44 protein-coding genes, 2 tRNA genes and 1 riboswitch (1 of these 47 cut by a window edge) are annotated in these 57,671 nt (G+C 72.1%); of the genes, 37 read left to right on the top strand and 9 right to left on the bottom strand.

Annotated features, from left to right (window positions below):
- Positions 1-169, top strand: partial view of a carbohydrate ABC transporter permease gene (locus ACIRBX_RS14015; protein WP_402296388.1) — the end only. Its footprint begins 773 nt before the window's first position; only the last 169 of its 942 coding nucleotides appear in the window; the start codon falls outside the window, past its left edge; its stop codon occupies positions 167-169.
- A 59-nt stretch (positions 170-228) separates the two neighbouring features.
- Here ACIRBX_RS14015 and pepN read toward each other — a convergent pair whose 3' ends face one another.
- Positions 229-2,793, bottom strand: a complete 2,565-nt coding sequence (gene pepN, locus ACIRBX_RS14010) for an aminopeptidase N (protein WP_402296386.1) — start codon at positions 2,791-2,793, stop codon at positions 229-231.
- Positions 2,794-2,964: 171 nt separating this feature from the next.
- Here pepN and ACIRBX_RS14005 point away from each other — a divergent pair, with 171 nt between their 5' ends.
- Positions 2,965-3,597 carry a DsbA family protein gene (locus ACIRBX_RS14005; protein WP_402296384.1) on the top strand — a complete coding sequence of 211 codons (633 nt, stop codon included), beginning with the start codon at positions 2,965-2,967 and terminating at the stop codon, positions 3,595-3,597.
- Between the two features lie 125 nt (positions 3,598-3,722).
- Here the strand turns inward: ACIRBX_RS14005 and ACIRBX_RS14000 are convergent, their stop codons facing one another.
- A complete protein-coding gene (locus tag ACIRBX_RS14000) occupies positions 3,723-5,138 on the bottom strand; it encodes an amino acid permease (RefSeq protein WP_402296382.1) in 1,416 nt (471 codons plus the stop codon).
- 272 nt (positions 5,139-5,410) lie between these two features.
- Between ACIRBX_RS14000 and ACIRBX_RS13995 the strand changes: the two genes are divergently transcribed.
- Both ACIRBX_RS13995 and ACIRBX_RS13990 read left to right on the top strand, forming a co-directional pair.
- The gene (locus ACIRBX_RS13995) at positions 5,411-6,013 is read left to right on the top strand and encodes a biotin transporter BioY (protein ID WP_402296381.1); all 603 of its coding nucleotides are present in this window, start codon (positions 5,411-5,413) and stop codon (positions 6,011-6,013) included.
- 52 nt (positions 6,014-6,065) lie between these two features.
- Positions 6,066-6,551 (top strand): ribose-5-phosphate isomerase, encoded by a 486-nt coding sequence (locus ACIRBX_RS13990; RefSeq protein WP_402296379.1) that lies wholly within the window; start codon positions 6,066-6,068, stop codon positions 6,549-6,551.
- Positions 6,552-6,935: 384 nt separating this feature from the next.
- Here ACIRBX_RS13990 and ACIRBX_RS13985 read toward each other — a convergent pair whose 3' ends face one another.
- On the bottom strand, positions 6,936-8,183 hold the full coding sequence (locus ACIRBX_RS13985; RefSeq protein WP_402296377.1) for a GNAT family N-acetyltransferase: 1,248 nt from the start codon (positions 8,181-8,183) through the stop codon (positions 6,936-6,938).
- Between the two features lie 250 nt (positions 8,184-8,433).
- Here ACIRBX_RS13985 and ACIRBX_RS13980 point away from each other — a divergent pair, with 250 nt between their 5' ends.
- Positions 8,434-9,669 (top strand): PP2C family protein-serine/threonine phosphatase, encoded by a 1,236-nt coding sequence (locus tag ACIRBX_RS13980; protein ID WP_402296375.1) that lies wholly within the window; start codon positions 8,434-8,436, stop codon positions 9,667-9,669.
- Between the two features lie 405 nt (positions 9,670-10,074).
- Complete coding sequence (locus tag ACIRBX_RS13975; RefSeq protein ID WP_396292881.1) at positions 10,075-10,269, top strand: hypothetical protein; 195 nt, start codon at positions 10,075-10,077, stop codon at positions 10,267-10,269.
- A gap of 97 nt (positions 10,270-10,366) precedes the next feature.
- On the opposite strand, the gene ACIRBX_RS13970 is transcribed toward ACIRBX_RS13975, so the two are convergent.
- Positions 10,367-11,095 (bottom strand): DUF6348 family protein, encoded by a 729-nt coding sequence (locus tag ACIRBX_RS13970; protein ID WP_402296373.1) that lies wholly within the window; start codon positions 11,093-11,095, stop codon positions 10,367-10,369.
- 367 nt (positions 11,096-11,462) lie between these two features.
- Positions 11,463-11,614, top strand: a riboswitch (cyclic di-AMP (ydaO/yuaA leader).
- Positions 11,615-11,619: 5 nt separating this feature from the next.
- Between ACIRBX_RS13970 and ACIRBX_RS13965 the strand changes: the two genes are divergently transcribed.
- Positions 11,620-12,654 (top strand): peptidoglycan DD-metalloendopeptidase family protein, encoded by a 1,035-nt coding sequence (locus ACIRBX_RS13965; RefSeq protein WP_402296371.1) that lies wholly within the window; start codon positions 11,620-11,622, stop codon positions 12,652-12,654.
- 64 nt (positions 12,655-12,718) lie between these two features.
- On the opposite strand, the gene ACIRBX_RS13960 is transcribed toward ACIRBX_RS13965, so the two are convergent.
- Positions 12,719-12,792, bottom strand: a tRNA-Gly gene (locus tag ACIRBX_RS13960).
- A 186-nt stretch (positions 12,793-12,978) separates the two neighbouring features.
- Between ACIRBX_RS13960 and ACIRBX_RS13955 the strand changes: the two genes are divergently transcribed.
- The 5 genes from ACIRBX_RS13955 (at position 12,979) to clpX (ending at position 17,808) form a co-directional block, all read left to right on the top strand.
- Positions 12,979-13,052: transfer RNA gene (locus tag ACIRBX_RS13955), tRNA-Pro, on the top strand.
- A gap of 325 nt (positions 13,053-13,377) precedes the next feature.
- Positions 13,378-14,748: a trigger factor gene (gene tig / locus ACIRBX_RS13950; protein ID WP_402296369.1), complete on the top strand. Its 1,371-nt coding sequence runs from the start codon at positions 13,378-13,380 to the stop codon at positions 14,746-14,748.
- A gap of 207 nt (positions 14,749-14,955) precedes the next feature.
- Positions 14,956-15,573, top strand: a complete 618-nt coding sequence (locus ACIRBX_RS13945; RefSeq protein WP_402296486.1) for an ATP-dependent Clp protease proteolytic subunit — start codon at positions 14,956-14,958, stop codon at positions 15,571-15,573.
- 56 nt (positions 15,574-15,629) lie between these two features.
- Complete coding sequence (locus ACIRBX_RS13940) at positions 15,630-16,277, top strand: ATP-dependent Clp protease proteolytic subunit (protein ID WP_402296367.1); 648 nt, start codon at positions 15,630-15,632, stop codon at positions 16,275-16,277.
- Between the two features lie 241 nt (positions 16,278-16,518).
- A complete protein-coding gene (clpX, locus tag ACIRBX_RS13935) occupies positions 16,519-17,808 on the top strand; it encodes an ATP-dependent Clp protease ATP-binding subunit ClpX (RefSeq protein ID WP_345289180.1) in 1,290 nt (429 codons plus the stop codon).
- Between the two features lie 82 nt (positions 17,809-17,890).
- On the opposite strand, the gene ACIRBX_RS13930 is transcribed toward clpX, so the two are convergent.
- Positions 17,891-18,901, bottom strand: coding sequence for a hypothetical protein (locus ACIRBX_RS13930; protein ID WP_402296365.1), 1,011 nt, complete (start codon positions 18,899-18,901; stop codon positions 17,891-17,893).
- 143 nt (positions 18,902-19,044) lie between these two features.
- Here ACIRBX_RS13930 and ACIRBX_RS13925 point away from each other — a divergent pair, with 143 nt between their 5' ends.
- The 3 genes from ACIRBX_RS13925 to ACIRBX_RS13915 all read left to right on the top strand — a co-directional run bounded on the left by ACIRBX_RS13925 (position 19,045) and on the right by ACIRBX_RS13915 (position 23,589).
- On the top strand, positions 19,045-21,681 hold the full coding sequence (locus ACIRBX_RS13925) for a valine--tRNA ligase (protein ID WP_402296363.1): 2,637 nt from the start codon (positions 19,045-19,047) through the stop codon (positions 21,679-21,681).
- Positions 21,682-21,872: 191 nt separating this feature from the next.
- Positions 21,873-22,922 (top strand): rod shape-determining protein, encoded by a 1,050-nt coding sequence (locus ACIRBX_RS13920; RefSeq protein WP_402296362.1) that lies wholly within the window; start codon positions 21,873-21,875, stop codon positions 22,920-22,922.
- Positions 22,923-23,034: 112 nt separating this feature from the next.
- The gene (locus tag ACIRBX_RS13915; protein WP_402296360.1) at positions 23,035-23,589 is read left to right on the top strand and encodes a hypothetical protein; all 555 of its coding nucleotides are present in this window, start codon (positions 23,035-23,037) and stop codon (positions 23,587-23,589) included.
- 76 nt (positions 23,590-23,665) lie between these two features.
- Here ACIRBX_RS13915 and ACIRBX_RS13910 read toward each other — a convergent pair whose 3' ends face one another.
- From ACIRBX_RS13910 to ACIRBX_RS13900, 3 genes are all read right to left on the bottom strand, one after another.
- Positions 23,666-25,207 carry a chitinase gene (locus tag ACIRBX_RS13910; protein ID WP_402296358.1) on the bottom strand — a complete coding sequence of 514 codons (1,542 nt, stop codon included), beginning with the start codon at positions 25,205-25,207 and terminating at the stop codon, positions 23,666-23,668.
- A 108-nt stretch (positions 25,208-25,315) separates the two neighbouring features.
- On the bottom strand, positions 25,316-26,443 hold the full coding sequence (wecB, locus tag ACIRBX_RS13905; RefSeq protein WP_402296356.1) for a non-hydrolyzing UDP-N-acetylglucosamine 2-epimerase: 1,128 nt from the start codon (positions 26,441-26,443) through the stop codon (positions 25,316-25,318).
- 15 nt (positions 26,444-26,458) lie between these two features.
- Positions 26,459-27,886: a glycosyltransferase family 2 protein gene (locus ACIRBX_RS13900; RefSeq protein WP_402296355.1), complete on the bottom strand. Its 1,428-nt coding sequence runs from the start codon at positions 27,884-27,886 to the stop codon at positions 26,459-26,461.
- 214 nt (positions 27,887-28,100) lie between these two features.
- On the opposite strand from ACIRBX_RS13900, the gene ACIRBX_RS13895 reads away from it, so the two are divergent.
- The 22 genes from ACIRBX_RS13895 to ACIRBX_RS13790 all read left to right on the top strand — a co-directional run bounded on the left by ACIRBX_RS13895 (position 28,101) and on the right by ACIRBX_RS13790 (position 57,584).
- Complete coding sequence (locus ACIRBX_RS13895) at positions 28,101-29,468, top strand: bifunctional folylpolyglutamate synthase/dihydrofolate synthase (protein WP_402296485.1); 1,368 nt, start codon at positions 28,101-28,103, stop codon at positions 29,466-29,468.
- A gap of 1 nt (position 29,469) precedes the next feature.
- The gene (locus ACIRBX_RS13890) at positions 29,470-29,802 is read left to right on the top strand and encodes a DUF4233 domain-containing protein (RefSeq protein WP_402296354.1); all 333 of its coding nucleotides are present in this window, start codon (positions 29,470-29,472) and stop codon (positions 29,800-29,802) included.
- 276 nt (positions 29,803-30,078) lie between these two features.
- Positions 30,079-34,092 carry a hypothetical protein gene (locus tag ACIRBX_RS13885; RefSeq protein WP_402296352.1) on the top strand — a complete coding sequence of 1,338 codons (4,014 nt, stop codon included), beginning with the start codon at positions 30,079-30,081 and terminating at the stop codon, positions 34,090-34,092.
- Between the two features lie 70 nt (positions 34,093-34,162).
- The gene (locus ACIRBX_RS13880) at positions 34,163-34,624 is read left to right on the top strand and encodes a hypothetical protein (protein WP_402296350.1); all 462 of its coding nucleotides are present in this window, start codon (positions 34,163-34,165) and stop codon (positions 34,622-34,624) included.
- Positions 34,625-34,699: 75 nt separating this feature from the next.
- On the top strand, positions 34,700-35,113 hold the full coding sequence (gene ndk / locus ACIRBX_RS13875) for a nucleoside-diphosphate kinase (protein ID WP_402296348.1): 414 nt from the start codon (positions 34,700-34,702) through the stop codon (positions 35,111-35,113).
- A gap of 315 nt (positions 35,114-35,428) precedes the next feature.
- On the top strand, positions 35,429-36,454 hold the full coding sequence (locus ACIRBX_RS13870; protein WP_345282492.1) for a rod shape-determining protein: 1,026 nt from the start codon (positions 35,429-35,431) through the stop codon (positions 36,452-36,454).
- 105 nt (positions 36,455-36,559) lie between these two features.
- The gene (gene mreC, locus ACIRBX_RS13865) at positions 36,560-37,450 is read left to right on the top strand and encodes a rod shape-determining protein MreC (RefSeq protein ID WP_402296347.1); all 891 of its coding nucleotides are present in this window, start codon (positions 36,560-36,562) and stop codon (positions 37,448-37,450) included.
- Between the two features lie 2 nt (positions 37,451-37,452).
- Positions 37,453-38,097 (top strand): rod shape-determining protein MreD, encoded by a 645-nt coding sequence (mreD, locus tag ACIRBX_RS13860; RefSeq protein ID WP_402296346.1) that lies wholly within the window; start codon positions 37,453-37,455, stop codon positions 38,095-38,097.
- Between the two features lie 13 nt (positions 38,098-38,110).
- Positions 38,111-40,345, top strand: coding sequence for a penicillin-binding protein 2 (gene mrdA / locus ACIRBX_RS13855; protein WP_402296344.1), 2,235 nt, complete (start codon positions 38,111-38,113; stop codon positions 40,343-40,345).
- Positions 40,345-41,535, top strand: coding sequence for a rod shape-determining protein RodA (gene rodA, locus ACIRBX_RS13850; protein ID WP_402296342.1), 1,191 nt, complete (start codon positions 40,345-40,347; stop codon positions 41,533-41,535). Before mrdA ends, rodA begins: the two co-directional genes overlap by 1 nt.
- A gap of 72 nt (positions 41,536-41,607) precedes the next feature.
- A complete protein-coding gene (locus ACIRBX_RS13845; RefSeq protein ID WP_402296340.1) occupies positions 41,608-43,536 on the top strand; it encodes a TIGR03960 family B12-binding radical SAM protein in 1,929 nt (642 codons plus the stop codon).
- Positions 43,537-43,617: 81 nt separating this feature from the next.
- Positions 43,618-45,075 carry a hypothetical protein gene (locus tag ACIRBX_RS13840; protein WP_402296338.1) on the top strand — a complete coding sequence of 486 codons (1,458 nt, stop codon included), beginning with the start codon at positions 43,618-43,620 and terminating at the stop codon, positions 45,073-45,075.
- 48 nt (positions 45,076-45,123) lie between these two features.
- Positions 45,124-45,885: a TIGR03936 family radical SAM-associated protein gene (locus tag ACIRBX_RS13835; protein WP_402296335.1), complete on the top strand. Its 762-nt coding sequence runs from the start codon at positions 45,124-45,126 to the stop codon at positions 45,883-45,885.
- A gap of 31 nt (positions 45,886-45,916) precedes the next feature.
- Complete coding sequence (locus ACIRBX_RS13830) at positions 45,917-49,894, top strand: ribonuclease E/G (RefSeq protein WP_402296484.1); 3,978 nt, start codon at positions 45,917-45,919, stop codon at positions 49,892-49,894.
- A 212-nt stretch (positions 49,895-50,106) separates the two neighbouring features.
- Positions 50,107-50,424, top strand: coding sequence for a 50S ribosomal protein L21 (gene rplU, locus ACIRBX_RS13825; protein ID WP_345282382.1), 318 nt, complete (start codon positions 50,107-50,109; stop codon positions 50,422-50,424).
- A 12-nt stretch (positions 50,425-50,436) separates the two neighbouring features.
- Entirely contained in the window at positions 50,437-50,694 is a 258-nt protein-coding gene (gene rpmA, locus ACIRBX_RS13820) for a 50S ribosomal protein L27 (protein ID WP_030058248.1), read from the top strand.
- Positions 50,695-50,802: 108 nt separating this feature from the next.
- Positions 50,803-52,272 carry a GTPase ObgE gene (gene obgE / locus ACIRBX_RS13815; protein WP_402296333.1) on the top strand — a complete coding sequence of 490 codons (1,470 nt, stop codon included), beginning with the start codon at positions 50,803-50,805 and terminating at the stop codon, positions 52,270-52,272.
- 112 nt (positions 52,273-52,384) lie between these two features.
- A complete protein-coding gene (gene proB, locus ACIRBX_RS13810) occupies positions 52,385-53,521 on the top strand; it encodes a glutamate 5-kinase (RefSeq protein WP_402296331.1) in 1,137 nt (378 codons plus the stop codon).
- 64 nt (positions 53,522-53,585) lie between these two features.
- Positions 53,586-54,062, top strand: a complete 477-nt coding sequence (locus ACIRBX_RS13805) for a hypothetical protein (protein ID WP_402296330.1) — start codon at positions 53,586-53,588, stop codon at positions 54,060-54,062.
- A 372-nt stretch (positions 54,063-54,434) separates the two neighbouring features.
- Positions 54,435-55,745 carry a glutamate-5-semialdehyde dehydrogenase gene (locus ACIRBX_RS13800; RefSeq protein ID WP_402296329.1) on the top strand — a complete coding sequence of 437 codons (1,311 nt, stop codon included), beginning with the start codon at positions 54,435-54,437 and terminating at the stop codon, positions 55,743-55,745.
- A gap of 95 nt (positions 55,746-55,840) precedes the next feature.
- Entirely contained in the window at positions 55,841-56,413 is a 573-nt protein-coding gene (locus tag ACIRBX_RS13795) for a hypothetical protein (RefSeq protein ID WP_402296327.1), read from the top strand.
- 127 nt (positions 56,414-56,540) lie between these two features.
- Positions 56,541-57,584: a hypothetical protein gene (locus ACIRBX_RS13790; RefSeq protein ID WP_402296325.1), complete on the top strand. Its 1,044-nt coding sequence runs from the start codon at positions 56,541-56,543 to the stop codon at positions 57,582-57,584.
- Positions 57,585-57,671: the final 87 nt, after the last annotated feature.

Raw genomic sequence — 57,671 nt, 5'->3', positions numbered from 1 at the left:
CTCGATGCTCGCCCAGGGCCTGGTCAACCTGGCCCTGTCGGCCGGGTACAAGAGCGACGCCCCGGTGCTGTTCGCCGGCATGACCATCGCGATGGTGCCGGTGCTGGTGGTGTACCTGTCCTTCCAGCGCCAGGTGCAGGCCGGTCTGACCTCGGCCACCCTGAAGTAGTCGCGAACGACACCCGAGGGGCCCGGTCCAGCAGGACCGGGCCCCTCGGCGTGCCCGGGTCAGCCCCGGTCGGCGGCCTGCGCCCGCAGTGCGCGGGCCAGGTCGTCGCGGCACTCCAGGACCAGGCGGCGCAGCGCGGGGGCGGCCTCCGGGTGCCCGGCCAGCCAGCCGTCGGCGGCGGCCAGGGTGGCCTCGTCGGTCTGGAAGCGCGGGAAGAAGCCGCCGACGATCCGCATCGCGATCTCGATCGAGCGCTGCGCCCAGACCTGCTCGATCACCTCGAAGTACGGGCCGGCGTACGGAGCGGTCAGCTGCCGCTGCCCGGCCTGCGCGAAGCCCGCGATCTGCGCCTCGACCAGGGCGTTGGGCAGCTGGTCGGAGTCGATCACCGCGGCCCAGGCGGCGGCCTTGGCGGCCTCGGTGGGCAGCGCGGCCAGCGACTCGGTCAGGTGCTGGCGTCCGGAGGCGGTGTTGTCCAGCTCCAGCTCGCCGTTCAGCTGCTCGGCGGTGGCCCGGCCGGCCGCCGCCAGGGTCAACCAGAGCGACCAGCGCAGTTCCTGGTCCACCGTCAGCCCGTCGATCCGGGCGCTGCCGGCCAGCAGGCCCTCGACCAGCTGGAGGTGCTCGGCGCCGTCGGCGGTGTCGGCCAGGAAGCGGGCCCAGGCCAGCTGGTGGTCGCTGCCCGGCTCGGCGGCCCGCAGCTCGCGCAGCGCGCAGGCGGCCAGCAGCCGCCCGCCCTCGGCCCGGTGCTCCGGGGCGGCGTACAGGTCGAGCGCGGTCCGGGACTGCTGGTGCAGCGACTGCAGCACGCCGATGTCCGACTCGGAGCCGGCGAAGCGGTCCACCAGGTCGAGGTAGTCGCGGGCCGGCACCAGCCCGTCCCGGGTCAGGTTCCAGACCGCCGACCAGGCGATGGCCCGGCTCAGCGGCTCGGTGATCTCGCCGAGGGCCTCGCGCAGGGTGGCCAGCGACCGGTCGTCGAAGCGCACCTTGCAGTACGTCAGGTCGTCGTCGTTCAGCAGCACCAGGGCCGGGCGGGCCTTCCCGGCCAGCTCGGCGACCACCGTGCGGGCGCCGGCCACGTCCAGCTCGACCCGCTCGGTGCGCACCAGTGCGCCGTCGGTGTCCCGCTCGTAGAAGCCGATCGCGACCCGGTGCGGCCGGGCCGGCTCGCCGTCCTGGAGCACGGCGAACTCGGTGATCCGGCCCTCGGCGTCCACGGTGAGCTGCGGGGTCAGCACGTTCACCCCGGAGGTCTGCAGCCAGGCGGCGGCCCAGGACCTGAGGTCCCGTCCGCTGGTCTCCTCCAGCGCCACCAGCAGGTCGTCCAGCACGGTGTTGCCGAAGGCGTGCCGCTTGAAGTACTGGCGGGCGCCCTCGAAGAACGCCTCCGGACCGACGTACGCCACCAGCTGCTTGAGCACCGAGGCGCCCTTGGCGTAGGTGATGCCGTCGAAGTTGAGCTTGGCGTCCTCCAGGTCACGGATGTCGGCCGTGATCGGGTGGGTGGTCGGGAGCTGGTCCTGCCGGTACGCCCACGCCTTGCGCCGGTTGGCGAAGGTGGTCCAGGCGGCGGTGTACTTGGTGCCCGCGCCGATCAGGCCGTAGGAGCCCATGAAGTCGGCGAACGACTCCTTCAGCCAGAGGTCGTCCCACCACTTCATGGTGACCAGGTCGCCGAACCACATGTGCGCCATCTCGTGCAGGATGACGTTGGCCCGGCTCTCGTACGCGGCCTCGGTGACCTTCGACCGGTAGACGAACTCCTCCCGGAAGGTCACGCAGCCCGGGTTCTCCATCGCACCGATGTTGTACTCCGGCACGAAGCACTGGTCGTACTTCCCGAACGGGTACGGGTAGTCGAACTCGGTGTGGAAGAAGTCCAGGCCCTGCTTGGTGACGGTGAAGATCTCGTCGGCGTCGAAGTACTTGGCCAGCGACTTGCGGCAGGTCGCCGCGAGCGGGATCTCCAGCGTCGAGCCGTCCTTCGACTCCCGGCTGTAGTGGTCGCGTTCGACGTGGTACGGGCCGGCCACCACGGCGGTCAGGTAGGTGGAGATCGGCCGGGTGGGGGCGAACTGCCAGGTGCGGGCGGCACCTTCGTCGGTGACCTCGGTGTGCACCGCGTTGGCGTACACGTCCCAGGCGGCCGGGGCGGTCACCGAGAAGGTGAACGGCGCCTTCAGGTCGGGCTGTTCGAAGTTCGCGAACACCCGCCGGGCGTCGGCCGGCTCGTAGTGCGTGTAGAGGTAGGTCTCGCCGTCCACCGGGTCGACGAAGCGGTGCAGGCCCTCGCCGGTCCGGCTGTAGGCGCAGTCCGCCTCCACCACCAGCACGTTCTCGGCGGCCAGGCCGTCCAGCGCCACCCGGGTGCCGTCGAAGACGGCCGCCGGGTCCAGCGCAGCCCCGTTCAGGGTGACGGCCCGCACCGCCGGGGCGAGCAGGTCGGCGAAGGTCGACCCGCCCGGCTCGGAGCTGCGGAAGGTGATGGTGGTGGTGGACCGGAAGGTCACGGCCGCCGGGTCGACGGCGGAGGTGACATCGAGGTGGACGCGGTAGCCGTCCACGGAGAGGATCGCGGCCCGCTGCTGGGCTTCCTCGCGGCTCAGGTTCTTGCCCGGCACGGGCGGTACTCCCTTGTCTCGCTCGTACGGTGTCGGTCGGGGGGTCTTCCCCGGGTGGCATCCTTTCACGGCCGTCCGGCGGTGCCATTGCACAGACCGGCGGAATCAGTCGGGTGGTCCCTCGTGTTGCGTTCAGTGGAACTGCCCCCGACCGCGCGTAAGGATGCCTCCGTGACGACCGCCGATTCGAAGAAGATCGCCGACTTCTGGTTCGACCCGGGCTGCCCGTGGGCCTGGATGACCTCCCGCTGGATGCTGGAGGTGGAGCAGCTCCGCCCGGTCGAGACCCGCTGGCACGTGATGAGCCTCGCGGTGCTCAACGAGGGCCGCGACCTCCCCGAGCAGTACCGCGAGTTCCTCGACAAGGCCTGGGGCCCGGTCCGGGTGCTGATCGCCGCCGCCCAGCAGCACGGCGACAAGGTGCTCGGCCGGCTCTACACCGAGATGGGCACCCGCTTCCACAACCAGGGCCTGCCGAACGAGCGGGCCACCATCGAGGCCGCCCTGGTCGCCGCCGGCCTGCCGGCCGAGCTGGCCGACGCCGCCGACTCCACCGAGTACGACGACGCCCTGCGGGCCTCCCACGCCGAGGGCATCGGCCTGGTCGGCGAGGACGTCGGCACCCCGGTGATCGCGGTCGACGGCCCCGACGGCGACCGGGTCGCCTTCTTCGGCCCGGTGGTCACCCCCACCCCGCGCGGCGAGGCCGCCGCCCGGCTCTGGGACGGCACCGTCCTGGTCGCCGCCACCCCGGGCTTCTACGAGATCAAGCGCACCCGCAAGGCCGGGCCCTCGTTCGAGTAACGGGCACGCGCGGGCCCGGAAGGCGGTCCACCCGCGACTGACCCACCGTCAGTCGGCCGCGGGTGTCACCGTCCACCGCGTGCGGTCCGCTCGCGCCCCCCCGGGCACGAGCGGACCGCAGGTGGCTAGCGCGAGCGGACCGCGCCCTTCTGCCGCACCAGGCCGACGACCGCCAGGACCACCGCGAGCCCGCCCGTGAAGTAGAGCTGGGTGCGGTTGTCGGCGTCCAGGGTCATCAGCCCGAGGACGGCGACGACCCCCGCGAGGGTCACCCAGGTCAGGTAGGGGAAGAGCCACATCCGGACGGTGAGCAGCTCCGGCGACTCCCGCTCCAGCCGCCGCCGCATCCGCAGCTGTGCCACCGCGATGAACCCCCAGACCACCAGCACCGCCGCGCCGACCATGTTCAGCAGCCAGACGAAGATCGTCTCGGGCCACCAGAAGCTGAGCAGCACCGCGAAGAACCCGAACGCCGACGAGGCCAGCACCGCCAGCCGGGGCACTCCGCCGTGCACCTTGGCCAGCGCCTTCGGCCCCTGCCCGCGCTGCACCAGCGAGAAGACCATCCGCGAGGACCCGTAGATGTTGGCGTTCATCGCCGACAGCAGCGCGATCAGCACCACCACGTTCATCACCTGCCCGGCCGCCGGGAAGCCGATCGCGTCCAGCACCGCGACGTACGGGCCGCTGGAGCGCACCTCAGGGTCGTTCCACGGCACCAGGGTGACGATCACCGCCATCGAGCCGACGTAGAACAGCGCGATCCGCCACATCGCGGTGCGCACGGCGGTGGCCACGCTGCGCCGGGGGTTCTCCGACTCGGCGGCGGCGATGGTGACGGTCTCCAGGCCGCCGTAGGCGAAGACCGAGGCGAGCAGTCCGGTGACCAGGCCGTCGGCGCCGTTCGGGAAGAAGCCGCCCTGACCGGTGAGGTTGCTGGTGCCGGGGGCCGAAGTGCCGGGCAGCAGGCCGCAGATGGCGAGCACGCCGATCACCAGGAAGGCGGTGATCGCCAGCACCTTGACGGCGGCGAACCAGAACTCGAACTCGCCGAAGTTCTTCACCGCCGCCAGGTTGGTGGCACAGAAGAAGGCCATGAAGAGGGCGACCCAGACCCAGCTCGGGGAGCCGGGGAACCATCTGACCATGATCCCGGCGGCGCCGATCGCCTCGGCCGCGACGCCCACGCAGAGCAGGGCCCAGAACATCCAACCGACCGTCAGGCCGGCCCACGGGCCTATCTCGCGTTCGGCGTGCACCGAGAAGGAACCGCTGGCCGGACGGGCGGCGGACATCTCGCCGAGCATCCGCATGATCAGCATGACCAGCAGGCCGGAGATCGCGAAGGCCAGCACGATGGCGGGGCCGGCGGCGGCGATGCCGGCCCCGGACCCGACGAACAGGCCGGCGCCGATCACCCCGCCGAGGGCGATCATCGACAGGTGACGCTGCTTCAGGCCGTGCGAGAGCTGGCCGGACGGCGAGGCCCCCGAGCCGGGCTCGGTGGGCTCCACCACGGGTGGGGAGGAAGGGGTCGGCATCAGGGTGGGTCCAGACGTGTGTACGGATTGCGGGGCGACCCGTCCACTATTCGGGAAGCTCCCTGGACATGCCAATGCGTACGCTCCGACGACCGCGATCCGGACATCTTCCTGACCGAAAGTGATCGATCGGCTACATCGATTGTCGTAGTCAGGATGGTTCCGACAAGCACGGTCGTCCACCCTTGGCCGGTTCCGACGCCTGCCCGGACCGTCCGCTCGGCATAGGTTCCTGAGTGATCACCCCTGCACAGTGACTAAGGAGACCGCCGATGGCCACCGCCACCACCCTCCCCGGCCGCACCCCGGTCCTCGCCGACCTGCTCCCGCAGGCCGCCACCCGGCTCGGCACCCAGGCCCGCGACCTGGCCCTGGCCGCCGGGGGAGCGGCCCTCACCGGCCTGGCCGCCCAGCTCTCCGTCCCGGTCCCCGGCTCGCCCGTGCCGGTTACCGGTCAGACCTTCGCCGCCCTGCTGGTCGGCACCGCGCTCGGCACCCGGCGCGGCGTCGCCTCGCTCGGCCTCTACCTGCTGGCCGGCATGGCCGGGATGCCGTGGTTCGCCGAGGGCAGCTCCGGCTCCGCCATGCCCAGCCTGGGCTACGTGATCGGCTTCGTGCTGGCGGCCGGCCTGGTCGGTGCGCTGGCCCGGCGCGGTGCGGACCGCAGCCCGCTGCGCACGGCCGGCGCGATGCTCCTCGGCACCCTCGCCATCTACGCGGTCGGCGTCCCCTACCTCGCCCTCTCGCTCGGCGTCCCGCTGGCCCGGGCGGCCGAACTCGGCCTCTACCCCTACCTGGTGGGCGACGGCCTCAAGGTGCTGCTGGCGATGGGCGCGCTGCCGCTGGCCTGGAAGCTGCTCCGACGCGACGCCTGACCGGACGGGACCGGCGGTGACCCGGGTCCACGCGCATGCCACACTCATACGCATGCGCGTGTACCTGGGTTCCGACCATGCCGGATACGACCTCAAGAACCACCTCGTGAAGTGGCTCCAGGAGAACGGCCACGAGCCGGTCGACTGCGGCCCGCACGTCTACGACGCCGAGGACGACTACCCGCCGTTCTGCCTGCGGGCGGCCGAGCGGACCGCAGCCGACGCCGAGGCGCTGGGCATCGTGATCGGTGGCTCGGGCAACGGCGAGGCGATCGCCGCCAACAAGGTGAAGGGCGTGCGCGCGGCGCTCGCCTGGAGCGAGCAGACCGCCGAGCTCGGCCGCGAGCACAACAACGCGAACGTGATCAGCATCGGCGGCCGGATGCACACCGTCGAGGAGTCCACCCGCTTCGTGGAGATCTTCCTCAACACCCCCTACAGCGGCGCCGAGCGCCACACCCGCCGGATCGAGATGCTCTCGGACTACGAGACCACCGGTGAGCTCCCCCCGATCCCGGCCCACCACCCGCAGGGCTGAGCCGCTCGCACCTTCGGGCACCGGGCCCGGCTGCAGCACCTACGGGCGCGAGGTCCGGGCGCAGCGCTTTCGGCCGCGAGGTCTGGGTGCAGCACCTTCGGGCGCGAGGTCCGGTCGCAGCACCTTCGGGCGCGAGGTTCAGTTGCAGCGACCTGGGGGCGCGAGGAACTGCGCGGGGTGGGAAGGCAGCACGTGCAACTGGCTGACGGTGGGTCAGTTGCAGATGAGCCGCCTTCCGACTCGCGCAGTTCCTCGCGCCCCTGAGCGCTTGCCCTTCCGGGCCTCGGGGCCTTGGCCGAACCTCGTGCCCGCGCGGCGGAGCCGCAGATCGGCAGAGCCTCGTGCCCTGAGCGCTGCCCTTCCGGGCCTCGTGCCCCGTCGCGGTCAGAAGCCGTGCGGCAGCCAGGGGGCGACGTCCGAGGCGAAGGCCCGGGTGGCCTCCGTCAGGGCGCCGTCGCGGAGTTCGGTGACCAGGCCGGCCGCCGCCAGGGCGGAGAGCCGGACGCCGCCGAGGTAGGCGGCCCCCAACTCCCGGACGTCCAGGGCCAGGTCGGCGGGGTCCTCGGTGCGGACGCAGCTCGCGGCCTTGCCCGGCCCGTCCGAGTGCAGCCGCCACCGCCCGGCGTTCCACGGACAGAACGCGTCCGAGACCTCCAGCACCAAGTCGACCGCCGAGGCGTACGCCCGCTGCTCCAGCGCCGCCCCGAGCTCCACCAGCCGGACGTACATCGAGTCCACCAACTGCGGCTCGAGCCGCCGGGGATCGTCGACCAGGTGCAGCAGCGGGTCGTCCACCGGACGGTTGCGGACCCGGACCCGCCCGGTCAGGTCCTGGTCCAGCAGGAACTGCCAGAGCGCCGCGTAGACGGCCGGCGTCCGGGCCTCCACGTCCCGCACCCGGACGGTGCCGTCCGCGATGTCGGAGGCGTTCCACTCCATCGCGACGGCGTACCGGGCGTAGCCGAGCAGTTGCCCGCTCTCGCGGTCCTCGGCCACCACGCACTGGAGCGGCGAGGCGCCGTCCCGCCCGGCCGGGTCGTCCTTCAACGGCTGCTGCTCCCAGCCGGGCTGCCGGGCCAGCATGCCGGGCCGCCCCGGCACCAGCTCCGCGTAGAGCTCCTCGCAGGCCGCCAGCACCGACGCCGGCGGGACCAGCCGCAGCCGGACCGCACGGTCCACCGGCACCCGGACCTTGACCCGCCGGGGCACCGTGACACCCATCCGCCAGGTGCCGAGGCCGTAGCCGAACCGGCCGTAGATGGCGGCCTCCGAGGCGGTGAGCACCGCGAGCGCCTCGCCGCGCCGCCGGACCTCGTCGAGCTGATCGCGCATCAGCCGGCTGAGCACGCCGCGCCGCCGGTGGGTGGGCAGCACGCCGACCATGGTGACCCCGGCGGCCGGGACCACCGCGCCGCCGGGCACCGCGAGCCGGAAGCTGAACGCACTCGCTCCGCCGACCGGCAGGTCGCCGTCCCAGACCCCGACTGAGCGGTCAAGTTCGGTCAGCGCCCGCCACAGGGCCCGGTCCGCCGGGAAGTCCTCGGACCCGCCGAAGGCCACCTCCAGGTTCCGGTACCACCGGTCCCACTCCTCGGCGGCGAGCGGGCGGAAGGTCAGGTCGTCACCTGTCATGTCGTCAGAAGTCGTACGCTGTGCGGTCATATGCCAAGAGCTACCACCTGGTGTCCGTCGTGCGCGACCGACATTCGACGGGGGTGGACCACGGGCCCCGCCACCTCCCCGCCGCTTCCCCCGCCACCGCCCCGGCGCCTCCCTACCGCCGCCCCGGCGGCCGAAACCCGTTGGCCCCGCACCCGCGAACGCGCCCGGCGCCGCCCCACCCGTCGACGGCACCCGGTGCCGGTGGATAAGGTCAAGGCCCATGGCTGGCAGCACGCCGGGCTCCGAGCCCAGGACGACTGGCACGGGCCAGGCCGCAGCGGCGGCCGACGGCCCGTGGACGGCCCGGTTGCGCGGCAGGCTGTACCGGGCCCGCCGAGTGCTGCGCCGGACCGCCGTCGACCACTTCCGGGGGGACGCGGCCGACTGGCTGGCCTTCGCCGTGCTGTTCGCCGCCGTCCCGCTGCTGGTGCTGCTGAACATCCTGATCCCGGCCTGGGCCCCGCCCACCGCCCTGGTGCTGCCGATCCTGGCCGGAGCGCTGATGCTGCGGCCCGGCACCCTGGTGCTGCTCTACGCGGCGGCTGCGCTCGGCCTCTCCACCGAGTCGCTGATCCACACCGGCGAGCGGGTGGCCAGCGACCATCCGGACACCTACGTCTTCGGCGTCACCCCGGGTGCCGCGCTGGTGGTCGGCGCGGTCGGGGTGGCCGGGCTGCTGCTGGCGCAGTTCCGCAGCCGGGTCGGGGTGCCCTGGCGGGGCGGCGGCTCGATGCTCTTCGACCTGCGCGAGCGGCTCCGGGTGCAGAGCCGGGTGCCCGCGCTGCCGGAGGGCTGGTCGGCCGACATGGCGCTGCGCCCGGCCGGCGGGCAGTCGTTCTCCGGCGACTTCGTGGTGGCGGCCCGCACCGGGCCGGGCCGCCGGGTGCTGGAGGTGGTGCTGGCGGACGTCTCCGGCAAGGGCATGGACGCGGGCTCCCGCGCCCTGCTGCTGTCCGGCGCGTTCGGCGGCCTGCTCGGCTCGCTGCCGGCCCACGAGTTCCTCCCGGCGGCCAACGGCTACCTGCTCCGGCAGGACTGGGACGAGGGCTTCGCCACCGCCGTCCACCTGGTGCTGGACCTGGACACCGGGGAGTACGAGCTGCTCTCGGCCGGTCATCTGCCGGGCATGCAGCGGCACGCCGGCACCGGCCGGTGGGACGTGATGGAGGCGCCCGAGGGCGGGCTGCTAGGGGTGTACGACGGCGCCAAGTTCGAGGGCGTGCGCGGGCGGTTGGACCGGGGCGACGTGCTGATGCTCTGCACCGACGGCATGGTCGAGGTGCCCGGCCGGGACCTGACCGAGGGCATGGACCGGTTGATGGGCGAGGCGGACCGGCTGGTCGGCGGCGCCCCGTTCGCCCAGCTCGGTGGTCGGGGCTCGGCGGTGAAGCTCATCGAGTCGGTGGCCAAGGACGTCAACGACGACCGCGCGGTGCTGCTGCTCTGGCGCGCCTGACGCCCCGTCGGGTGGCACCCGGTGCCGCGCCCCGACGGTGGGACGGGCACCGGAGCCGGGGCCCGAACCGGGGCCCGGAGGTGTCAAGTCCCAACGCCGATCTTCGGCCATTCCTGCGGCATAGTCCGGGAAGTGGATCTAGGACCGGCCGGAGCGGTCAACTGCCAGTTGGGGCCGCCCTGGCGACGGACCGTCAGGCCCGCTCCGCTATCGTCTCGGTCGGCGGAAATTCGTCTCACATCGCAGGATCTTCGGGGCCTGCTTCCGGCAAGTCCTTTACGCAGTCCGCACGAACGACCACACTGAGTCCGGGTGGGACGGTCGGTTCTCGGGGGGTCCGGGGGATTGCTCGGGGGATTGGGCCCGCCACGAAACTCGCTACGTAGAAAGAGGAAGTGAGTCCGGGTGGCCTTCTCCGTCTCAGCCCTGGTCCTGTTCGGCATCATCTGCGTGATCTTCATCCGCAACAAGCAGTTGAAGACCAGTCACGCCATCATCGCGGCACTGTTCGGCTTCATGCTGAGCCAGTCCACGGCTGCCGGCCCGATCCAGGAGTTCCTCAGCCAGCTCGCCAAGACCATCTCCTCGGTCGCCGGCTGAGCCGTCCCGCTCCGAGCGGTCCGGCGCCGAGCGGTCGCGCGCCCTGCCGTCCCGCGCCGAGCCGTTCCGACCGGTCGCGGACCCGCCCGCCAGCGGGTCAGCGCCGTCGCCGCCACCAGCGCGCCAACCGGCCGCGCCGTGGTGCGGGGGCCGTCACGCGCTCCGGCAGCGCCTCGGGCTCCGGCGCGAACACCAGGAACAGCCGCGCCCAGCAGAGCCGTTCGCCGCGCGGCCAGTCCTGCGCGCGCAGCGCCGCCGAGGCCGCGCTGCTCACCCGGCCGTTCACCCGCACCTCGGCCACGTCGTGGCCGGCCTTGCCGCCGAAGAACAGCTTCACGCCGTTCACCTGACCCGGGGTCAGCTCCGGCAGCACGGCGGCGGCCAGGGCGGGCGAGGAGTGCTGCCCGGCCAGCCAGTCGGCCAGCAGCTCCGAGCCGGTGCCGAAGGTGGCCGCCGGGCTCTGCACCACCCGCCAGCCGGGGAACTCGGGCGTGCTGAACGCCTGCTCACCGGAGAGCAGTTGGAGCACGGCGGTGGCGGTGGTGCCGGCCCAGATCATCACCGCGTTGTCGAGCTGCTCGGTGTCGTCGCCGCCGAAGCCGGCCGCGCAGTCCCAGACCACCGGGCCGTCGCCCCGGCCGAGCTGGAGCACGTAGCCGAGGTCCACGTGGCCGGTGGTGCCCCGCTCGGCGTGCTCGCGGACCGCCACGGCGGTGGTGCCGGGCCCCCGGACCACCGCGCCGTCCACCGCGAACTCCAGGCCCAACCGGGCCATCTCGCGGACCACTCCGCGCCGTATGACGGCCAGCCGCTCCTCGTGGGGCACGGGCGGATCTCCTCGCAGCCACCCCGGTGGGCGGCGCTCTGTTCTCGAACGGGAACCTCGAACGGCGAGCGTATCGGCCCGGCGTGACCGGTGTCACGGCGCCTGCCGACGGAGCGCACGGAGCCGTATCCGGACGGTGGTTTTCGACACCCTACGTGTGCGTAGCATCGGCCCAGGGTCAGCGATCATGGGCGCCGGAGGCGGAAGTCCCGACCTCCGAGTGACTTTGGTCCCGCCGGGTGCTCGTTGATCGTTCAACTCGGGCTTGCCAGCGTCGGGGGCGATGGGCTTAGCTGCGGATCCAGTCCGGCGGATCGACCGGACGGGCCCACCGGGTGGAACGCCGAGTCCTGCCACCACCCGGAGCCTCGAACCAGCACCGCCATGGCAGGAGTGGGGGACCCACAGGTAAGTCGCCGTACCGGTCACACCGGTCCGGCTAGGGGTGAAGCCGCGCCAGCGGCCGGGCATCTCCAGCCCGAACCCGACAGCTCACCTCACAGGCGTCGGAGAGGACCAGCCCCATGTCCGTCAAGGGCAAGCACCGTCGCGTCCAGCTGTCCCGTCTGACCCGCATCGCGGTCGCCACCGGTGTGGTCGGCGCCGCCTTCGCGGTCCCGGTCAGCGCCGCCAGCGCGCACCAGAACCACACCCCGGCCGCCGCCCCCGAGGCCGCCGTCGCCGTCGCCCCGCAGGCCGCCCCGGCCGCCGTGCAGGCTTCCGCCCCGGCCGCCGCTCCGGCCGCCGAGGCCAAGGCGTACCAGGTGGTCAGCGGGGACACCCTCTCGAAGATCGCCAACGCCCAGCAGGTCGAGGGTGGCTGGGAGAAGCTCTACCAGGACAACCGGACCGTCATCGGCGGCAACCCGAACCTGATCTTCCCGGGCCAGAACCTCTCGCTGGCCGGCAAGGCCGCCGTCGCCGCCCCGGCGCCGGCCCAGGCCCCGGCCCCGCAGCAGTCCAAGAGCGAGGACACCACCAAGGCGTCCCGCTCCAAGGCCTCCACCCCGGCCCCGAAGGCCGCCACCCCCAAGGCCGAGGCTCCCAAGGCCGCCGCGCCGAAGGCCGAGGCCCCCAAGGCCGCCGCCGCCCCGAAGGCCACCACGCCGAAGGCCGCCGCGCCCAAGGCCGAGACCTCCACCACCGTCGCCTCCGGCGGCTACGTGGCCCCGGTCTCCGGTGGCACCTCCACCGCGTACCACGCCTCCGGCTCCTCCTGGTCCAGCGGCTACCACACCGGTGTGGACTTCCGCGCCTCCACCGGCACCAGCGTGAAGGCCGTCACCTCCGGCACCGTGGTCAAGGCCGGCAACGGCGGCGCCTACGGCAACGAGGTCGTCATCCGCCACGCGGACGGCAAGTACTCCGAGTACGCCCACCTCTCCTCGATCGGCGTCTCGGCCGGCCAGACCGTCTCGGCCGGTCAGCAGATCGGCCTCTCCGGTGCCACCGGCAACGTGACCGGCCCGCACCTGCACTTCGAGATCCGCACCGGCGCCTCCTACGGCTCCGACATCGACCCGGTCTCCTACCTGCGCGCCCACGGCGTCAACCTCTGACGAGACCGACACCACGTCAAAAGGCTCCGGCCCCCGGTCACTGACCGGGGGCCGGAGCCTTCTGTGGAGCGGGTGACGAGAATCGAACTCGCGTGACCAGTTTGGAAGACTGGGGCTCTACCATTGAGCTACACCCGCACAGGACGCCCCGTGGCCGCGTGCTGCGGTCGCGAGGACAGGGTCAGCGTACCTGGTCGGATCGGCTGCTCGCACACCGCTTTGACGGTTCGGCACGTCGGTGCCGCCGGGCGCAGGGGTCAACGGCCGCCCGGGTGAACGGCCGTGGGGGGTGGGGGGTGCCGTGTACGCTTCCTCTCGGCACCACGGGGTGTGGCGCAGTTTGGTAGCGCGTCCGCTTTGGGAGCGGAAGGCCGTCGGTTCGAATCCGGCCACCCCGACAGTGCGGCAGGGTCTCGTCCGAAGGCGGGGCCCTGTTGGCGTACCGGGGCCGTCCGGAGGGCCTGGCGCGGGCCCCCGTCATCCGTGTGGCAGCACCCTGGCGTCCGCCTTTCGTGCTACCGGTAGGATGGGCGGCTGGCGGTAGTCCCTGCGCAGATCCGTGCAGGTCAACCGCCCGAGGGCGAGGAGTCAAGCTCACCGTCCACCCCCTTGTACGGGAGATGCAGCTCCAACCGCCCATCGCCCGTCTCGCCGCACCGCGCCCGGCCCGCCGGCCGGCAACGGCGGAGACAACCTGACCGCAAGCCCATAGGAGACCCAACCGTGAAGAGCGCCGTCGAGACTCTGAACCCGACCCGGGTTCGACTCACCGTCGAGGTGCCTTTCGAGGAGCTCAAGCCGAGCCTCGACGCGGCCTACAAGAAGATCAACTCGCAGGTCTCGGTCCCGGGCTTCCGCAAGGGCAAGATTCCCGCCAAGGTGATCGACCAGCGCTTCGGTCGTGCCGCGGTGCTGGAGGAGGCCGTCAACGACGCGCTGCCGCGCTTCTACACCCAGGCCGTCGACGAGGGCAAGATCGAGGTCCTCGGTCAGCCCGAGATCACCGACATCCAGGGTGTCGAGAACCTGGCCGACGGCGGTGACCTCACCTTCGTCGCCGAGGTCGACGTCCGTCCGGAGATCACCCTGCCCGACTTCGCCGGCATCGAGGTGACCGTCGACCCGATCGTGGTCGAGGACGCCGACGTGGAGAAGTCCCTGGAGCAGCTGCGCGAGCGCTTCTCGTCGGTCAAGGACGTCGAGCGCGCCGCCGCCGAGGGCGACGTCGTGGTCGTCGACCTGGAGGCCAAGGTCGACGGTGAGGTGCCGGAGGACGGCACCGCCACCGGCGTCAGCTACGAGATCGGCTCGGGCCGTCTGCTGGACGGCATCGACGAGGCCGTCGTCGGCCTCTCGGCCGGCGAGACCAAGACCTTCACCACCGAGCTCAAGGGCGGCACCCAGGCCGGCAAGAGCTCCGAGGTGACCGTCACCGTCACCGCCGTCCAGGAGAAGGAACTCCCGGAGCTGGACGACGAGTTCGCGCAGCTGGCGAGCGAGTTCGACACCCTGGAGGACCTGAAGGCCGACTCCCGCAAGCGCCTGGAGCGCATGCGTGAGTTCGACCAGGCCACCCAGGCCCAGGAGCGGGTGCTCGACGAGCTGCTGAAGCTGGTCGAGATGGAGTACCCGGAGAAGCTCCTCAAGGACGAGGTCGAGACCCGCAAGCACAACCTCGAGCACCACCAGCTCGAGCCGATGGGCCTCACCCTCGAGACCTACCTCGCCACCCAGGACAAGTCCGTCGAGGACTTCGAGAAGGAGACCGAGGAGCAGGCCAAGAAGGGCATCAAGACCCAGTTCGTGCTCGACGAGATCGTCGACGCCGAGAAGCTGGGCGTGAACCAGGACGAGCTCACCGAGCACCTGGTCCGCCGCGCGGCCGGCTCCGGCATGACCCCGGACCAGTTCGCCCAGCAGGTCGTCCAGGCCAACCAGGTCCCGCTGCTGGTCGGCGAGGTCGCCCGCGGCAAGGCGCTGGCCCTGGTCGTCGAGCAGGCCAAGGTCACCGACACCAACGGCGAGGTCGTCTCCTTCGAGGACGACGAGGAGGCCGAGGAGTCGGTCGAGTCCGCCGAGACCACCGAGGCCTGAGCCTTCGGTACGGTCTGACGCACCGTCAGGGAACGGCCCGGACCCCCGCCAGGGGGGTCCGGGCCGTTCCCGTGACCGGGTCCGGACCCTGCGCTCACAGCGAACAGTTCCGCGCGGGGGATTCCGAGGCGGGGCCGTCGCGTTAGGGTCCATAGACAGCGACAATTCGACTGAGCAGGTGGCTAAGTGACGTTCCCGCAGATGCAGATGCCTGGCCTGATGGCGCCGCACGCCGCCGCTGGTGACGTGCTCGGCGGCCTGGGCGACCAGGTCTACAACCGGCTGCTCAACGAGCGCATCATCTTCCTCGGCCAGCAGGTCGACGACGACATCGCCAACAAGATCACCGCCCAGCTCCTCCTCCTGGCCGCCGACCCGGAGAAGGACATCTACCTGTACATCAACTCGCCGGGCGGCTCGATCACGGCGGGCATGGCGATCTACGACACCATGCAGTACATCAAGAACGACGTGGTCACCATCGCGATGGGCATGGCCGCCTCGATGGGCCAGTTCCTGCTGACGGCCGGTGCCAAGGGCAAGCGCTTCTCGCTGCCGAACGCCAACATCCTGATGCACCAGCCCTCGGCCGGCCTCGGCGGCTCGGCCACCGACATCAAGATCCAGGCCGAGCAGCTGCTCCGCACCAAGAAGCGGATGTCCGAGCTGATCGCGCAGCACAGCGGCCAGTCCTTCGAGCGGGTCACCCAGGACTCCGACCGGGACCGTTGGTTCACCCCGGAGGAGGCCAAGGAGTACGGCCTGATCGACTCGATCATGCACAGCGCCGCGGACGTTCCCGGCGGCGGCGGCACCGGCGCCTGATCCGGCACCGGCAGCCAGACCCAACCGACCGTCACGCTTCGGAGGACAGACCCCCCATGTACAACGCGCGCACCGAGCTCACCGCCCCCCGGGCCGAGGGCCGTTACATCGTTCCGCGCTTCGTCGAGCGCACCTCGCAGGGCATCCGCGAGTACGACCCGTACGCCAAGCTGTTCGAGGAGCGCATCATCTTCCTCGGCTCCCAGGTGGACGACGTCTCGGCCAACGACATCATGGCGCAGCTGCTCTGCCTGGAGTCGATGGACCCGGACCGCGAGATCCAGATGTACATCAACTCGCCCGGCGGCTCCTTCACCGCGCTCACCGCGATCTACGACACCATGCAGTACGTGAAGCCCGACATCACCACCGTCTGCATGGGCCAGGCGGCCTCGGCGGCGGCCGTGCTGCTGGCGGCCGGCACCCCCGGCAAGCGGATGGCGCTGCCGAACGCCCGCATCCTGATCCACCAGCCGTACACCGAGACCGGCCGCGGCCAGGTCTCCGACCTGGAGATCCAGGCCAAGGAGATCTTCCGGATGCGCGAGCAGCTGGAGGAGATGCTCTCGAAGCACTCCAACAAGCCGGTCGAGCAGGTCCGCGAGGACATCGAGCGGGACAAGATCCTGACGGCCGAGGAGGCCCTCGAGTACGGCCTGATCGACCAGATCATCTCCACCCGGAAGTCCTCGCTGACTTCCTGAGCCCCCTGTGGCTCAGGGGACGGAGCACGGCGAGCCGCCGTGCTCCGCCCCCTTCCTCCGACGGCATCTGTTCGGTATCAATTCGCCCAGGGCGTACGGCAGACCTGTCGAAGTCGGCGGAATTACCGGCTCGGCAGAGTACCGTCGGATTAGCGAGACCGGCCGCCGCGGCGCGGCCCGATCGCCTCACAGCACCAGGCCCCGGACCCCCGCGGGGCCCCTGGCGAAGGGGAAGCACCTCGTGGCACGCATCGGAGACGGTGGCGACCTGCTCAAGTGCTCGTTCTGCGGCAAGTCCCAGAAGCAGGTGAAGAAGCTCATCGCCGGGCCAGGCGTGTACATCTGCGACGAGTGCATCGACCTGTGCAACGAGATCATCGAGGAGGAGCTCGCCGAGACCTCCGAGGTGCGCTTCGAGGAGCTCCCGAAGCCCCGCGAGATCTACGAGTTCCTCGACCAGTACGTGGTCGGCCAGGACATCGCCAAGAAGTCGCTCTCGGTCGCGGTCTACAACCACTACAAGCGCGTCCAGGCCGGCGAGGCCGGGCGCAGCGGTGGGAACGGCCGCGAGGACGCGATCGAGCTGGCCAAGTCCAACATCCTGCTGCTCGGTCCGACCGGCTCCGGCAAGACCCTGCTGGCGCAGACGCTGGCCCGGATGCTGAACGTGCCGTTCGCGATCGCCGACGCCACCGCCCTGACCGAGGCGGGCTACGTCGGCGAGGACGTCGAGAACATCCTGCTGAAGCTCATCCAGGCGGCCGACTACGACGTCAAGAAGGCCGAGACCGGGATCATCTACATCGACGAGATCGACAAGGTGGCCCGCAAGAGCGAGAACCCGTCGATCACCCGGGACGTCTCCGGCGAGGGCGTGCAGCAGGCCCTGCTGAAGATCCTGGAGGGCACCACCGCGAGCGTGCCGCCGCAGGGCGGGCGCAAGCACCCGCACCAGGAGTTCATCCAGATCGACACCACCAACGTCCTGTTCATCGTCGGCGGTGCGTTCGCCGGCCTGGAGCGGATCATCGAGGGCCGGGCCGGCGCCAAGGGCATCGGCTTCGGGGCCACGATCCGATCCAAGCGCGAGTCGGACGCCAGTGACCACTTCCGTCAGGTGATGCCCGAGGACTTGGTCAAGTTCGGCATGATCCCCGAGTTCATCGGCCGCCTCCCGGTGATCACCAGCGTGCACAACCTCGACCGCGAGGCGCTGCTGCAGATCCTCACCGAGCCGAAGAACGCGCTGGTCAAGCAGTACCGCAAGCTCTTCGAACTCGACGGCGTGGAGCTGGAGTTCAGCCGCGACGCGCTGGAGGCCATCGCGGACCAGGCGATCCTGCGCGGCACCGGTGCCCGTGGTCTGCGGGCCATCATGGAGGAGGTGCTGATGTCCGTGATGTACGAGGTGCCGTCCCGTCAGGACGTGGCCCGCGTGGTGGTCACCGGCGACGTGGTCTCCAAGCACGCCATCCCGACCCTGGTGCCGCGCGACATGATCAAGCGCGAGCGGCGCGACAAGAGCGCCTGACGCCGGATCCTCCCGGCCAGTACGCGGCGGCCCCCGTCCTCACCGAGGACGGGGGCCGCCGCGTACTGCCGTGCGTGCGGGCCTACTTGGGGGCCACCATGGCGTCCCGGAGGGCGCGGGTCTGGGTGGCGGCCTCGCTCTGGCTGATGGCGGTGGCGTTGCCGTCGAGGCTGACCTTGCTGAAGGTCACGGTGGCGTAGCTGGAGTGGTTGACCCAGACGCAGATCGGGATCTCCACCGTGCTGGCGGTGGCCACGCCGCAGGAGAGCAGGCCGGACCTGTCCTTGGCGTCGTTGGCCGGCACCTCGGCCAGCGGGGTCTTCCAGGTGAGCCGGCTGGTGGTGGTCATCTGGGTGTTGACCTGCTTGACGATCGCCTGCGGGTTGTCGATCTTCCCCCAGGAGCCCGCGACGGTGATGCTGTCCATCGCGTCCTTGCCCTTGTTGTACGTCGCCAGCAGGCCGCCGTCGTAGGTGGCGGCGCCACCGCCGGCGGCCGGGGTGTCCTTGCTGCTCTTCAGCAGGTAGCCGCCGCCCAGGGTCGGCGGGGCGACCAGCTTGAACTTGCCGCCCTCCCCGCCCTTGGCGGAGCCGCCGGAGCCACCGGAGCCGCTCGAACCCCCGGAGCCGCCCGAGCCGATCGAGGTGCCGGTGGTCTGCGTGACGCCCTCGTCCTGGACCGCCTGCCAGGCGAAGTAGCCGCCGACCGTGAGCACCACCGCTCCCGCCAGCACGCCGATCACGATCCCCGGGGTGTTGTTCTTCGGGGCGGCCTGCGGCGGTCCGGCGAACTGTGGCTGGCCGTAGCCGGGCTGGCCGTAGGGCGGCTGCGGCTGGGGCTGCGGGTAGCCGTAGCCCTGCGGCTGCGGTTGCGGCTGGCCGTACGGGGGCTGCGGCGCGCCGAACTGCGGTGCGGGGGGCTGCTGTTGGGGCGCCTGGGGGTAGCCGTAGCCGGGGGGCGGCGGCGGTGCCTGCTGGCCGTACCCGGCGGGCGGCGGCTGCTGGCCGTACGGGGCGGGCGGGGGCTGCGGTGCGCCGAACTGCGGAGGCTGGCCGTAGGGTTGTTGCGGCTGGTCCTGCGGTGGTCCGTACATCTGCGTTCCCCCTCTGCACCGCCCCCGGCGGTGTTCCTTCGGTGAGTAGGGCACGGTACCGCATGGGTGTTCGCCACCCCCGTCCGGGTGCCGGACGGAAAGGCGGTCGTGGGGGGCCTTCAGGTTTACGTAAACTGTGCGTCGTGACCGACACCACGAACCAGCGCCCCGGCACTTTCGACGGGGACAACGCAGCCACCCTCCCGACGACCTACGCCCCGGCGGAGGTAGAGGGCGAGCTGTACGAGCGCTGGGTGGAGCGCGGTTACTTCACCGCCGACGCGAAGAGCGACAAGCCCGCCTACACCATCGTCATCCCGCCGCCGAACGTCACGGGTGCCCTGCACCTGGGCCATGCCTTCCAGCACACCCTGATGGACGCCCTGACCCGCCGCAAGCGGATGCAGGGCTACGAGGCGCTCTGGCTGCCCGGCATGGACCACGCCGGCATCGCCACCCAGAACAAGGTGGAGCAGCAGCTCGCCGAGTCCGGTCTCTCCCGCCACGACCTGGGCCGCGAGGCCTTCGTCGAGAAGGTCTGGGAGTGGAAGCGGAACTACGGCGGGAAGATCCTCGGCCAGATGCGCCGCCTCGGCGACGGCGTCGACTGGTCCCGCGAGCGCTTCACCATGGACGAGGGCCTCTCCCAGGCCGTCCAGACCATCTTCAAGAAGCTCTTCGACGACGGCCTGATCTACCGGGCCGAGCGCATCATCAACTGGTGCCCGCGCTGCCTCACCGCGCTCTCCGACATCGAGGTCGAGCACGAGGACGTCCCCGGCGAGCTGGTCTCGATCCGCTACGGCGACGGTGACGACTCCATCGTGGTCGCCACCACCCGGGCCGAGACGATGCTCGGCGACACCGCGGTGGCCGTCCACCCGGAGGACGAGCGCTACGCCCACCTGGTCGGCCGCACCATCAAGCTGCCGCTGACGGACCGTGAGATCCCGGTCGTCGCCGACGAGCACGTCGACCCGGAGTTCGGCACCGGCGCCGTCAAGGTGACCCCGGCGCACGACCCGAACGACTTCGCCATCGGCCAGCGGCACGGCCTGCCGAACCTGACCGTGATGGACGAGCGCGGCGCCATCACCGTGCACGGCCCGTTCCTCGGCCTGGACCGGCTGGAGGCCCGCTCGGCCGTGGTCGGCGCGCTGCGCGAGCAGGGCCGGATCGTCGCCGAGAAGCGGCCCTACGACCACTCGGTCGGCCACTGCTCGCGCTGCCACACCATCGTCGAGCCGCGGCTGTCCCTCCAGTGGTGGGTCAAGGTCGAGCCGCTGGCCCGGGCGGCCGGCGACGCGGTCCGGGACGGGCGGGTGCAGATCCACCCCAAGGAGATGGAGCGCCGCTACTTCGACTGGGTCGACAACATGTACGACTGGTGCATCTCGCGCCAGCTCTGGTGGGGTCACCGCATCCCGGTCTGGTACGGCCCGGACGGCGAGGTCGTCTGCGTCGGCCCGGACGAGCAGCCGCCCGCCGGCGAGGGCTGGCACCAGGACCCGGACGTCCTGGACACCTGGTTCTCCTCCGGCCTGTGGCCGTTCTCCACGCTCGGCTGGCCGGAGCAGACCCCGGACCTGGAGAAGTTCTACCCGACCGACGTGCTGCTGACCGGCCACGACATCATCTTCTTCTGGGTCGCCCGGATGATGATGTTCGGCCTGTACGCGATGGACGGTCAGGCGCCGTTCCACACCATCGCGCTGACCGGCCTGGTCCGCGACGAGTTCGGCAAGAAGATGTCGAAGTCCTCCGGCACCGCCGTCGACCCGCTGGACTGGATGGACGCCTACGGCGCCGACGCGGTCCGCTTCACCCTGGCCCGCGGCGCCAACCCCGGCGCCGACGTGCCGATCGGCGAGGACTGGGTCAAGGGCTCCCGGAACTTCTGCAACAAGATCTGGAACGCCACCCGCTTCGCGCTGATGAACGGCGCCACCGTCGAGGGCCCGCTGCCCGCGCCGGAGGAGCTGACGGCCGTGGACCGGTGGATCCTGTCCCGGCTGAACGCCACCGTGGCCGAGGTCGACGCGCTGTACGACGACTACGAGTTCGCCAAGGTCTCGGACACCCTCTACCACTTCGCCTGGGACGAGGTCTTCGACTGGTACGTCGAGCTCTCCAAGACCACCCTGGCCAAGGGCGGCGCGCAGGCCGACGCCGCGCGCCGGGTGCTCGGTGAGGTGCTGGACGTGACGCTGCGTCTGCTGCACCCGGTCGTGCCGTTCGTCACCGACACCCTGTGGACCACGCTGACCGGCGCCGAGTCCCTGGTGGTCACCGAGTGGCCGAAGGACAGCGGCTACCGCGACGCGGCGGCCGAGTCGGAGATCGCCACCCTCCAGCAGGTGGTCACCGAGGTCCGCCGGTTCCGCTCGGACCAGGGCCTGCAGCCCGCCCAGAAGGTCCCGGCCCAGCTGGAGCTGGCCGGTACCGTGCTGTCGGTGCACGAGGACGCGATCCGCTCGCTGCTGCGGCTGACCGTGCCGGGCGAGGGCTTCGCGGCCACCGCCTCGCTCCCGGTCGCCGGGGCCACCGTGGCGCTGGACCTGTCCGGCACCATCGACGTGGCGGCCGAGCGCAAGCGCCTGGCCAAGGACCTGGCCGCCGCCGAGAAGGAGAAGGCCCAGTGCGCCGGCAAGCTCGGCAACGAGGGCTTCCTGGCCAAGGCCCCGGACGAGGTGGTCGCCAAGATCAAGGCCCGCCAGGAGACCGCCGAGGCCGACATCGTCCGGATCACCGCGCAGCTGGCGGCGCTCCCCGCGAGCTGACGCCGCACCGCCCGAGGGCCGCACCCCCGTTCCGTACGGGGGTGCGGCCCTCGGCCGTTCCCGGGAAAGGGAGTTGATTCCCCGTCGGATTTCCGGGCCGCACAATAGCCCGTTCGGCCGAATTCCCTCACGTACGCTGGTCGCTGGCGGACGTGCACGAAGGGTGCGAAATGCGAGAGGGCGGGCGACCGATGACGGGCAGTCGGCAGGGGCGTGGCGCGGGACGCGGGCAGGACATCGGGATCGACCTCGGGACGGCCAACACCCTGGTCTACGTCCGGGGCAAGGGGATCGTGCTGAACGAGCCCTCGGTGATCGCGGTCGACCGGCGGACCGGCGAGGTGCTCAGCGTGGGCGCCGAGGCCAAGCGCACCCTCGGCCGCACGCCGGAGGACGTGGTCGCCTCCCGGCCGCTCCAGGACGGCGTGATCGCCGACTTCGAGGGCACCCGGCACCTGCTGCGGCACCTGATGGCCAAGGCCACCGGGGCCACCGGCCGCTGGTTCCGGGCCAAGCCCCGGGTGGTGGTCTGCGTGCCCAGCGGGATCACCGGGGTGGAGCGGCGGGCGGTGATCGAGGCGGTGAGCAGCGCCGGGGCCCGCTCGGTGCACCTGATCAAGGAGCCGATGGCCGCCGCGATCGGGGCGGGGCTGCCGGTGCAGGAGCCGACCGGCTCGATGGTGGTGGACATCGGCGGCGGCACCACCGAGGTCGCCGTGGTCTCGATGGGCGGCATGGTGGCGGCCGGCTCCCTCCGGGTGGCCGGCGACCGGCTGGACGAGGTGATCGCCAAGCAGGTGAAGAAGGACCACGGCCTGCTGATCGGCGAGCGCACCGCCGAGGAGATCAAGCTGGCCATCGGCGCGGCCGAGTCGGAGGCCGCCGGGGCGGTCGAGATGGAGGTGCGCGGCCGGGACGCGGTGCTCGGGCTGCCCCGGACGGCCGTGGTGACGGCGGCTCAGGTGCTGGCGGCGGTGGAGGAGCCGGTCGGCGAGATCGTCGCGGAGGTGAAGCGCACCCTGGACCGCTGCCCGCCGGAGCTGGCCGGGGACGTGATGGGCCAGGGCATCGTGCTCACCGGCGGCGGTGCGCTGCTGCGCGGCCTGGACCGCCGGATCGCCCGGGAGACCGGGCTGCCGGTGCGGGTGGCGGAGAGTCCGCTGGACTGCGTGGTGGTCGGCTCCGGCAAGTGCGTCGAGGAGATCGAGGAGTTGCGGCGCACCTTCTCGGTCAGCGCCTGAGTGCTTCGGCGGCTGTCGGAGCGAATTCCCTAAATGGCGTAGGCCGATCGGGTCTGCTTGTTTTGCGCGCGGGTTAAGGGGTGTTTGCAGTTCGACTGTGTACGGTAAGTGGGTGTTCCGGGAAGGCAGTCGACTGACGGGAGGGCACGGCGTGGTGGTGACCAGGGAGTTGGCCGACGAACTACCGGCGGAGCAGGTGACCGAGGCGAAAGCCAGGGCGGCCACCCTGCTGCTCGCGTTCCGGCACGGCAACCAACTCGCCTTCGACCACGAGCTGGAGCTGATGCTCACGGAGAACGCCGAGAGCGAGGTGGCCACCCTGCTGGTGTGGATCGCCGCCGAGGCGGTCCGCAAGGCCTACGCCCCGCAGGTCGCCGACCGGGTGCTCCGGGCCCTGGCCCGGCGGGCCCCGGAGGACACCTCCGAGGTGGACACCGAGGAGGAGCTCGTCGGGGTGGCCGAGCTGTTGGAGGCGCTGGACGCCGGCGACGTGGTCGCCGTCCGGGCCCTGGTGGCCGCCACCCCCGACACCACCTTCCTGCTCGGCGGGCTGCTCCAGGCGGTGGCGATGATGCTCCCCTTCCTCCCGGAGGGGGAGCTCGCCGAGGTGGTCACCGAGCTGCGGCACCGGCACGGCGCCAGGACCGGCATCCCGCGCCAGTCCTGACGCCGGGACGGGCATCCGCACCGGTCCTGACGCCGGGACCGGCGTCCCGCACCGGTCCTGACGCCGGATCGGCCCGCTACGGCATGGCGTGCAGGTGGTTGCCGACGGTGGTGGCGATGCCGCCGCCCGCCTTGGCGTCCCAGTTGGTCGACCAGGTCATCGCGCCGCCGATGCCGGGCCACTTGGTGTCCGGCTTGTAGCTGCCGCAGTTGGTGCCCTTCGCCAGGCAGTCCAGCGCGGCCGTCACCACGCTCGGGCTGACGTAGCCGCCGCCCGCCGCACTGGTGGAGGCCGGCACCCCGAGCCCGACCTGCCGGGGCTCCAGTCCGCCCTTGAGCTGGATGCAGGCCAGCGCGGTGAGGAAGTTGACGGTGCCCTGGGAGTAGACCTGGCCGTCGCAGCCGAGCATCGCGCCGGAGTTGTAGTACTGCATGTTGACGATGGTGAGGATGTCCTTCACGTTCAGCGCCAGCTTGAAGTACTCCGCGCCGGTGGACTGCATGTCGATGGTCTGCGGCGCCATGGTGAGCACGAAGCCGCTGCCGACCTTCGAGGCCAGCGCGTGCAGCGCCTGGCCCATGTAGGTGGCGCTCACCCCGTTCTCCAGGTCGATGTCGATCCCGTCGAAGCCGTACTCCTGGATGACGGCGGCGGCGGTGTTGGCGAAGGTGGTCGCGGAGGACGAACTGTTCACCGCCACCGTGCCGTTCTGCCCGCCGACCGAGACGATCACCTTCTTGCCGGCCGCCCGCTTGGCGGCGATGTCGGCCTTGAACTGGGCGACGGTGTACCCGCCGAGACGGGAGGAGAGCACCGGGTCCAGGGTGAAGCTGATCCCGCCCGGCGTGCCGGTGGCGTCGGCGAAGGAGACCGCGATGATGTCGTAGGCGGCCGGCACGTCACTGATCTTCTGCACCGTGGCGGTGTTGTCGAAGTTCTGCCAGTAGCCGGTCAGCAGGTGCTTGTTGGGCGGCTGCGGGCCGGTGGGGGACGGGCTCGGGCTCGCCGACGGACTCGGACTCGGGCTCGGGCTGGGGCTCGGGCTCGCCGACGGGCTGGGGCTGGCCGAGGTGCTGGGCTTCGGGGTGGTCACGGTGGGCGTGGGCCTGGGATCGCCCGGGCCGATCAGCGAGATGTCGTCCATCAGGAACGAGCTCTGGCCGTACCAGCCGTGCAGGTAGACGGTGATCGAGGAGGTCGAGGCGCCGGTGGTGAAGGTGGTGCTGAGCTTCGTCCAACTGGTGCTGCTGGTCCAGGTGGAGGCGGTGGCGCCGCCCTCCACGCCGAGGTAGACGTACGGCCCGTTCACCCAGGCGCTCAGCGCGTAGGTGGAGTTGGGCTTGACGGCGACCGCCGTGGTGCACTTGCCGTTGTCGCTCGCGGTGGGGGTGACGCGGAGCGAGAAGCCCCGGCCGCCGGTGGAGTCCGGCTGGCCCGAACTGTTGGAACAGGTCCACGGGGCGACGTGGTTCCCGCTCTCCAGATTGCCGTTCTCGATCAGTTCCACGTCGCCGGGTGCGGCCACCGCCCCTGCCGTGTTCAGCAGCAGGCCCACCAGGGCCAGGGCGGTGGCCACCAGGGCGACCAGGAACGCGTTCACCGTGCTTCGTGCGCGCATGCCATCTCCGTGTGGGGGAGTGAGGATGGTGCGGAGCAGTGCAGGGAGTCAGTACGGTCACGTACCGGTCTGGACCAGTGACTTGGCACACACGGTGGAGTAGACCACTCAGGCTGTCAAGGGCCCGGCCAGCGCGAGCGTCAGCTTGGCGATCCGCTCGCTGGCCAGACCGTCGCCGTACGGGCTGGGGGTGGCGGCCAGCCGGGCCAGTCGCGCGGGGGTGTCGGCGAGCCAGGCGGCGGCCAGCGTGCCGAGCTCCGGGCCGGGTGCCACCAGGGCGGCGAAGCCGGCGTCCACCGCCTCCGGGCGTTCGGTGGAGCGGCGGACCACCAGCAGCGGGCGCTTGAGCACGGTGCACTCCTCCTGCACCCCGCCCGAGTCGGAGACCAGCAGGGCGGCGTGCCGGGCCAGGCCGAGGAAGTCGCCGTAGCCGACCGGCTCGGTGACGGTCAGCCGGGCCAGCAGGGCGCCGAGGCCGAAGCGCTCCACGGCGGCCCGGGTCCGCGGGTGCATCGGGAAGAGCACGGCGGTGCCGGCCGCGGCGATCCGGTCCAGCTCGGTGAGCACCGCGCCGAGCGCCCCGGCGGTGTCGGTGTTCTCCGGCCGGTGCACGGTGGCCAGCACGTAGGAGTCCTCGGCCAGCCCGTAGCGGGCCAGCAGGGCGGCCCGCTCGGCGGCGGGCGGGAGCTGACGCTCCACCACCTCGACCACGGTGTTCCCGGTCAGCTCGATCGCCTCGCCGGTGACCGACTCGGCCCGCAGGTTGGCGGCGTTCTCCGGGGTGGCGGCGCAGAGCAGGTCGGCGATGTGATCGACCATCACCCGGTTGTGCTCCTCCGGCATGGCCCGGTCGCGGCTGCGCAGCCCGGCCTCGACGTGCACCAGCGGGATGCCCAGCGCGTTGGCGGCCAGCGCTCCGGCCAGGGTGGCGTTGGTGTCGCCCTGCACCACCACCGCGCCGGGGCGCTCGGCGGTGAACGAGCTCTCCAGCTGGGCCAGCGCGGCGGCCACCTGGCCGGCCCGCGGCCGGCCGCCCACGCCGGTGAGCAACTCCGGCTCGGGCAGGTCGAGTTCGCGCAGGAACCGACCGGACATCGCCTCGTCCCAGTGCTGTCCGGTGTGCACCAGGCGGGCGGCCGGGCCGAGTTCGTGGATCAGCGGAGCCAGCTTGACCAGCTCGGGGCGGGTGCCCAGGACGACGGCGATCCGGCCGGGGGAGGGCTTGCAGGGGGTCATCGCGGGGAGTTCCGTTCAGGCTTCGAGGGCGGTGGGGGCGCCGACGGCGGTGGCCTCGGCGTTGCGCCGGGTCTTGGCCCAGCCGTTGCGGCCGAGCACCAGCCGGACGGCGGCCCGGGTGGCCACCAGGAAGATGTGGTACGTGTACAGCCAGAGGCCGATGCCCCAGAGCAGGCCGGTCAGCCGGCTCCGGTCCGGGTACACGGTGCGGCGGTAGGACAGGCCCCAGAGCACCAGCGGCAGCGCGGCGATCAGGAAGGCCAGCGCCATCCACGGGCCGAACCGCTCCTCGAAGGCCAGCGCGTCGCCGGGGAAGAAGATCCGGGTGGCCAGCGAGATGCCCAGCGAGAGCGGGAAGAGCAGCACCAGCAGCACCGCGACCACCGGCTGGAGGAAGGTGTAGAGCACCTCGGCCTTGCCACCGAGCCCGTAGTGCCGCGACCTGAGCACCCGCCAGGTGTAGCGCAGGCACTGCATGTTGCCCTGCGCCCACCGGGTCCGCTGGGTGAGGAAGCGCTTGCCGGAGACCAGCCCCTCCTGGGACACCCGGGTCTCGTGCACGTGGGTCAACCGGTAGCCGGCCAGCCGGAGTTCGAGTCCGGACTCGTAGTCCTCCAGCAGTGCCCGCTCGGGCCAGGGGCTGCGCCCGTCGCCCTCGGCGGCCAGCGCGTCGAGCGCGGACAGCCGGACGAACTGGCCGTTCCCGCCCAGGCCGACACTGCCGGTGCGGCGGCGCAGCAGCTGCATCCCGGCGTTGCTGGCCTGGAACTCGACGTCCTGCATCCGGACCAGGTAGCGGGCGAAGGCGTTGGCGAGCCGGCCCCGGTCGGGCAGCGGGCGCTCGTCGTCGGCGTTGCGCATCCGGACGCCGATCTGCACCGCGCCGGTGTCCTGACGCCCCATCGCCTTCCCGGTGGAGACCATCGCCAGTGCGCCGGGCTCCAGTTCACCGTCCGCGTCCACCACGCCGAGCACCACGCGGGTGCGGTCGGTGCCCTCGGGCAGTCGGGCGGTGATCTCCCGGTAGGCGGCGTTCAGGGCGGCGCCCTTGCCGATCCGGGCCTGCGGCCGGCGGCGCTGCACCAGGTGGATGCGCGGGTCCAGTTCGGCGGCGGCCAGCACCAGTTCGCGGGTGCGGTCCTCGCTGTCGTCGTCCACCACCCACAGGTGCGCCTCGGGAGCACTGCGGCGCAGCCCGTCCAGGGTCTGCCGGACCACGGCCTCCTCGTCCCGGCAGGGGATCACCAGGTGCCAGGCGAAGGCGTCCGGATCGCCGGGCTCGGCCGGGCGGTTGCGCCGGAAGGAGTGCGCGGAGCCGGCCCAGTAGAGCAGGAACCGGCCGAACACCAGGACCATGTAGGCGAGCAGGAGCAGGGAGAGCGCGTGCGCGATCCACAGCACCCGCGCCTGGTGTGCGGCGAAGTAGGCGTGCAGGAAGTCCAAGGAGAGGCTCCAAGGGCAGGTGGGCCATCGATTCGATGGAGATCACCCTTGATTGCCATCGATTGATACTTTAACCATGGATTTTCCGTAAATGTCCGTGAAGTGACTGTTGTCACCGGGTGAACCCGGGACCAAGGACCGTCCGGCCCGGGACCGACGGTCGGCTCCGTACACTGTCCGCGTGAGCGACAAGGCCCCGCAGAACCCGTACACGATCCGCCCCGGCAACCCGGACGCCGCCGACACCCACGGTGAGCTGCGCGAGATCGAGACCGCCCTCTCCAAGCGCTGGCCGGAGAACAAGATCGAGCCCTCGCTCGACCGGATCCGGGCGCTGATGGACATCCTCGGGCAGCCCCAGCGGGCCTATCCGTCGATCCACATCACCGGGACCAACGGCAAGACCTCCACCGCCCGGATGATCGAGCAGCTGCTCAACACCTTCGAGCTGCGCACCGGCCGCTACACCAGCCCGCACGTCGAGTCGGTGACCGAGCGGATCAGCCTGGACGGCGCCCCGATCAGCGTCGAGAAGTTCATCGAGACCTACCGGGACATCGAGCCCTACGTCGCGATGGTCGACGAGCAGCAGCCGATCGCGATGTCCTTCTTCGAGGTGCTCACCGCGATGGCCTACGCGGCCTTCGCCGACGCCCCGATCGACGTGGCCGTGGTCGAGGTCGGCATGGGCGGCACCTGGGACGCCACCAACGTCATCGACGCCGCCGTCTCCGTCATCACCCCGATCGGCCTGGACCACACCGACCGCCTGGGCAACACCACCGGCGAGATCGGCGAGCAGAAGGCCGGCATCATCAAGACCGGCGGCCTGGCCGTGGTCTCCCAGCAGCCGCTGGACGCCGCCGAGGCGATCCTGCGCCGGGCCGTCGAGGTGGACGCCACGGTGGCCCGCGAGGGCATGGAGTTCGGGGTGATCCGCCGTGAGGTGGCCGTCGGCGGGCAGGTGGTGACGCTCCGTGGGCTCGGCGGGGCCGAGTACGAGGACGTCTTCATCCCGCTGCACGGCGCCTACCAGGCGCACAACGCGGCGCTCGCGCTCTGCGCGGTCGAGGCCTTCTTCGGCGTCGGCGGCAAGTCGGGCGGCGACCGCCTGGACATCGACAAGGTCCGCCAGGGCTTCTCCGGCGTCTCCTCGCCGGGCCGCCTGGAGGTCATCCGGCGCAGCCCCACCGTCATCCTGGACGCCGCGCACAACCCGCACGGCGCGCAGGCCAGCGTGGAGGCGATCCGCGAGTCCTTCGGCTTCTCCAAGCTGGTCGGCGTGATCGCCACCAGCGGGGACAAGGACGCGGCCGGCTTCCTGGAGGCCTTCGAGCCGATCCTGGCCGAGGTGGTCATCACCGAGAACTCCACCCACCGGGCCACCCCCGTCGACCAGTTGGCCGCCATCGCGGTCGAGGTCTTCGGTGAGGACCGGGTCCGGGTCGAGCCGCGCCTCGACGACGCGATCGAGGCGGCCATCACCGCGGCCGAGGAAGAGGACCTCGGCGGCGCCGGAGTCATCGTCACCGGCTCGGTGATCACCATCGGCGAGGCCCGGATCCTGTTCGGGAGGAAGTGACGTGCGGACGCTCTGCTCCTCCACCCTGATCGGCGAGGCCCTGCTGATCATGTTCGCGGCGCTGGTCGCGATGCAGCTCTCCGATGTCGGCACCGCCACCGTCTGGACGGTCAGCGGCATCGCCATGCTGCTCTGCGTGCTGCTCTGCGGCGCGATCACCCGCCCGGGCGCGGTGGCGGTCGGATGGGCCCTCCAGGTGGGTCTGATCCTGAGCGGCTTCGTGCTGCCCATCATGTTCGGCCTCGGCGTGGTCTTCGCCGGCCTCTGGTGGTGCTCGGTGCACTACGGCCGCAAGATCGACGAGATCAAGGCGGCCCGCGCGGCGGCGGCCTGACCTCCGCGAACGACGGCCCTGCCCTGCGGACTCGTCCGCAGGGCAGGGCCGATTTTCTTTTCGAATTCACTCTCCATGTACGGGGCGAGTACCCACGGCCCAGTGCTCCCAAGGGTTCTTGTCCACTCTTATGCCATTATCAGACGCCAGTCCACGCCATAGTGATATGCATGCGATTCTCTCTTTGAATTTTTTCCACGAGTATCTGTTCACGGCTTTCGCCAGGGTGTTGAATCCTCTTCGGCAAAACCTGTTCGCATACTTCTGGGGGATCGCGTGCACAGAACACGTCCGATCGGACGTCGGCTCACCGGCGTCCTGCTGACCACGATGCTGGGCACGCTGCTGCCACTCGGCATCGCGCCGGCCCGGGCTGCGCCGGCTCCGGCACCCGCCCCGTCCTCCGCGCCGCCGGCCCCCGCCGAGGTGCCGGAAGGGCAGCGGAGCGCGCTGCTGGGCAGCGACTGGACCACGTCGAAGGACCGGGCCTGGACGGTGTCGGGGGACGCGGAGGGCCTGCACCTGCTGGTGGCCGACCGTCGGGACGGCTACGCGTGGCGCACCGCCGCCTCGCTCTCCGAGCCGGGTTTCGAGGCCGACCAGTGGATAGGCAACGCCTGCGTCACCGGGTCGGGGGAGCGGGCCGTCGTGGTCTACGCTCCCCGCACCTTCACCAACGAGCCGGAGCTGCTCGGACGGGGCGGCTTCGTCGCCGTGGTCGACCTGACGGGCGGTCAGGTCACCAAGCTGCCGTTCACCACCACACTGGCGCACTTCAACCCGGGCTGCGGCGCGGACGAGAAGGCGGTCCTGACCCAGAGCCGGGGCGCCGAGTTCGGCGAGACCAGGCTGCTGGAGCTGGACACCACCACCGGCCGGTCGGCCGAGCCGATCGCGGTGAAGGGCCAGCTCACCTCCGCCGTCCCGCTCCGGGGCGGCGGCATCGCGGCGGCCGACGGGGCCCGGATCGTCAGGCTGACGGCCGGCGGCGGACGGACCACCCTGGCCGAGGCCGCCTCGGTGCCGTACTACCTCACCCCCGGCCGCGACGGCGGGCTCACCTACCTGGAGCGCAAGGGCAGCGACGGGGCCACGGCCGAGCACCTCCCGGGTCGGGCCCTCGACCGCGCGGCCGGTCATCCGGTCGCCCCGCGGCGGGTGGCCGAGGGCAAGCGCACGGAGCTGGGCCTGAGCCGTGGCGGCGACCAGGTGTACGTGGTCGGCAGGCCGAAGGGGAGCGGCCGCAACCTCCCTGACGGCGTCTCACTCCTCCCCGACCTGCCCGGTGACGCGGAGGTCTCCACCGAGGGGCGCGCCGTGGTGCGGCACACCGCGTGGGCCGACGGGCAGGACTCCCGCCCGTCGGGTGACGCGCCCCTGTCGGCCGTCCGGCCCGCCGCTGTGGACCTGCGGCTGGTGGACACGGGTAAGGACATCGGCTTCACGGTCGACCCGACCGCCCGGGTGAGCGACCACGCGGCCGAGGGCTCGGCCGGCTCCCCGGCCCTGCCCGAGGGCGTCGTGGCACCCGAGGGGGTCCGGTCGGCCGACGGGCAGGCGGCCTCCCGCTCTGCGGTCCGCCCGGCGCTCGGCGCACTCGCGCAGGGTGACCCGGCCAACCCGGTCGAGGCCGAGCGGATCTGCTCGGTACCGCGCAACGACCCGCGCAACCAGGCGATGCAGCCCAAGCCCCGGCAGGTGGAGTGGGCCGTCGACCAGGCGGTGACCGGCAACCTGGACGCCAAGGTCCAGCGCCCGGCCAACTGGAAGAACCTCGGGATGCCCGCCTACAAGCCGCAGAGCCTGGTGAGCTCCCTGCCGCTGGAGGGAGGAGGCCGGGTGCCCGCGCAGATCCTGCTCGGCGTGGCCGCCCAGGAGTCGAACCTCTGGCAGGCCGCCAGGTCCGCCGTCCCCGGCGTGACGGCGAACCCGCTGATCGGCAACTTCTACGGCGTGGACGTGTACAACGAGAACCCCGCCGACGACTGGGTGGTGGACTGGGCCAAGGCCGACTGCGGGTACGGCGTCACCCAGGTCACCGACCACATGCGGATGGCCGGCCGGGAGGGTGGCAAGGGCGGGACGGCCTGGGACTACGAGAGCATCCAGCGCCCGGTCGCCCTCGACTACACCGCGAACATCGCGGTCGGTCTGACCATCCTGCAGAGCAAGTGGAACGAGACCCGGGCCGCCGGACTCACCGTCAACAACGGTGACCCGTCGAAGCTGGAGAACTGGTTCTTCGCGCTCTGGGCCTACAACACCGGTTTCAACCCGCAGTTCCCGGGCGGTGAACCGTGGGGCCTGGGCTGGGTCAACAACCCGGCCAACCCGATCTGGGACGCCGGACGCGGATCGTTCCTGGACGCTTCTCCCTCGGACGCGGCCCGGCCGCAGAACTGGCCCTACCCCGAGAAGGTCCTGGGCTTCGCCGCCCACGGCTTCTCCGCCCTGGAGTCCCCGGGGGTGATGGTCGGTTCGTTCCGGACCGCCTGGTGGAACGGCGTCGACAACCCCAGCGATCCGTACGCGCCCGGGACCTCGAAGGCGAACCGACGGGCCGTCAAGCCGCCGGAGAGCCTGTTCTGCGAGCCGATGGAGAACCAGTGCTACCCGGACAAGATCAGTGACGGTGCCAGCAACCAGCTGCCCTCGGCCGGGCCGTGCGGCCGGGCCGACTCCAAGTGCTGGTGGCACAAGTCCGTCACCTGGAAGACCGACTGCGCGTACAGCTGCGGCAACGAGTTGATCCGGTTCAATTCCACCTACCCGGAGGAGGCGGACGGCACGGCCTACCCGCCGAACTGTTCGCTCACCGCCTCGGCTTCGGGCTACAACTCCCTGCCGGCCGGCTCCCTGGTGGTCGACGACGTGCCCGACGGCACCCCGTCCGTCCGGCCGAACTGCGGGCGGCCCTGGACCAACGCGGGCCGGTTCACCATGGACTTCAGCCCCGACGCCAACGGGACGTACGCGTCGAAGATCGACCTGCACCAACTCGGTGCGGGCTTCGGCGGGCACTTCTACTTCACCCACACCCGGGAGCGCGACGCCCGCGGCGGCATCCACGAGATGACCGGCACCTGGAGCCTGAACCAAGCCCGCAAGGGGTGGACCCGGATCCTGGTGCACCTCCCGGACCACGGTGCGCAGACCCAGCAGGCGAAGTACGAGATCGACACCGGGAGCGGGCTCTTCCTCAAGGACCGCTACGTCAACCAGGTGCGCCTGGCCAACGGCTGGGTCTCGCTCGGGGTCTTCGAGGTGGACGGCGTGCCCCGGGTCCGGCTCGGCAGCGTGACGGCGGACGGCACCGGGGACGAGGACGTCGCCTGGGACGCGGTCGCCTTCACTCCGCTCCCGGGCAAGCCGAAGGACGTCGTCGTCCAGCTCGGGGACTCGTACGCCTCGGGCGAGGGCGCGAAGCCCTACGCGGCCGGCACGGACGTCGGTCCGTACGCGAGCATCCCGACCCAGCAGTCCACCGCGCGGTCGTGGAACGCCTGTCGGCGCAGCCAGAACTCCTGGGCTCGCAAGACGGTGCTCCCGGGGCGGACCGTGAGCATCGGCAGCCTGGCGGACTCGTTCGACAGCAGTCTCGACTTCCAGTCTGTGGCCTGCTCGGGTGCCTACACCTTCAACGTCGGCACAGCGGGTGCCAGTGAATGGGGCCGCCTCGGACAGCACCACGAAATGCCCCAGCTGGCCTCGGGGTTCGTGGACCCGAGCACCACGCTGGTGGCCCTGACGATCGGCGGCAACGACGCCGACTTCGGGCCGATCGTCGCCGCCTGCGGCGACCCGACGAAGGGATGCCCGTCGGACGCCACGGTGCGCGGGAAGATCTCTGCCCTGGTCCCCAAGCTCACCAGCCTCCTGGACCGGATCGCCGCCGAGGCACCCGAGGCCCGGATAGTCCTGCTCGGCTACCCCCGGCTGTTCAACAGCGCGGCCGCCAACATCGGCTGCACCGTCATGGGGAACCTGGAGCAGCAGAAGATCAACGACTGGGCGGTGTTCATGAAGGACGAGCAGGTCCGCGCGGTCGCGAACGCGACGGCGAAGAACCGCATCACCTTCCGGTGGGCCGACAGCGAGTTCGAGGGGTACCGGGTCTGTGACGCGACCCCCGGCATCAACGACCTCGTCGCGGCGCCGACCGGTCCCGGGGACTTCTCCTGCCCCGGGATCCCGCTCTGCCCGAGCATGGAGTCGTACCATCCGAACAACCCGGGCACGGGACGCTACGCCCTGGCCCTCCAGAACGCGCTCACGGGAGCGGTCTCGTAGCAGCCCGGGCCTTCCAGCCGGGGGCGGTGTCCTGCCGGGCACCGCCCCCGGCACCACCCGAGGGGGAGTCATGAGAGCTGGACGGATCGTCACACTGGTGGTCGCGGTGGTGGGCCTGGCCGGCGTGCTGCTGGTCTGGCTGCCGCACCACCGGTCCGAGCAGGAGGCCGAGCGGTACCGGCGCGAGGTCGAGGCGGACCTGCGGCAGGACGCGGCCGCCTTCGGCGAACGGCTGCTCACCGCGGCCGGGGCCGGACCGGTGGACGGGGAGGTACTGCGGAAGCTGGCCGAAGGCCTCGACGTGACCTACAGCACCGGCCGGGAGGCCGGTACCCGGGTGGAGTTCAGTTACGAGCTGACCCGGCCGGTCGGTGGCGCGCTCGCCTTCGCACCCGGATCGGTGGCGCTCTGCTACCGGGAGACCGTGCACCGGGAGGCGGGGAGGGTCGTCGGCAGTCCGGTGGAGATCCCCTGCACCGAGCTCGGCGCACCGCTGCGCCCGGGCGAGTCGGTCCGGCTGCCGGCCGGCTGACGGGCCGGACGGGGCACAGGTGTGCGCACGGTAGCCTCTTGACTGACCGACGCCTAGTCCCCAGGAGCCGTTACCGTGTCGCAGCGCACTCTCGTCCTGCTCAAGCCCGACGCCGTCAAGCGCGGCCTGGCCGGCGAGATCATCAGCCGGATCGAGCGCAAGGCCGGCTGGCAGCTGGCCGCCGTCGAGCTGCGGACCTTCGACCGCGCCACGTTGGAGGAGCACTACGCCGAGCACGTCGGCCGCCCCTTCTACGAGCCGCTGCTGGAGTTCATGACCTCGGGTCCGTCGATCGCCCTGATCGTCTCGGGCGAGAACGTGATCCCGGGCGTGCGCGCCCTGGCCGGGGCGACCGACCCGCTGCAGGCGGGCCCGGGGACGATCCGCGGCGACTTCGCGACCATCACCCGCGAGAACCTGATCCACGCCTCCGACTCCGAGGCGTCGGCCGAGCGCGAGATCAAGATCTTCTTCCCGTCGCACGCCTGACGGGAGGTCATCACCCGCCCGGTCCCGGCGGCCCCGGGACCGGGCGGGTGAATATCGGCGTTTGATCCTCAAATACGGAACTCGGAGCTCCGACACGGCGTCCCAATCCTCGGAGATGCCCCCGGGGCGCCGGAGAATGGCCGGGACCTGGCAGCCCGCCGCCGTCACGGACCGACCGGGTCCGCAGCGACCGGCGTGGCTACGATGGAGCACAACTCGCGGGCCCGGTACGGCCGTCGGCCGTCCTCCGCCGCGCATCTCCCCGCCATCTGCATCCGAGCTCGGGAAGGCACCACACACCCCATGGGCAACAACCTGTCGTTCATCGGCCGTGACATGGCGATCGACCTCGGCACGGCCAACACGCTGGTGTACGTCCGGGGCAAGGGCATCGTCCTCAACGAGCCCTCCGTGGTGGCCGTGAACACCAACACCGGCGGCATCCTCGCGGTCGGCTCCGAGGCCAAGAAGATGATCGGCCGCACGCCGGGCAACATCGTCGCCATCCGGCCCCTCAAGGACGGCGTGATCGCCGACTTCGAGATCACCGAGCGGATGCTGCGGTACTTCATCCTGAAGATCCACCGCCGCCGCTACCTGGCCCGCCCGCGCGTCGTGGTCTGCGTGCCCTCCGGCATCACCGGAGTGGAGCGCCGCGCCGTGATCGAGGCCAGCGCCCAGGCCGGCGCGCGCCAGGTGCACATCATCGAGGAGCCGATGGCGGCGGCCATCGGCGCCGGCCTCCCGGTGCACGAGGCCACCGGGAACATGGTGGTGGACATCGGTGGTGGCACCACCGAGGTGGCGGTGATCTCGCTCGGCGGGATCGTCACCGCGCAGTCCATCCGGGTCGCCGGGGACGAGCTGGACAACGCGATCGTCCAGCACATCAAGAAGGAGTACAGCCTCCTCCTCGGTGAGCGCAGCGCCGAACAGATCAAGATGAGCATCGGCTCGGCCTTCGCCCTGGAGGGCGAGAAGGACGAGCACGCCGAGATCCGTGGCCGCGACCTGGTCAGCGGTCTGCCGAAGACCGTGGTGATCTCCGCCGCCGAGGTCCGCGAGGCCATCGACGAGCCGGTCAACTCCATCATCGACGCTGTGAAGACCACCCTGGACCAGTGCCCGCCGGAGCTGGCGGGCGACGTGATGGACCGGGGGATCGTGCTGACCGGCGGCGGTGCGCTGCTGCGCGGGATGGACGAGCGGCTGCGCCGGGAGACCGGCATGCCGATCCACATCGCGGAGAACCCGCTGGACTCGGTCGCGCTCGGCTCGGGCAAGTGCGTCGAGGAGTTCGAGGCGCTCCAGCAGGTACTGGACGCGCAGCCCCGTCGTTAGTCAGACCGGGCACGGCGTCAGTCAGGCAAGAAGACACGTCAACTGAAGGGCCCTCAGCCGTCCACAGCGGCCGGGGGCCCGACACCGAAGGGCAGCTCCCGCACCGTGAGGGACACACGAGAGAGCCGACTACTGCTCGTCCTGCTGGTGGCCGTCGCGTTCGCGCTGATCACCGTGGACATCAAGGGCGGTGAGAGCTCTCCGCTCAGCGGTGCCCGGCGGGTCGCCGCGAGCGCGCTCGGCCCGGTCGAGCGGGCCGCCGCCGGCGCCGTCGACCCGGTCGCCGGCACCGTCCGCGCGGTCCGGGACGCCGGCACCCACCAGGCCCGGTTGGACCAGATCACCCGGGAGAACACCGACCTGCGCCAGCGGGTCGCCTCCTCCGACACCGCCTCCGGGCGCACCAAGCAGCTGGACGAACTGCTGCGCACGGCGGGCAACGGCGGATACACCGTCAAGGCCGCCCAGGTGATCGCGATCGGCGCCGCCCAGGCGTTCTCCTGGACCATCACCATCGACGCCGGCAGCGACGACGGCCTGACCCGGGACATGACCGTGATCAACGGTCAGGGCCTGGTCGGCCGGATCACCACCATCGCGCCCACCACCGCCACCGTGCTGCTCGCCTCCGACCCCGGCTTCAGCGCCGGCACCCGGCTGGAGGGCAGCGGCGAGATCGGCTTCGCCAACGGCCAGGGCACCGGCCCGATGAAGGTCTCGCTGCTCAACGGCAAGGCCCAGGTCAAGGCCGGGGACCGGCTGGTCACCTTCGGCTCGCAGAGCGGGCGCCCGTTCGTGCCCGGCGTCCCGGTCGGCAAGGTGGTCGAGGTCGAGGCCACCCCCGGCCAGCTCACCAAGACCGTGCTGGTGGAGCCGTACGTGCAGTTCACCCGCCTCGACCTGGTCGGCGTGGTGGTCGTGCCGCCGCGCACCGACCCGCGCGACGCCGTGCTGCCGCCGGCCCAGCCCGCCAACCCGACCGCAGGGGGGAACTGACCGTGCGGATCAACCGGATCCTGCTTCCCGCCGTCCTGCTGCTACTGGCCCTGGTGATCCAGGTCAGCGTGCTGGGCCGGCTCCAACTGCCCGGCGCCACCCCGGACCTGATGCTCCTGGTGGTGATCGGCCTGGCCCTGGTCTACGGACCGACCAGCGGCTCGCTGATCGGCTTCGCGGCCGGCCTGCTGGCCGACCTGGCCCCGCCCTCCGACCACGCCATCGGCCGGTACGCCCTGGTGCTCTGCCTGCTCGGCTACGCGGCCGGCCTGCTGCGCCCCGAGGGCAGCCGGCAGCGCTCGTCGCTCAGCGCGCTGCTGGTGGTCGCGGTCGCGGCGGTGGCCTCCACCCTGCTGTACGCGATGGTCGGCGCCCTGGTCGGTGACACCGCCGCCCGGCACGTCGGCCTCACCGGCCTGGTGCTCAGCGCGCTCCTCTACGACGTGCTGCTGGCCCCCTTCGTGGTGCCCGCCGTGATGGCCCTGGCCCGTCGCTTCGACGGCGCCCCGGTGATCACCGAGTCCGAGGACGGCAACGACTCGGGCCTGGGCACCCTGTCCCGCTACCGCACCACCCGTGAGGTCTCCGCGCTGCCGGGCTACGGCGGCAAGAAGCGGCGGATCCCCGGCCTCGCCAAGCGTCCGTGAGGAGCGACCACCCGTGACCAACATCCCGGAGACCGGCCGCACCCCCCGGGTGACGATCCGTCTGATCGTGCTGCAGATCCTGGTGCTGTCGCTGCTCGCCACCCTCGGCGGGCGGCTCTGGTACCTGCAGATCCGCACCGGCAAGGAGTACGCCCAGAAGGCGGCGGGCAACCACGTCCGCGAGGTGGTCGAGCCGACCGTGCGCGGCGAGATCCTGGACGCCTCCGGCCGCATCCTGGCCGGCAACGAGGCCAAGCTGGTGGTCTCGGTCAGCCGCACCGAGCTGCTCCAGCAGAAGGACCGCGGCAAGGCCGTGCTGACCCGGCTCGCCGAGGTGCTCGGGATGCCGGCCAAGGACGTCCAGGACAAGGTCCGGCTCTGCGACGCCAAGACCCCGCAGCCGTGCTGGAACGGTTCGCCGTACCAGCCGATCCCGGTCACCAAGGCGGCCACCACCCAGCAGGCGCTGCAGATAATGGAACGCCGCGAGGACTTCCCCGGCATCACCGCCCAGCCCACCTCGCTGCGCCGCTACACCGGCGCCGAGGGCGCCAACCTCGCCCAGGTGCTCGGCTACCTCTCGCCGGTCACCGACGACGAGGTGCAGAAGTCCAAGGACAAGGAGGGCCGGGAGCGCCGGCTGCCGGTCGACCAGATCGGCCGGGCCGGCCTGGAGTCGGTCTACGACAACGACCTGCGCGGCACCACCGGCATCGACCGGCTGGAGGTGGACAACCTCGGCCGGGTGATCGGCAGTGCCGGCAAGACCCCGGCCCAGCCGGGCAACAACCTGGTCACCTCGATCGACGCCCGGGTGCAGAAGGCTGTCGAGGACAGCCTGGCGCAGGCGATGGTCGACGCCCGCAAGGTGGTCGACAAGGACACCCACCGCAACTACGAGGCCGACTCCGGCGCGGCCGTGGTGATGGACGTGCACACCGGCCGGATCGTCGCGATGGCCAGCGCCCCGACCTACGACCCCAACCTCTGGGTCGGCGGCATCGCCGGCAAGGACTACCAGGCGCTCACCAGCAAGGAGTCCAACTACCCGCTGCTGAACCGGGCCATACAGGGTCAGTCCGCCCCCGGCTCCACCTTCAAGGTGGTCTCCACCGCGGCAGCCGCCCAGGCCGGCTACTCGCTCGGCGGCAACTACGCCTGCCCCAGCTCGCTGACCTTCGGCGGCCGCGAGTTCAAGAACTTCGAGAGCAAGGGCTACGGCTCGATCAGCCTGGCCCGCGCCCTGGAGGTCTCCTGCGACACCGTCTTCTACGGCCTCGCCTACGACCAGTGGATGGCCGACGGCGGCATCAAGCCGAAGAAGGACGCCAAGGACTGGTTCTACAAGACCGCCAAGCAGTTCGGCCTCGGCGCCAAGACCGGCATCGACCTGCCCAGCGAGGCGGCCGGGCGGATCCCGGACCGCCAGTGGAAGCAGGAGTACTACGACGCCAACAAGGACGCCTGGTGCAAGCAGGCGCAGTCCGGCGGCAACGACTACGGCACCCAGGTGGCCAAGGAGAACTGCGCCGACGGCTACCAGATGCGCGCCGGTGACGCCGTCAACTACTCCATCGGGCAGGGCGACACCCTGGTGACGCCCCTTCAGATGGCCCGGATCTACGCCGCGCTGGCCAACGGCGGCACGCTCTACCGGCCGACCGTGGCCAAGGCCGTGGTCGCCCCGGACGGCACCCTGGTCCGGGAGATCGCCCCGCACGAGGACGGCAAGCTCCCCACCGACGCCCGCACCCTGCAGTACATCGACGAGGCCACCAAGGGTGTCGTCGAGCAGGGCTCGGCCGCCTGGAAGTTCGTCGGCGCGGGCTGGCCGCAGGGCAAGATCGAGCTGCACGCCAAGACCGGCACCGCCGAGGTCTTCGGCAAGCAGACCACCTCGTACCTGACCACCTACAGCCGCGACTACGCGGTGGTCATGACGATGAGTCAGGCCGGTACCGGCTCCGGCGCGTCCGGCGACGCCGTCCGCCGGATCTACCAGGCCATCTACGGCGTGGACGACAAGGGCAACATCGACACCGGCAAGGCGCTGCTCACCAAGCCGCAGGCCGAGCTGCCCAAGTTCAACCCGGACGGCACCGCCGTGAAGCCGGTCTCCTTCGAGGGCGGCTTCGCGCCCGGCTCGACCTTCCTCGACCCGGCCCCGCAGACCCCGCAGACCCCGCCGACGGTGCCTCAGATGCTCGCCCTGCCCGCCCTGGAGACCACCCTGCGGAGGAGCCACTGATGGCCTCCTACTCCTCCTACCCGTTCCAGCCGCAGCGCGGTGCGCTCGGCAAGGCACTCGCCAAGGACTCCCCGCTGCGGCGGCTGGACTGGCTGATGATCCTGGCCGCGCTGGTGCTCTCGCTGGGCTCCTCGCTGCTGATCTGGTCGGCCACCCGGGGCCGGGACTCGCTGACCCACGGCGACCCGCAGTACTTCCTCTACCGGCACCTGACCAACCTGGCGATCGGTCTGGCGCTGTTCGTGGTGGTGGTGTTGATAGGGAGTCGGCGCCTGCGCACCGCCGTGCCCTTCGTCTACGTGATCACCCTGCTGATGCTGATGGCGGTGCTCACCCCGCTGGGCTCCACCATCAACGGCGCCAAGGCGTGGATCCAGTTCGGCGGCGGCTTCTCCATCCAGCCCGCCGAGTTCGCCAAGGTGGCGATCATCCTGGTGATGGCGCTGGTGCTGTCCGCCCAGGTGGACGCGGGGGAGCGGGCCTTCCCCTCGGACCGCTCGGTGCTGATGGCGCTCGGCCTGGCCGCCGTCCCGATGGCGATCGTCATGCTGATGCCGGACCTCGGCTCGGTGATGGTGATGGGCGTCGCGATCATGGGCATCCTGCTGGCCTCCGGCGCCGCCAACAAGTGGCTCTTCGGCCTGATCACGGCCGGCGTCGGCGGCGCGGTGGCGATCTGGCAGCTCGGCGTGCTGAGCAAGTACCAGATCGACCGGTTCGCCGCCTTCGCCAACCCGGCGCTCGACCCGTCCGGCGTCGGCTACAACACCGCCCAGGCCCGGATCGCGATCGGCTCCGGCGGCCTGACCGGCATGGGCCTGTTCAAGGGCACCCAGACCACCGGCCAGTTCGTCCCCGAGCAGCAGACCGACTTCGTCTTCACGGTGGCCGGCGAGGAGCTCGGCTTCGTCGGCGGCCTCGGCCTGATCCTGCTGCTCGGCGTGGTGCTCTGGCGGGCCTGCAGGATCGCCCGGCAGGCCACCGACCTGTTCGGCACCATCGTGTCGGCCGGCGTGATCGCCTGGCTGGCCTTCCAGGCGTTCGAGAACATCGGGATGAACCTCGGCATCATGCCGGTGGCCGGCATCCCCCTGCCCTTCGTCTCCTACGGCGGGTCCTCGATGTTCGCGGTCTGGATCGGCCTCGGCCTGCTCCAGTGCGTCCGCACCCAGCGGCCGATAGGGATCTGAGCGGAGAACTTGACGCAGTCGCGGTCGGCTACCCTTGAGGGTCACCTCGTTCGCGTCGCAAAGGGTTCCCTGATGTCAGTCGAATCGGTCTTCCCACGCCTGGAGGCCCTCCTCCCGCACGTCCAGAAGCCGATCCAGTACGTCGGCGGCGAGCTCAACTCGACCGTCAAGGACTGGGATTCGGCGGACGTCCGCTGGGCCCTGATGTACCCGGACGCCTACGAGGTCGGGCTGCCCAACCAGGGCGTCATGATCCTGTACGAGGTGCTCAACGAGCGCGAGGGCGTGCTCGCCGAGCGCACCTACAGCGTCTGGCCGGACCTCGAGAAGCTGATGCGCGAGCACGGCGTCCCGCAGTTCACGGTCGACGCCCACCGCCCGGTGCGCGCCTTCGACGTGTTCGGCCTGTCGTTCTCCACCGAGCTCGGCTACACCAACATGCTGACCGCGCTCGACCTGGCCGGCATCCCGCTGCTGGCGGCCGACCGGGGCCTGGACGACCCGATCGTGCTGGCCGGCGGCCACGCCGCGTTCAACCCGGAGCCGATCGCCGACTTCATCGACTGCGCGGTGGTCGGCGACGGCGAGCAGGCCGTGCTGGACATGACCGAGATCATCCGGGCCTGGAAGGCCGAGGGCCGCCCCGGCGGCCGCGACGAGGTGCTGCTCCGGCTGGCCCGGACCGGCGCGTTCTACGTGCCGCGCTTCTACGATGTGGAGTACCTGGAGGACGGCCGGATCGCCCGCGTCGTCACCAACCGCGAGGGCGTGCCGTGGCGGGTCTCCAAGCACACCGTGATGGACCTGGACGAGTGGCCCTACCCCAAGCAGCCGCTGGTGCCGCTCGCCGAGACGGTGCACGAGCGGATGTCCGTCGAGATCTTCCGCGGCTGCACCCGAGGCTGCCGCTTCTGCCAGGCCGGCATGATCACGCGCCCCGTGCGGGAGCGAAGCATCACCGGCATCGGCGAGATGGTCGAGCGCGGTCTCAAGGCCACCGGCTTCGAGGAGGTCGGCCTGCTCTCGCTCTCCTCGGCCGACCACACCGAGATCGGTGACATCGCCAAGGGCCTGGCCGACCGCTACACCGAGGACAAGATCGGCCTCTCGCTGCCCTCCACCCGGGTCGACGCCTTCAACATCGACCTGGCCAACGAGCTGACCCGCAACGGCCGCCGCTCCGGTCTCACCTTCGCCCCCGAGGGCGGATCCGAGCGCATCCGCAAGGTCATCAACAAGATGGTCTTGGAGGAGGACCTGATCCGTACGGTCGCCACCGCGTACGGCAACGGCTGGCGCCAGGTGAAGCTGTACTTCATGTGCGGCCTGCCCACCGAGACCGACGAGGACGTCCTCCAGATCGGCGTGATGGCCAAGAACGTGATCCAGAAGGGCCGCGAGGTCACCGGGCAGAACGACATCCGCTGCACCGTCTCCATCGGCGGCTTCGTGCCCAAGCCGCACACCCCCTTCCAGTGGGCCCCGCAGCTCTCCGCCGAGGACACCGACGCCCGCCTCGCCAAGCTGCGCGACTCCATCCGCGGCGACCGCAAGTACGGCAAGAACATCGGCTTCCGCTACCACGACGGCAAGCCCGGCATCGTCGAGGGCCTGCTCTCGCGCGGTGACCGCCGCATCGGTGCCGTGATCCGCGCGGTCTACGAGGACGGCGGTCGCTTCGACGGCTGGCGCGAGCACTTCTCCTTCGACCGCTGGATGGCGGCGGCCGAGAAGGGCCTGGCCGGCACCGGCGTCGACGTCGACTGGTACACCACCCGCGAGCGCACCTACGAGGAGGTGCTGCCCTGGGACCACCTGGACAGCGGCCTCGACAAGGACTGGCTCTGGGAGGACTGGCAGGACGCGCTGGAGGAGGTCGAGGTCGACGACTGCCGCTGGACCCCGTGCTTCGACTGCGGCGTCTGCCCCCAGATGGACACGCAGATCCAGATCGGCCCGACCGGCAAGAAGCTGCTGCCGCTCACGGTCGTCAATTCGTAATACCAGGAGCGAAACCGGCGGTCCCTCCCGTGCGTGCTGCACGGCAGGGACCGTCAGGTCGTTCCAGGGGGGAGCACGTTCATGGAGGACCACGAGAGACCGGCCGAGGGCTGCCTGGCCGCCGTCGTGCGCTGGCCGGCCCGGGCCCTGGCGTTCGCCGTCGTGCTGCCGGTGCGCTTCGTCTGGGAGCTGCTGGTGCTCGCCTGGCGGCCGGTCCGCCGGGGCCTCGGGCTGCTGTGGTGGCTGCTCGGCCGGATCTGCTACGGCCTGGTCGGCTGGCCGCTCCTGACGGCCCGTCGGTACCTGGTCCTGCCGCTCCTCCGCGGGCTGGCCCGGGCCGGCCTGGCCTGCTACCGGTACGTGCTGACGCCGATCGGGCACGGCACGTTGGCCGTCCTGCGGGCGGCCGGCCGTGGGGCGGTGGCCACCGGCCGGGGGCTGGCCCTGCTGGCCCGCGCGGTGTACCGGTACGTGCTGGCACCGGTCGGCCGGGGGACGGTGCTGGTCCTGCGGGCGGCCGAGCGCGCCCTCGGCTGGCTCGTCGCCACCCTGGTGTTCCGCCCGCTGGCCTGGACCGTCGCGTACCTGCTGGTGCCGCTGGCCAAGGGGCTGCTCGCGGTGCTGCTGGCGGTCGGGCACGGGCTGCTCCGGACCGGCGGCGCCCTGCTGGCGCTGGCCAAGCTGCTCTGGGCCGTACTGGTGCTCCGCCCCGGCGGCTGGCTGGGCCACCGGGTGCTGCGGCCGGGCGGCCGAGGGCTGGTGGTGGCGCTCACCGCTGCCGGCGTCGCTCTGCTGGCGGCCGGCCGGGGCCTGGTCTGGCTGGCCCGCAACGGGGTGGCCCGCCCGCTGGCCTGGCTGGTGCGCTGGGGCCTGGTGGCCCCGCTGGTCTGGCTCTGGGCCCGGGTACTGACGCCGATCGGGCGGGGCCTGGCCCACGGCGCGGAGCTGCTGGGCCGGGGGATCGGAGCCGGATTGAGTTGGCTGGGCCGGGGGATCGCGGCCGGCCTGACCCTGCTCGGCCGGGGGATCGGCTGGTGCGGGCGTCACCTGCTGCTGGCCCCGGCCCGCTGGTTCCTGCGTGCGGTGCTCGCGCCGCTCTGGCACGGGCTGGTGGAGCTGCTGTCCGCCGGGGTGCGCGTGCTGGTGTGGCTGCTCCGTACCCTGCTGCTGGTCCTGCACACCGTCGGCCGGGCCCTCGGGTGGCTGCTGCGGTCCCTGGTGCTCGTCCCGCTCGGTTGGCTCTGGCGGGTGCTGCTGTACCCGGTGCTCCGGACGGTCGGTCAGTTGCTGGTCCGGGCCTGGCGGTTGGCGGGCCGGCTCTGGCGGTACCTGGTGGTGCGACCCTGCCGGTGGCTGCGCCGGGACGTCTGGTGGCCCGTCAAGGACGAACTCCGGCGTGCCTGGGCCTCGGTCCGTGAGGCGGGCCGGGAAGCCAGGCGGGCACTGCTGGGCGGCACAGGCCGTACCCTTGACGCTGACAGGAGTCCGGCCGGAGCCCAACCCGCGAGCCGCCGGACCGACCCACTGACTAAGGACTGAGCAGCCCTGGCACGCCGCACGCCTGACGGTCCGCCGCCCGCACCGACGGTGCAGCGCATCCGTCTCCGCTACACCAAGCGCGGCCGTCTGCGCTTCACCAGCCACCGTGACTTCCAGCGGGCGTTCGAGCGCGCGCTCCGCCGTTCGGCGGTCCCGATGGCCTATTCGGCGGGCTTCACCCCGCACCCCAAGGTCTCCTACGCCAACGCCGCCCCGACCGGGGTGGCCAGCGAGGCCGAGTACCTGGAGATCGGCCTCGCCGAGGTCCGCGACCCGGAGGCGCTGCGCGCGCAGCTCGACGAGTCGCTGCCGCCCGGCCTGGACGTGATCGACGCGGTCGAGGTCCGCACGCCGAACTTCGTCGAGCGGCTGGAGGCCTCCGAGTGGAAGGTCCGGCTGGACGGGGTCACCGAGCAGGAGGCCGCGGACGCCGTGGCCCGTTTCCTGGCCGAGGAGCAGGTGGAGGTCGAACGCCTGACGAAGAACGGCGTCCGGGTCTTCGACGCGCGCGGTGCGGTGGCCGCGCTGGAACTCCTTGCACCGCAGGTGGGCGACGGTAACAACACCGGTACGGACGGTACGCGCGATGTTCGTACCGCCGGACCCTGTGCGATACTGCGCCTGGTAGTACGACACGCCACACCCGCCGTACGACCCGACGACGTTCTGTCCGGTCTCCGTGCGACGGCCGACCTGGCGCCGCCGGTCCCCGCTGAGGTGACCAGGCTGGCGCAGGGGCCGCTCGACGCAGAGACCGGCACGGTGACCGACCCGCTGGCGCTCGACCGCGTCGCGGCCCCGGCCGGCTAGAGGCCGCCGGGTCGCGCGCACCTGCGTCCGCCTGGCGGGAGGAGGGCAGGCCCGGCTTCCGGGCCTTGCCACTCCGGGCCGCCACGGCTCCCCAGGGGAGCGGGCGTCGACGCAGGCCAGCCCCTCGTGGCCCTGCCACCCCGGATGGGTGGCGGGTCAGAGGACCCCTCCGGCAGCCATCCGGGACGGGGCAACGGCCCAGGCCGGACAACCACAGAAGACTGGTCGGTACCAGAAGACTTTTCGACACCCCGCACCGTGCGGGGCGCCGAGCGAGACTACGAGCCCCTGTGCGGCCTCGCGTCCGCACGGCGACGCCCAGGCGACCGGGCCCGCGACCCTCGCGGCCCGGCCGGCCCGGCGGCGTCGCGACGTGCCCGGATGCGGAGCCCGGGGGCCTGACGGGAGATCCACCCGCATGCTCGATAACGAGAACAGCGAACAGCAGAACGCGCCCGAGACCGACGCGGCCCCGCCGCGCCGCCGTCGCCGCGCCGTCTCCCGCCCGGCGGGCACCCCGCAGGGGGCCGCCGCCGAGGCCGCCGAGACGGTGCTGCCGGCCGAGACGCACGAGGCGCCGGCCGAGGCCCCCGCCGCCGAGCAGGCCGAGCCGGCCGCCGAGGCGAAGCCGGTCCGGGCCCGCCGCACCCGCAAGCGTGCCGAGTCCCCGGCCGGTGCGCCGGAGACCACCCCCGTGGTGACGGCCGAGCCGGCCGTCGAGGCCCCCGCCGCCGAGCCGGTGGCCGAGGAGAAGCCCAAGGCCCGCCGCACCCGCAAGCGCGCCGAGACCAAGCCGGCCGCCGAGCCCGCCGTCGAGGCGCCCGCCGCCGAGCCGCTGACCGCCGAGGCCGTGGTCGCCGCAGTCCCGGCCGCCGAGGCCCCCGCCGCCGAGCCGGTGGCCGAGGAGCCGGCCGCCCCGGCCCGCCGCGCCCGCCGCCGCCGGGTCGTCGAGGCCGCCCCGGTGGTCGAGGAGACCGTCGTGGAGCCGGTCGCCGAGGAGACCCCGGAGGAGGAGCCGGAGGCGGTCGAGGAGACCGTCGAGGCGCCCGCCGCCGAGGAGCCGACTCCCGCTCCGGTGGTCGAGGACGCCGCCCCGCCGCGCGCCCGCCGCCGGGCGGTCCGCCCGTCCACCGCGATCTTCCAGGCCCCGGTCTTCCAGGAGCCGGCCCCCTACGTCGCCCCCGAGAAGCCGGCCGCCGCCGCGTTCACCCCGGCCGCCGCGCCGGTCCAGGCCGCCCCGGCCGTGGCGACCGCCCCGGCCGCGCAGGCCGCCCCGGTCGCCGCCGCGACCGAGGAGGACGAGTTCGAGTACAGCGGCGTCGGCCGCCGCCGCCGTGACCGCCGCCCGGTCCGGGTGCAGACCCAGCCGCGCCGCGAGTCGGCCCGTCAGGAGGCCGTCCGCCAGGAACCGGCGCGTCCGGAGCCGGTGCGGGCCGTCGAGGCCCCGGCCGAGGAGGAGCCCGCCGATCTGACGGCGCCTCAGGAGCAGCAGGACGAGTGGGAGGACGACCGTCCGTCCCGCCGCCGTCGTCGTGGCGGCCGTCGCCGCCGCCGTGGCGAGGCCGAGGAGCCGGAGAGCACCGAGCAGACCGCCGAGGAGCCGGCCGCCGCTGCGGAGGCCGATGCCGAGGAGGAGGACGAGGACGACGACCTGGCCGGTGGCCTGGCCTCCTCGCGCCGCCGTCGCCGCCGTCGCCGCCGCAGTGGTGAGGCGGGCGCCGAGCCGGCCGCCGAGACCACCGAGGACGGCGTCCGCACCGTGGTCAAGGTGCGCGAGCCGCGCCGCCGTTCCAGCGAGCCCTCCTTCGACCCGGACGAGGTGCAGTCCATCAAGGGCTCCACCCGCCTGGAGGCCAAGAAGCAGCGCCGCCGCGAGGGCCGCGAGCTGGGCCGCCGCCGGGTGCCGATCATCACCGAGGCCGAGTTCCTGGCCCGCCGCGAGTCGGTCGAGCGGGTCATGGTGGTCCGTCAGAACGGCCAGCGCACCCAGATCGGCGTGCTCGAGGACAACGTGCTGGTCGAGCACTACGTCAACAAGGAGCAGGCCACCTCGTACGTCGGCAACGTCTACCTGGGCAAGGTCCAGAACGTGCTGCCGTCGATGGAGGCCGCCTTCGTCGACATCGGCAAGGGCCGCAACGCGGTGCTCTACGCCGGTGAGGTCAACTTCGGTGCCCTGGGCCACGGCGGCCCGCGCCGGATCGAGTCGGTGCTGAAGTCCGGCCAGTCCGTGCTGGTGCAGGTCTCCAAGGACCCGATCGGCCACAAGGGCGCCCGCCTGACCAGCCAGATCTCGCTGCCCGGCCGCTACCTGGTCTACGTGCCCGAGGGCTCGATGACCGGCATCTCCCGCAAGCTGCCGGAGAACGAGCGGGCCCGTCTCAAGCAGATCCTCAAGAAGATCGTCCCGGACGACGCGGGCGTGATCGTGCGCACCGCCGCCGAGGGCGCCAGCGAGGACGAGCTGACCCGCGACGTGCAGCGCCTGCAGGCGCAGTGGGAGGAGATCCAGAAGAAGGCCGCCTCCGGCAACGCCCCGGCGCTGCTCTACGGCGAGCCGGACATGACCGTCCGGGTCGTCCGCGACATCTTCAACGAGGACTTCACCAAGGTCATCGTCTCCGGGGCGGAGGCGTGGAGCACCATCCACGACTACGTCTCCAACGTGGCGCCGGACCTGACGGACCGTCTGCAGCGCTGGACCTCCGACGTGGACGTGTTCGCCACCTACCGGATCGACGAGCAGCTGATGAAGGCGCTGGACCGCAAGGTCTGGCTGCCCAGCGGTGGTTCGCTGGTGATCGACCGGACCGAGGCGATGGTCGTGGTCGACGTCAACACCGGCAAGTTCGTCGGCCAGGGCGGCAACCTCGAGGAGACCGTCACCCGGAACAACATCGAGGCGGCCGAGGAGATCGTCCGTCAGCTGCGGCTGCGCGACCTCGGCGGCATCATCGTGATCGACTTCATCGACATGGTGCTGGAGTCCAACCGCGACCTGGTGCTGCGCCGCCTGCTGGAGTGCCTGGGCCGGGACCGGACCAAGCACCAGGTGGCCGAGGTCACCTCGCTCGGCCTGGTGCAGATGACCCGCAAGCGGGTCGGCCAGGGCCTGCTGGAGTCCTTCTCCGAGCCCTGCGTGCACTGCAACGGCCGGGGCGTCATCGTCCACATGGAGCAGCCGACCTCGCCGGGCGGCGGCGGTGGCCCGGTTGGCACGGCCGGCGAGGCCGCCGCGGGCTCGTCCAAGCGCCGTCGCCGGGGCAAGGGCGGCGCCGCCGCCGAGGAGCCGCAGGCGGTCGAGGCCCACGAGCACGACCACGACGACCTCGAACTCGTCTCCAACGGTGAGCAGTTGGCGATCGAGGTCGAGGAGGAGCCGGTGATCGTGACGCTCCGCGAGGAGCCGCTGGTCACCCTCCGCGAGGAGCCCCTGGTGACCCTCCGGGACGAGCCGTTGGTCACCCTCCGCGAGGAGGAGCCGGTGGCCGCGGCCGCCGCCCCGGTGGTCGACCTGGTGGAGATCCCGGCCGCCTCGGCCGCTCCGGCCGGCCGCACCCGCCGCCGGGCCGTCCGGAAGGCGACCGCTCCGGCGGGCGCCCCGGCCGGTGCGGAGATCGTGGTGCTGCAGGCCCGTGCCGAGGCCGCCATGGAGGCCGCGCTGACCGCCGCCGAGGCACCGGTCGCCGAGGTCCCGGCTGCCGAGTCGGCCGAGCCGGTCGCCGAGGTGGTCGAGGCCGCCGCCGAGCCGGTCGTCGAGGCGCCGGTGGAGGAGGCCCCCGCTGCGGAGGCCCCCGCCGCCGAGGCCGAGGCCCCGGTCGAGGAGGAGGCGCCCGCGCCGAAGAAGCGCGCGGTCCGCAAGACCGCCGCGAAGAAGACCACGGCTGCCAAGAAGACCACCACCGCAGCCGCGGCGAAGAAGACCACCGCCCGCAAGACCGCCACCAAGCGGACGAGCGCGGCGGCCAAGAAGGCAGCTGCCGCCGAGGGTGATTCGGCGGCCGAGTGAGCCCCTGGCCGGGGCGGTCGGAAGCGACCGCCCCGGCCCGGTAGCGGCCGGTTTGCCCAAGTGGTGGGCCGTCCGTATTCTTGACCCTCGGCGTGTCTACGCCATGCTCCCGAGCACATCACCTCCCGGGCTGCGGTCCGGGGGAGGCGCCTGTGTCCGTACCCAGGTGCTGGCATCGAGAGTTTCCGACCGAGTTAGAAATGGGGTACCGCATGTACGCGATCGTTCGCGCAGGCGGCCGCCAGCACAAGGTCGCCGTCGGCGACGTGCTGGAGATTGACCGTGTTGACGCCAAGCCGGGTGACTCGGTGGAGCTCTCGACCATCCTGGTCGTCGACGGTGACGCCGTCACCTCCGACCCGTGGGTGCTGGCCGGCGTGAAGGCTCACGCCGAGGTGGTCGACCAGACCAAGGGCGAGAAGATCGTCATCCTGCGCTACAAGAACAAGACCGGTTACCGTCGCCGCCAGGGCCACCGCCAGCAGCACACCGCTGTGCGGATCACCAGCATCGACTCCGTCAGCAAGTAAGGGGATAGCGAGATGGCACACAAGAAGGGCGCAAGCTCTACCCGTAACGGCCGTGACTCGAACGCCCAGCGCCTCGGCGTCAAGCGCTTCGGCGGCCAGGTCGTCAGCGCCGGCGAGATCCTCGTCCGCCAGCGCGGCACCCACTTCCACCCGGGTGCGGGCGTCGGTCGCGGTGGCGACGACACCCTGTTCGCGCTGACCGCCGGTGCGGTCCAGTTCGGCAACCGTCGCGGCCGCAAGGTCGTCAACATCGTGGCCGTCGAGGCCTGAATCTGACGTCACGTCGGATTCCCGTGGAGGGTGGACCGGAATTATCCGGTCCACCCTCCATGCTTTGAAGCAGACAACTGTTTTTCCCCATAGCTGGAGGCACACCTCATGACCACCTTCGTGGACCGCGTCGAACTGCACGTCGCCGCGGGTAACGGAGGCCACGGCTGCGCCTCCGTGCACCGGGAGAAGTTCAAGCCGCTGGGCGGTCCGGACGGTGGGAACGGCGGTGAGGGCGGCAGCGTCATCCTGACCGTCGACGCCCAGGTCACCACCCTGCTCGAGTACCACCACTCGCCCAAGCGCAAGGCGACCAACGGCAAGCCCGGCGCGGGCGGTCACCGGACCGGCTCCACCGGCGGCGACCTCGAACTGCTGGTGCCGGACGGCACCGTGGTGATGGACAAGCAGGGGAACGTGCTGGCCGACCTGGTCGGCCACGGCACCAGCTTCGTCGCGGCGGCCGGCGGCCGTGGCGGCCTGGGGAACGCGGCGCTCGCCTCGGCCCGCCGCAAGGCGCCCGGCTTCGCGCTGCTCGGCGAGCCCGGCGAGGCCCGCGACATCGTGATGGAGCTCAAGTCCGTCGCCGACGTCGCGCTGGTCGGCTACCCGAGCGCGGGCAAGTCCTCGCTGATCGCGGTGCTCTCGGCGGCCCGGCCGAAGATCGCCGACTACCCCTTCACCACCCTGATCCCCAACCTCGGCGTGGTCACCGCGGGCGAGACCGTCTACACGGTCGCCGACGTGCCCGGTCTGATCCCCGGCGCCAGCCAGGGCCGTGGCCTGGGCCTGGAGTTCCTCCGCCACGTGGAGCGCTGCTCGGTGCTGGTGCACGTGCTGGACTGCGCCACCCTGGAGCCCGGCCGGGACCCGCTCACCGACCTGGAGACCATCGAGGAGGAGCTGGCCCAGTACGGCGGTCTGGAGGACCGGCCGCGCCTGGTCGCCCTCAACAAGACCGACGTGCCGGACGGCCAGGACATCGCCGACCTCACCCGGGCCTCCCTGGAGGAGCGCGGCTACCGCGTCTTCGAGGTCTCCGCCGCCTCCCGCAAGGGCCTGCGCGAGCTGAGCTTCGCGATGGCCGGCATCGTCTCCGAGGCCCGCGCCGCCAAGCCGGTCGAGGAGGCCACCCGGATCGTGATCCGCCCGACCGCGGTGGACGACGCCGGCTTCACCGTCGAGGAGGAGGACGGCGCCTACCGCGTGCGCGGCTCCAAGCCCGAGCGCTGGGTCCGCCAGACCGACTTCAGCAACGACGAGGCCGTCGGCTACCTGGCCGACCGGCTGGCCCGCCTCGGCGTCGAGGACCGGCTCTGGAAGGTCGGCGCCCAGGAGGGCGACACCGTCATCATCGGCCCGGACGAGAACGCCGTGGTCTTCGACTGGGAGCCCACCCTGGCGGCCGGTGCCGAGATGCTCGGCCGGCGCGGCGAGGACCACCGGATGGAGACCCAGCGTCCGGCCGTCGACCGCCGCCGGGCCAAGCTGAAGGGCCGGGACTCGGCCGAGGACGAGTACCTCGCCTTCGAGGCGCTCTCCAGCAACCGTCCCGAGCTGGACTCCGACGAGGACTGACCTCCCGTCAGGCCCCCGCACGCGTACGTCCCACAGGGTGACATCGGGTGCGGGGGCCTCGTCGTGATCGCGTAGATTACGCTCCGTCGGACCACGTGCGGAGGGCAGCCAGATGACGGACCAGACACTGCGTCAGGAGGTGCTCGCCGCACGCCGGATCGTGGTCAAGGTCGGCTCCTCCTCGCTCACCACGGCGGCCGGCGGTCTGGACGCCGACCGGGTGGACGCCCTGGTGGACGCCCTCGCCAAGGTCCGCACCGGCCCCGCCGCCCCGGAGATCGTGCTGGTCTCCTCCGGCGCCATCGCGGCCGGCCTGGCCCCGCTGGGCCTGGAGAAGCGCCCCAAGGACCTGGCCCGGCAGCAGGCCGCTGCCAGCGTCGGCCAGGGTCTGCTGGTGGCCCGCTACACCGCCTCCTTCGCCCGCTACGGCCTGCGGGTCGGCCAGGTGCTGCTGACCGCCGAGGACGCCAGCCGCCGGGCCCACTACCGCAACGCCTACCGCACCCTGGACCAGCTGCTGGCGATGGGCGCGATGCCGATCGTCAACGAGAACGACACCGTCGCCACCGCCGAGATCAAGTTCGGCGACAACGACCGCCTGGCAGCCCTGGTCGCCCACCTGGTCCGGGCCGACCTGCTGGTGCTGCTCTCCGACGTGGACGGCCTCTACGACGGTGACCCCAGCAAGCCCGGCACCAGCCGGATCGAGCAGGTGGCTGGCCCCGGGGACCTGGCCGGCATCGAGATCGGCAGCGCCGGCAAGGCGGGTGTCGGCACCGGCGGCATGGTCACCAAGGTCGAGGCCGCCCGGATCGCCACCGGCGCCGGCATCCCGGTCGTGCTGACCGCCGCCCGGCACGCCGCCGACGCCCTGGCGGGCCGGCCGACCGGCACCCTGTTCCTGCGCACCGGGAGCCGCTCCGCCGACCGCCTGCTCTGGCTGGAACACGCCTCCACCCCGCGCGGCGCCCTCCAGCTCGACCCCGGCGCGGTCGAGGCCGTGGTGTCCGGTGGCAAGTCCCTGCTGCCCGCCGGGGTCACCCGGGTGGACGGCGAGTTCTCGGCGGGTGATCCGGTCGACCTTCTTGGCGAAAACGGCCACATCGTCGCCCGGGGACTGGTCAACTTTGATGCGAGGGAGTTGCCCCGTCTGCTCGGCCGGTCCACCAAGGACCTGGCCCAGGAGCTCGGTGCCGCGTACGAACGCGAGGTCATCCACCGGGACGACCTGGTCATCCTGCGTGGCTGACGGGCCGTCCCCGGGGGCCGCAGCGGCGGCCGTGAACACGACGTCGCCGAACAGGAGGCCGCCGGTGGGACGGAGACTGACCAGCATCGACGGCGGGGCAGGGAGCAGCGGCGAGGCCGAACGGGTGGCCGAGCAGCGCTCGCCCGTACGCCGGCTGCGCCCCGGCCCGGCCGAGCGGGTCGAGGAGCCGGAGCCGCCCGAGGCCCGGCTCTGGCACATCGTGCTCAGCGTCGCCGGACAGGTCACCCCGCTGGCCGAGCTGCGGGCCGGGCTGGAGAAGCTGGCCCACGACCACTCCTTCTTCCTGACGGCCCGTTACGCGGCGGACCACGCGGAGATCCGCTACTGGGAGCAGGCCCGCGACCTGCACGACGCGGCGGCCATCGCCCTCCGCCTCTGGGGCGAGCACAAGAGCACCGCCAACCTCCCGCCCTGGGAGATCGTCGGCCTCGAAGTGGTGGACCGCCCGACCTACCACAAGCGCATCGCCGAGGGCTTCGGCGGCCCGCCCCCGAACCTGGGCGGCGTCCACCCCTGGTGAGCCCGGGGCGCAGGGCCCGATCGCACCGACCCCGGGGCGCGAGGAACACGCGAGATCCGCAAGGCAGGCGTCCAGGGGTGCGAGGCTCTGCTGATGTGCGGCTCCGCCGCGTGCGCGCGAGCCGGAAGGCGGCCCGCCGGCAACTGACCCACCGTCAGCCAGTTGCACATACTGCCTTCCCACCCCGCGCCCACGCGGCGGAGCCGCACATCAGCAGAGCCTCGCGCCCCTGGGGGCTTGCCCCTACCGGGCGCCAGCGCCGCCCCGCGCCCCTGGGGGCTTGCCCTACCGGGCGTGGCGTCGTTGGTCCGCGCCCGTCTCACCGCTCGAAAGGGGGCCGGGGCGGGGTGCGGCAGTCGCTACCCTTGCGCCATGACCAGCGACCTCGCCACCAGCCCCGTTCTCGCCGTCGCGCGCCGTGCCCGTGAGGCGGCTGCCGTCCTCGCCCCACTGCCGCGCCGCGCGAAGGACGCCGCGCTGCTGGCGATCGCCGACGCCCTCGCCGCCCGCACGGCGGAGATCACCGCGGCCAACGCGGAGGACGTGGCCCGGGCCCGTGCGGCCGGCACTCCCGAGTCCGTGATCGACCGCCTGACCCTCACCGACGAGCGGATCGCGGCCATCGCCGCCGACGTCCGCAGCGTGGTGGGCCTGCCGGACCCGGTCGGCGAGGTGATCCGTGGCTACACCCTCCCCAACGGTCTGGACGTCCGTCAGGTCCGCGTCCCGCTCGGCGTGGTGGGCATCATCTACGAGGCCCGTCCCAACGTCACGGTGGACGCCGCCGCGCTCTGCCTGAAGTCCGGGAACGCGGTGCTGCTGCGCGGCTCGGCCTCCGCCTACCGCTCCAACACGGCCCTGGTCGCGGTCCTCCGGGACGCGGTCGAGGGCGCCGGTCTGCCGGCCGACGCGATCCAGCTGGTGCCGGGGGAGAGCCGGGATTCGGTCCAGGAGCTGATGAAGGCGCGCGGCCTGGTCGACGTGCTGATCCCGCGCGGTGGCGCCTCCCTGATCCGCACCGTGGTGGAGGGCTCCACCGTCCCGGTGATCGAGACCGGCACCGGCAACTGCCACGTCTACGTGGACGCCGAGACCGACCTGGCAATGGCGGTCGGCATCCTGCTCAACTCCAAGGCCCAGCGGGTGAGCGTCTGCAACTCCGCCGAGACCCTGCTGGTCCACCGCGACGTGGCCGACGCCTTCCTCCCGCTCGCCCTGGCGGCCCTCGCCGAGGCGGGCGTCACCGTGCACGGCGACGACGCGGTGCTGAAGGCCGCCGAGGGCACCGCCGTGACGGCGGTGCCGGCCACTGAGGAGGACTGGGAGGAGGAGTACCTCTCGCTGGACATCGCGGCGGCGGTGGTGGATTCGCTGGACGCGGCGGTGGCGCACATCCGGCGCTGGTCCTCGGGACACACCGAGGCGATCGTGACCACCTCGCAGGCCGCGGCCCGCCGGTTCACCCAGCTGGTCGACTCCACCACGGTCGCCGTCAACGCCTCGACCCGGTTCACCGACGGGGGTGAGTTCGGTTTCGGCGCGGAGATCGGCATCTCGACCCAGAAGCTGCACGCGCGCGGCCCGATGGGCCTGCCGGAGCTGACCTCGACCAAGTACGTCGTGACCGGTGACGGCCATGTGCGCGGCGAGGCTACGCCGACCGTGGGCGGTGCCAACGGCTGACGTCCGGTCACGGACGGCCGCCGTCATGGCCGTCCGTGACGGTCGAACTGCGAATAGCCACAGACAAAACCCCTGCCCGGTAATACATTGAGGCCATGGCCGAGAACCAGGGGGGCGCGCCGTACTCCGACGGCGCCGACCACGGCGGAGCGGACGAAGAGTTCGCCACCGTGGTCCTTGACGAGGCATTCATCCGGTCCGCCGCCGTGCACGAGCCGAGCGCCGAGGAGCGGCAACTCGCCGCTGCCGAGGCCAGGTTCGAGCCCGAGACGCTGACCATGGGGCGCGGCGCCGAGCTGCCGGACGCGAGCGGGCTGCCGCTCGAACTGCGTCCGCACCCGGCCGGCCTGGACGACGACCGGCGCTACTGGGACCCGTGGGCGCCTCCGGAGCGCTCCGGCCGCCGCTCCCGCTGGCGGTCGGACGGCTTCGACCCGGGTCGGGTCGGGACGGCCCGGTCGGTGGCCCAGCAGCGCTGGCACCGGCCGATCGCCTGGGTGCTGGCGGTGGTGATGGGCGTCAGCGTGGTGGCGGTCGCGGTGGCCGCCATCTACCGGGGCACCGGCGCTGCCGAGGCACCGGCCGGGCGTCCGGAGACGGGCACCAGCAGCCCGAAGGACGTCCAGCTGCCGGCTCCGCCGCCGAGAGCGGTCTCGCTGACCGGCTGACGCCCCGGGGCTCCGCCCCGGCGCCGACCGGCGGACGCCCCGGGCCCCGCCCGTTCCCCCGCGGCCGTCGCGAAGAAGTTGCGCGCAGCCCCTCGTGGGGCGCGAACACCCGCTCTACCCTTGAATCATGGGTGACCCGCGCGAGCCTCCGGAGGGTACGCCCGACGGTGGTTCGGGGAACGAGGACGAGTACCGGTCCGTCGTCTTCGACGAATCGTTCGTCCGGGCTGCGCGGATCCAGGAGCTCTCGGCCCGGGAGCGGCTCGGCGGTGGGTACGGCCGGTCGGCGGTCCGTCGGCGGGGGATGTTCGGCAGCCTCTCGCGCCAGGCGCTGGCCCTGCTGCTGGTGATCCTGCTGGCCTTCGCGGCGGCGGTCTACTTCGGGCTCTCCACCCCGCAGCCCCGGTCCACCCAGCCGACCGGGAACCGACTGACCGTCAGCCTGGTGGCCCTGGTGCCCGGTCCGGCCGTCACGCCGGTGGCCGATCCGGCCGCCCCGTTCGCCGGACTGCCGGACTCCTACCGGGACGGGGCCGCCGGGGTGGCCGCCCCGGACGCTTCGGCGACCGCGCACTTCACCAGGTCCGAGGTCTCCCGGGCGCTGGCCACGGTGCAGAAGTACCTGACCGCCTCGGCGCTGGACCCGGCGGTGCTGACCGGCAGCGGCGCGGGCGGTACGGAGACCCTGCGGCGGCTGCTCACGCCGGGGGAGCTGGACCAGTTCGACCAGAGCCTGGCCACCCCCAGCGACGACCAGCACCACGCGGCGACCGGCTGGCTGGTCCGCTTCGACCCGGCGGTGGTGGCGCTGGCCGGGGACACCGTCAAGGTGGTCGGCGCGACCAGCGTGGACGAGGCGGACGCCGGGACGCTGGAGATCGGCACCGACCACACCTTCGTCTACGCGCTGCGCCCGGCCGGACAGCCGGCCGGCCCGGTCACCCTGCACACCGTCCGCCGGGCCTTCCGCTTCGAACTGGACCGGGCCGACCTGGCCGCCGCCCGGGTCCGGGTGGTGGATTCGGTGCTCCAGGCCGGACCGACCGCCTGCGGCAGCCGGCTGGCCGCCCACCTCCAGCCGCTGCTGAGCGGCTCGGCCCCGCCCCCGGTGACCGACCCGGCCGACCACGCCCGGCCGGCCTGGACGCTCTGTGCGGCGCTCAAGCAGTGAGGGGTGGGGGGGGGGGGCGGGCCCCCCCCCCCCCCCCCCCCCCCCCCCCCCAACCCCCCCCCCCCACCCCCCCCCCCCCGCCCCGGG

The sequence above is a fragment of the Kitasatospora sp. NPDC096147 genome (genome assembly GCF_044763225.1).
GTDB lineage: Bacteria > Actinomycetota > Actinomycetes > Streptomycetales > Streptomycetaceae > Kitasatospora.
This window is presented reverse-complemented; position numbering and strand designations above follow the sequence as displayed.

Coding starts and splice junctions, on each gene's coding strand:
- proB (WP_402296331.1), top strand. CDS start 52,385: ATGACGGACCAGACACTGCGTCAGGAGGTGCTCGCCGCACGCCGGATC.
- rpmA (WP_030058248.1), top strand. CDS start 50,437: ATGGCACACAAGAAGGGCGCAAGCTCTACCCGTAACGGCCGTGACTCG.
- ACIRBX_RS14000 (WP_402296382.1), bottom strand. CDS start 5,138: ATGCCGACCCCTTCCTCCCCACCCGTGGTGGAGCCCACCGAGCCCGGC.
- ACIRBX_RS13945 (WP_402296486.1), top strand. CDS start 14,956: ATGCCTGGCCTGATGGCGCCGCACGCCGCCGCTGGTGACGTGCTCGGC.
- ACIRBX_RS13985 (WP_402296377.1), bottom strand. CDS start 8,183: ATGACAGGTGACGACCTGACCTTCCGCCCGCTCGCCGCCGAGGAGTGG.
- ACIRBX_RS13910 (WP_402296358.1), bottom strand. CDS start 25,207: ATGCGCGCACGAAGCACGGTGAACGCGTTCCTGGTCGCCCTGGTGGCC.
- ACIRBX_RS13840 (WP_402296338.1), top strand. CDS start 43,618: ATGGAGGACCACGAGAGACCGGCCGAGGGCTGCCTGGCCGCCGTCGTG.
- ACIRBX_RS13800 (WP_402296329.1), top strand. CDS start 54,435: ATGACCAGCGACCTCGCCACCAGCCCCGTTCTCGCCGTCGCGCGCCGT.
- ACIRBX_RS13795 (WP_402296327.1), top strand. CDS start 55,841: ATGGCCGAGAACCAGGGGGGCGCGCCGTACTCCGACGGCGCCGACCAC.
- ACIRBX_RS13995 (WP_402296381.1), top strand. CDS start 5,411: ATGGCCACCGCCACCACCCTCCCCGGCCGCACCCCGGTCCTCGCCGAC.
- ACIRBX_RS13965 (WP_402296371.1), top strand. CDS start 11,620: ATGTCCGTCAAGGGCAAGCACCGTCGCGTCCAGCTGTCCCGTCTGACC.
- wecB (WP_402296356.1), bottom strand. CDS start 26,443: ATGACCCCCTGCAAGCCCTCCCCCGGCCGGATCGCCGTCGTCCTGGGC.
- ACIRBX_RS13845 (WP_402296340.1), top strand. CDS start 41,608: ATGTCAGTCGAATCGGTCTTCCCACGCCTGGAGGCCCTCCTCCCGCAC.
- ACIRBX_RS13790 (WP_402296325.1), top strand. CDS start 56,541: ATGGGTGACCCGCGCGAGCCTCCGGAGGGTACGCCCGACGGTGGTTCG.
- ACIRBX_RS13990 (WP_402296379.1), top strand. CDS start 6,066: ATGCGCGTGTACCTGGGTTCCGACCATGCCGGATACGACCTCAAGAAC.
- ACIRBX_RS13930 (WP_402296365.1), bottom strand. CDS start 18,901: ATGTACGGACCACCGCAGGACCAGCCGCAACAACCCTACGGCCAGCCT.
- ACIRBX_RS13880 (WP_402296350.1), top strand. CDS start 34,163: ATGAGAGCTGGACGGATCGTCACACTGGTGGTCGCGGTGGTGGGCCTG.
- obgE (WP_402296333.1), top strand. CDS start 50,803: ATGACCACCTTCGTGGACCGCGTCGAACTGCACGTCGCCGCGGGTAAC.
- ACIRBX_RS13920 (WP_402296362.1), top strand. CDS start 21,873: ATGACGGGCAGTCGGCAGGGGCGTGGCGCGGGACGCGGGCAGGACATC.
- ACIRBX_RS13980 (WP_402296375.1), top strand. CDS start 8,434: ATGGCTGGCAGCACGCCGGGCTCCGAGCCCAGGACGACTGGCACGGGC.
- ACIRBX_RS13940 (WP_402296367.1), top strand. CDS start 15,630: ATGTACAACGCGCGCACCGAGCTCACCGCCCCCCGGGCCGAGGGCCGT.
- rodA (WP_402296342.1), top strand. CDS start 40,345: ATGGCCTCCTACTCCTCCTACCCGTTCCAGCCGCAGCGCGGTGCGCTC.
- rplU (WP_345282382.1), top strand. CDS start 50,107: ATGTACGCGATCGTTCGCGCAGGCGGCCGCCAGCACAAGGTCGCCGTC.